Annotated in this window: 51 protein-coding genes (2 of these 51 cut by a window edge); 31 read left to right on the top strand and 20 right to left on the bottom strand. The window is 71.9% G+C overall.

The genetic code is table 11. From position 1 onward, the window contains the following. From BS80_RS28065 to BS80_RS28055, 3 genes are all read left to right on the top strand, one after another. Positions 1 to 10, top strand: partial view of a DUF6879 family protein gene (locus tag BS80_RS28065; protein WP_408607438.1) — the final stretch only. 452 nt of this gene lie to the left of the window's left edge; 10 of the gene's 462 nt are visible here — the last part of the coding sequence; its start codon lies beyond the left edge, outside the window; the stop codon is at positions 8 to 10. A 37-nt stretch (positions 11 to 47) separates the two neighbouring features. Next, positions 48 to 896: a helix-turn-helix domain-containing protein gene (locus BS80_RS28060; protein WP_035803351.1), complete on the top strand. Its 849-nt coding sequence runs from the start codon at positions 48 to 50 to the stop codon at positions 894 to 896. Between the two features lie 271 nt (positions 897 to 1,167). Then, complete coding sequence (locus BS80_RS28055) at positions 1,168 to 2,280, top strand: methyltransferase domain-containing protein (protein WP_051967410.1); 1,113 nt, start codon at positions 1,168 to 1,170, stop codon at positions 2,278 to 2,280. Positions 2,281 to 2,399: 119 nt separating this feature from the next. Here BS80_RS28055 and BS80_RS28050 read toward each other — a convergent pair whose 3' ends face one another. After that, positions 2,400 to 2,954 (bottom strand): protein-tyrosine phosphatase family protein, encoded by a 555-nt coding sequence (locus BS80_RS28050; RefSeq protein WP_157536641.1) that lies wholly within the window; start codon positions 2,952 to 2,954, stop codon positions 2,400 to 2,402. 47 nt (positions 2,955 to 3,001) lie between these two features. Continuing rightward, the gene (locus tag BS80_RS28045) at positions 3,002 to 3,529 is read right to left on the bottom strand and encodes a GNAT family N-acetyltransferase (protein WP_051967409.1); all 528 of its coding nucleotides are present in this window, start codon (positions 3,527 to 3,529) and stop codon (positions 3,002 to 3,004) included. Positions 3,530 to 3,680: 151 nt separating this feature from the next. Between BS80_RS28045 and BS80_RS28040 the strand changes: the two genes are divergently transcribed. From BS80_RS28040 to BS80_RS28015, 6 genes are all read left to right on the top strand, one after another. Next, complete coding sequence (locus BS80_RS28040; protein ID WP_035803345.1) at positions 3,681 to 5,498, top strand: glycoside hydrolase family 15 protein; 1,818 nt, start codon at positions 3,681 to 3,683, stop codon at positions 5,496 to 5,498. Positions 5,499 to 5,506: 8 nt separating this feature from the next. After that, on the top strand, positions 5,507 to 6,505 hold the full coding sequence (locus BS80_RS28035; protein WP_035803343.1) for a cyclase family protein: 999 nt from the start codon (positions 5,507 to 5,509) through the stop codon (positions 6,503 to 6,505). Between the two features lie 157 nt (positions 6,506 to 6,662). After that, complete coding sequence (locus BS80_RS28030; protein ID WP_035803341.1) at positions 6,663 to 8,243, top strand: GMC oxidoreductase; 1,581 nt, start codon at positions 6,663 to 6,665, stop codon at positions 8,241 to 8,243. 40 nt (positions 8,244 to 8,283) lie between these two features. Next, the gene (gene zwf / locus BS80_RS28025; RefSeq protein ID WP_035803339.1) at positions 8,284 to 9,666 is read left to right on the top strand and encodes a glucose-6-phosphate dehydrogenase; all 1,383 of its coding nucleotides are present in this window, start codon (positions 8,284 to 8,286) and stop codon (positions 9,664 to 9,666) included. Positions 9,667 to 9,760: 94 nt separating this feature from the next. Continuing rightward, entirely contained in the window at positions 9,761 to 11,023 is a 1,263-nt protein-coding gene (locus tag BS80_RS28020) for a YhgE/Pip domain-containing protein (RefSeq protein WP_083975564.1), read from the top strand. 49 nt (positions 11,024 to 11,072) lie between these two features. Beyond that, on the top strand, positions 11,073 to 11,504 hold the full coding sequence (locus BS80_RS28015) for a GNAT family N-acetyltransferase (RefSeq protein WP_035803337.1): 432 nt from the start codon (positions 11,073 to 11,075) through the stop codon (positions 11,502 to 11,504). 71 nt (positions 11,505 to 11,575) lie between these two features. Here the strand turns inward: BS80_RS28015 and BS80_RS28010 are convergent, their stop codons facing one another. Next, a complete protein-coding gene (locus BS80_RS28010) occupies positions 11,576 to 11,824 on the bottom strand; it encodes an SCO4226 family nickel-binding protein (RefSeq protein WP_035804106.1) in 249 nt (82 codons plus the stop codon). A gap of 171 nt (positions 11,825 to 11,995) precedes the next feature. Between BS80_RS28010 and BS80_RS28005 the strand changes: the two genes are divergently transcribed. Beyond that, complete coding sequence (locus tag BS80_RS28005; protein ID WP_035803335.1) at positions 11,996 to 12,424, top strand: ACT domain-containing protein; 429 nt, start codon at positions 11,996 to 11,998, stop codon at positions 12,422 to 12,424. 84 nt (positions 12,425 to 12,508) lie between these two features. Here the strand turns inward: BS80_RS28005 and BS80_RS28000 are convergent, their stop codons facing one another. Together BS80_RS28000 and BS80_RS27995 are read right to left on the bottom strand one after the other, a co-directional pair. Further along, positions 12,509 to 14,554 (bottom strand): S53 family peptidase, encoded by a 2,046-nt coding sequence (locus BS80_RS28000; RefSeq protein ID WP_035803333.1) that lies wholly within the window; start codon positions 14,552 to 14,554, stop codon positions 12,509 to 12,511. 274 nt (positions 14,555 to 14,828) lie between these two features. Continuing rightward, positions 14,829 to 15,149, bottom strand: a complete 321-nt coding sequence (locus BS80_RS27995) for a winged helix-turn-helix transcriptional regulator (RefSeq protein WP_232246672.1) — start codon at positions 15,147 to 15,149, stop codon at positions 14,829 to 14,831. Positions 15,150 to 15,291: 142 nt separating this feature from the next. Here BS80_RS27995 and BS80_RS27990 point away from each other — a divergent pair, with 142 nt between their 5' ends. Together BS80_RS27990 and BS80_RS27985 are read left to right on the top strand one after the other, a co-directional pair. Further along, positions 15,292 to 16,131, top strand: a complete 840-nt coding sequence (locus BS80_RS27990; RefSeq protein WP_035803329.1) for an SDR family oxidoreductase — start codon at positions 15,292 to 15,294, stop codon at positions 16,129 to 16,131. Positions 16,132 to 16,200: 69 nt separating this feature from the next. Next, the gene (locus BS80_RS27985) at positions 16,201 to 16,554 is read left to right on the top strand and encodes a VOC family protein (protein ID WP_035803327.1); all 354 of its coding nucleotides are present in this window, start codon (positions 16,201 to 16,203) and stop codon (positions 16,552 to 16,554) included. Between the two features lie 98 nt (positions 16,555 to 16,652). Here BS80_RS27985 and BS80_RS27980 read toward each other — a convergent pair whose 3' ends face one another. From BS80_RS27980 to BS80_RS27945, 8 genes are all read right to left on the bottom strand, one after another. After that, positions 16,653 to 17,921, bottom strand: a complete 1,269-nt coding sequence (locus BS80_RS27980) for an MFS transporter (RefSeq protein ID WP_035795679.1) — start codon at positions 17,919 to 17,921, stop codon at positions 16,653 to 16,655. Between the two features lie 64 nt (positions 17,922 to 17,985). Further along, positions 17,986 to 19,368: a condensation domain-containing protein gene (locus tag BS80_RS27975; RefSeq protein WP_035803325.1), complete on the bottom strand. Its 1,383-nt coding sequence runs from the start codon at positions 19,366 to 19,368 to the stop codon at positions 17,986 to 17,988. A 72-nt stretch (positions 19,369 to 19,440) separates the two neighbouring features. Further along, a complete protein-coding gene (locus BS80_RS27970; protein ID WP_035803323.1) occupies positions 19,441 to 20,580 on the bottom strand; it encodes an acyl-CoA dehydrogenase family protein in 1,140 nt (379 codons plus the stop codon). Between the two features lie 90 nt (positions 20,581 to 20,670). Further along, on the bottom strand, positions 20,671 to 21,447 hold the full coding sequence (locus tag BS80_RS27965) for a class II aldolase/adducin family protein (RefSeq protein WP_051967280.1): 777 nt from the start codon (positions 21,445 to 21,447) through the stop codon (positions 20,671 to 20,673). Next, positions 21,444 to 22,160, bottom strand: a complete 717-nt coding sequence (locus tag BS80_RS27960; RefSeq protein WP_035803321.1) for a dihydrodipicolinate reductase C-terminal domain-containing protein — start codon at positions 22,158 to 22,160, stop codon at positions 21,444 to 21,446. The genes BS80_RS27965 and BS80_RS27960 overlap by 4 nt, the downstream gene beginning before the upstream one ends. Further along, a complete protein-coding gene (locus BS80_RS27955; protein ID WP_035803319.1) occupies positions 22,153 to 22,416 on the bottom strand; it encodes a phosphopantetheine-binding protein in 264 nt (87 codons plus the stop codon). Before BS80_RS27955 ends, BS80_RS27960 begins: the two co-directional genes overlap by 8 nt. Before the next feature lie 28 nt (positions 22,417 to 22,444). Further along, entirely contained in the window at positions 22,445 to 23,884 is a 1,440-nt protein-coding gene (locus BS80_RS27950) for a class I adenylate-forming enzyme family protein (RefSeq protein WP_232246671.1), read from the bottom strand. Positions 23,885 to 23,889: 5 nt separating this feature from the next. Further along, positions 23,890 to 25,362: a nitroreductase family protein gene (locus BS80_RS27945; RefSeq protein ID WP_035803317.1), complete on the bottom strand. Its 1,473-nt coding sequence runs from the start codon at positions 25,360 to 25,362 to the stop codon at positions 23,890 to 23,892. Between the two features lie 979 nt (positions 25,363 to 26,341). Here BS80_RS27945 and BS80_RS27940 point away from each other — a divergent pair. Both BS80_RS27940 and BS80_RS27935 read left to right on the top strand, forming a co-directional pair. Continuing rightward, a complete protein-coding gene (locus BS80_RS27940; protein WP_035803315.1) occupies positions 26,342 to 27,046 on the top strand; it encodes a hypothetical protein in 705 nt (234 codons plus the stop codon). 56 nt (positions 27,047 to 27,102) lie between these two features. After that, a complete protein-coding gene (locus BS80_RS27935; RefSeq protein ID WP_035803314.1) occupies positions 27,103 to 27,420 on the top strand; it encodes a hypothetical protein in 318 nt (105 codons plus the stop codon). A gap of 89 nt (positions 27,421 to 27,509) precedes the next feature. Here BS80_RS27935 and BS80_RS27930 read toward each other — a convergent pair whose 3' ends face one another. Together BS80_RS27930 and BS80_RS27925 are read right to left on the bottom strand one after the other, a co-directional pair. Continuing rightward, entirely contained in the window at positions 27,510 to 30,710 is a 3,201-nt protein-coding gene (locus tag BS80_RS27930; RefSeq protein ID WP_035803312.1) for an anti-sigma factor, read from the bottom strand. A gap of 3 nt (positions 30,711 to 30,713) precedes the next feature. Further along, positions 30,714 to 31,016, bottom strand: coding sequence for a hypothetical protein (locus BS80_RS27925; protein WP_157536640.1), 303 nt, complete (start codon positions 31,014 to 31,016; stop codon positions 30,714 to 30,716). A gap of 134 nt (positions 31,017 to 31,150) precedes the next feature. Here BS80_RS27925 and BS80_RS27920 point away from each other — a divergent pair, with 134 nt between their 5' ends. Further along, entirely contained in the window at positions 31,151 to 31,750 is a 600-nt protein-coding gene (locus BS80_RS27920) for a chloramphenicol phosphotransferase CPT family protein (RefSeq protein WP_051967279.1), read from the top strand. 60 nt (positions 31,751 to 31,810) lie between these two features. Continuing rightward, positions 31,811 to 32,212 carry a nitroreductase family deazaflavin-dependent oxidoreductase gene (locus BS80_RS27915; protein ID WP_035803308.1) on the top strand — a complete coding sequence of 134 codons (402 nt, stop codon included), beginning with the start codon at positions 31,811 to 31,813 and terminating at the stop codon, positions 32,210 to 32,212. Positions 32,213 to 32,257: 45 nt separating this feature from the next. Here the strand turns inward: BS80_RS27915 and BS80_RS27910 are convergent, their stop codons facing one another. Next, on the bottom strand, positions 32,258 to 32,683 hold the full coding sequence (locus BS80_RS27910) for a subtilase-type protease inhibitor (protein WP_035803306.1): 426 nt from the start codon (positions 32,681 to 32,683) through the stop codon (positions 32,258 to 32,260). A gap of 797 nt (positions 32,684 to 33,480) precedes the next feature. Here BS80_RS27910 and BS80_RS27905 point away from each other — a divergent pair. From BS80_RS27905 to zwf (BS80_RS27880), 6 genes are all read left to right on the top strand, one after another. Beyond that, a complete protein-coding gene (locus tag BS80_RS27905; protein ID WP_198045640.1) occupies positions 33,481 to 35,388 on the top strand; it encodes an ABC transporter substrate-binding protein in 1,908 nt (635 codons plus the stop codon). 46 nt (positions 35,389 to 35,434) lie between these two features. After that, positions 35,435 to 36,379 (top strand): ABC transporter permease, encoded by a 945-nt coding sequence (locus BS80_RS27900; RefSeq protein WP_035803303.1) that lies wholly within the window; start codon positions 35,435 to 35,437, stop codon positions 36,377 to 36,379. Continuing rightward, positions 36,379 to 37,296, top strand: a complete 918-nt coding sequence (locus BS80_RS27895; RefSeq protein ID WP_035803301.1) for an ABC transporter permease — start codon at positions 36,379 to 36,381, stop codon at positions 37,294 to 37,296. Before BS80_RS27900 ends, BS80_RS27895 begins: the two co-directional genes overlap by 1 nt. Before the next feature lie 46 nt (positions 37,297 to 37,342). Continuing rightward, entirely contained in the window at positions 37,343 to 39,424 is a 2,082-nt protein-coding gene (locus tag BS80_RS27890) for an ABC transporter ATP-binding protein (RefSeq protein ID WP_051967278.1), read from the top strand. A 107-nt stretch (positions 39,425 to 39,531) separates the two neighbouring features. Further along, positions 39,532 to 40,446 (top strand): DMT family transporter, encoded by a 915-nt coding sequence (locus BS80_RS27885; RefSeq protein WP_035803299.1) that lies wholly within the window; start codon positions 39,532 to 39,534, stop codon positions 40,444 to 40,446. Between the two features lie 118 nt (positions 40,447 to 40,564). Next, positions 40,565 to 42,046 carry a glucose-6-phosphate dehydrogenase gene (zwf, locus tag BS80_RS27880; protein ID WP_051967277.1) on the top strand — a complete coding sequence of 494 codons (1,482 nt, stop codon included), beginning with the start codon at positions 40,565 to 40,567 and terminating at the stop codon, positions 42,044 to 42,046. 22 nt (positions 42,047 to 42,068) lie between these two features. On the opposite strand, the gene BS80_RS27875 is transcribed toward zwf (BS80_RS27880), so the two are convergent. The 4 genes from BS80_RS27875 to BS80_RS27860 form a co-directional block, all read right to left on the bottom strand. Further along, positions 42,069 to 43,205 (bottom strand): lactonase family protein, encoded by a 1,137-nt coding sequence (locus BS80_RS27875; protein ID WP_035803297.1) that lies wholly within the window; start codon positions 43,203 to 43,205, stop codon positions 42,069 to 42,071. A 596-nt stretch (positions 43,206 to 43,801) separates the two neighbouring features. Beyond that, positions 43,802 to 45,043, bottom strand: a complete 1,242-nt coding sequence (locus tag BS80_RS27870) for a cytochrome P450 family protein (protein ID WP_035803295.1) — start codon at positions 45,041 to 45,043, stop codon at positions 43,802 to 43,804. Positions 45,044 to 45,117: 74 nt separating this feature from the next. Next, on the bottom strand, positions 45,118 to 46,038 hold the full coding sequence (locus BS80_RS27865) for a diacylglycerol kinase (protein ID WP_051967276.1): 921 nt from the start codon (positions 46,036 to 46,038) through the stop codon (positions 45,118 to 45,120). Next, positions 46,035 to 47,675 carry an FAD-binding oxidoreductase gene (locus BS80_RS27860; RefSeq protein ID WP_408607437.1) on the bottom strand — a complete coding sequence of 547 codons (1,641 nt, stop codon included), beginning with the start codon at positions 47,673 to 47,675 and terminating at the stop codon, positions 46,035 to 46,037. The genes BS80_RS27865 and BS80_RS27860 overlap by 4 nt, the downstream gene beginning before the upstream one ends. Before the next feature lie 20 nt (positions 47,676 to 47,695). Here BS80_RS27860 and BS80_RS27855 point away from each other — a divergent pair, with 20 nt between their 5' ends. The 9 genes from BS80_RS27855 to BS80_RS27815 form a co-directional block, all read left to right on the top strand. Beyond that, positions 47,696 to 48,316: a TetR/AcrR family transcriptional regulator gene (locus BS80_RS27855; RefSeq protein WP_035804096.1), complete on the top strand. Its 621-nt coding sequence runs from the start codon at positions 47,696 to 47,698 to the stop codon at positions 48,314 to 48,316. Continuing rightward, entirely contained in the window at positions 48,313 to 49,866 is a 1,554-nt protein-coding gene (locus BS80_RS27850; RefSeq protein ID WP_035803293.1) for a glycerol-3-phosphate dehydrogenase/oxidase, read from the top strand. Before BS80_RS27855 ends, BS80_RS27850 begins: the two co-directional genes overlap by 4 nt. Before the next feature lie 305 nt (positions 49,867 to 50,171). Next, positions 50,172 to 50,885: a hypothetical protein gene (locus BS80_RS38105; RefSeq protein ID WP_051967275.1), complete on the top strand. Its 714-nt coding sequence runs from the start codon at positions 50,172 to 50,174 to the stop codon at positions 50,883 to 50,885. Positions 50,886 to 51,121: 236 nt separating this feature from the next. Beyond that, positions 51,122 to 51,493, top strand: a complete 372-nt coding sequence (locus BS80_RS42075) for a hypothetical protein (RefSeq protein ID WP_198045639.1) — start codon at positions 51,122 to 51,124, stop codon at positions 51,491 to 51,493. Continuing rightward, positions 51,484 to 52,908 carry a copper resistance CopC/CopD family protein gene (locus BS80_RS27835; RefSeq protein ID WP_051967274.1) on the top strand — a complete coding sequence of 475 codons (1,425 nt, stop codon included), beginning with the start codon at positions 51,484 to 51,486 and terminating at the stop codon, positions 52,906 to 52,908. Before BS80_RS42075 ends, BS80_RS27835 begins: the two co-directional genes overlap by 10 nt. A 157-nt stretch (positions 52,909 to 53,065) precedes the next feature. After that, the gene (locus BS80_RS27830) at positions 53,066 to 54,460 is read left to right on the top strand and encodes an MFS transporter (RefSeq protein ID WP_051967273.1); all 1,395 of its coding nucleotides are present in this window, start codon (positions 53,066 to 53,068) and stop codon (positions 54,458 to 54,460) included. Positions 54,461 to 54,571: 111 nt separating this feature from the next. After that, positions 54,572 to 54,976: a hypothetical protein gene (locus tag BS80_RS27825; protein ID WP_035803287.1), complete on the top strand. Its 405-nt coding sequence runs from the start codon at positions 54,572 to 54,574 to the stop codon at positions 54,974 to 54,976. Further along, on the top strand, positions 54,976 to 56,706 hold the full coding sequence (locus tag BS80_RS38100) for an alpha/beta hydrolase (protein ID WP_051967272.1): 1,731 nt from the start codon (positions 54,976 to 54,978) through the stop codon (positions 56,704 to 56,706). The genes BS80_RS27825 and BS80_RS38100 overlap by 1 nt, the downstream gene beginning before the upstream one ends. A 186-nt stretch (positions 56,707 to 56,892) precedes the next feature. Then, positions 56,893 to 57,165: the beginning of a multicopper oxidase domain-containing protein gene (locus tag BS80_RS27815; protein ID WP_035803285.1), read on the top strand. 912 nt of this gene lie beyond the right edge of the window; 273 of the gene's 1,185 nt are visible here — the first part of the coding sequence; it begins with the start codon at positions 56,893 to 56,895; its stop codon lies beyond the right edge, outside the window.

The raw sequence follows: 57,165 nt of genomic DNA, 5'->3' as shown, positions 1-57,165 counted from the left end.
CAGCGTCTGACCCACCCCTCCCCTGCGAGCACCGGACCGCCAGACCTATGCCGACGTCTCCGTCATCAAGCGCGCAAGCGGCGCGTCTTGCTCTTGCCAACCGCCTTGTCGAGCTCCGCAGAGATGCCGGCCTGACGGGTAAACAGCTGGCGCTCCGGTGCGGGTGGAACCCTTCGAAGGTCTCCCGCATCCAGAGTGCGCGAACTCCTCCGTCCGACGCCGACATTCGGGCGTGGTGCACTGCTTGCGCAGCGGCTGACCAGTCGAATGACCTGATCGCCATGTCGCGAGCGGTCGAGTCCATGTACGTGGAGTGGCGTCGGCTGCACCGCGCAGGGATGCGCCAGGTGCAGGAGGACTTCTACGCGCTCCACGAGCGGGCGGAGTTGTGCCGGACGTACGTCTCCAATGTCGTTCCCGGCTTCCTCCAGACCCCCGAGTACGCAACGGCCCTGATGCGCTCCATCACGAAGTTCCAGGGGACCCCTGATGATGTGGCCGCCGCCGTTGCCGCGAGGGCGGCGAGAGGGCGACTCCTGCACGAGGGCAGGCACAGGTTCGCGGTGCTGGTAGAGGAATGGGTGCTCCGCTCCCGGATCGGTGACGCGGAGACCATGGCCGGTCAACTCGGTTACCTGCTGGCGGTGATGCCGTTGGCCTCGCTGTCGCTGGGGGTCATCCCGTCCACAGCACAGCGTGGCATGTGGCCCCTCGAAGCGTTCTATCTGTACGACGATCGGCATGCCGTCGTGGAGACGCTGACAGCTGAGGTCAACGTCACCCAGCCCAGCGAGATCGCCGACTACATCCGGGCGTTCGGCGAACTGCAACGCCTCGCGGTCTACGGTGCCCAGGCACGTGCGCTCATCACGTCGGCCATAGCCGCCCTCGGGTGAATCCGTGCAAGGTCGTGCAACTTGCTCGCGGGTCGGGCTCCCCAATCCCTACCTTCCTGCTGACGGGATCGCACTGGAGGTAGCGAGCCGTGAGACCCACCGTGCGAGGAGAGAGAGGAGACCCCACCCATGGGCAAGCACGGAGACGGCAAGGGCGGTTCGAGCGGGGACAAGGGCCAGAGCCCCAAGGAGTCGGACGGCCAATGGAACAAGCCGGTCCCCCCGGCCCCGAGCAAGTGATCGGCAGCAACTGATGGACAACTACGCACAGTTGCTCGCGCAGCTGACCGAGGCCGGCGACCTGGGCGAGGAGTGGCGAGGCGCGTTCGAGTGCGCCCCGCGCTCTGCCTTCATCCCTGACGAGGTGTGGGCCCCGGATGAGGACAGCCCGAGCGGATTCCGACTGCTCCGCAAGGCTGACGAGCCGGACCAATGGGAGGAGTTGGCCAACTCCAACGGAGTTGTGGTCACACAGCTTGACGACGGCATCCCGGACGGGCCCGGAGTACCCACGTCTTCGGCCTCCCTGCCCGCCCTGGTCGCGGGCATGCTCGGGCACCTGGACGTCGCCGACGGGCACACGGTCATGGACGTGGGCACCGGGACAGGGTGGACCGCAGCCCTCCTCTCCGCCCGGCTCGGCGAGTCGAACGTGACAACGATCGAGGTGGACCCTGCAGTCGGCCACGCGGCCCGCAAGAGCCTGTCAGCAGCGGGCTGCAAGCCCGTGAGCGTTATCGGTGACGGCCTTGCCGGGTGGCTGCCGTCCGCCCCCTTCGACCGCATCCACTCGACGGCCGCTGTCCAGCGGGTGCCGCGCGCGTGGATCGAGCAGACCCGCCCTAGCGGAGTGATCGTGACCCCGTGGGGTACGCCATACGCCAACGCGGGCCTGCTGCGGCTGGAAGTCGGCGAGAAGGGCGGGCCGTCACACGGTCGGTTCATGGAGAGCGTCAGCTTCATGTGGGTCCGTGCTCAGCGCCCGCAGGAGGCGGCCCGTCCCGAGACGGCCCCGGACTCGCGGGGCGCGTCGCGCATGGACCCGGAACTTGCCAACGAAAGCGTGCACGCCGCGTTCGCCGTCGGCCTGCTGGTGCCGGGCGCGCGCTATATGCACACGTGGGACGAGCAGGACCCCGCGCTGACCTACCGGATGCAACTGACCGACGGCCGGGGCTCCTGGGCCTCCGTCCGGTACAAGGAGTGGGACGACGAAGGCGCGGTCCAGCAAGCCGGGCCACGTCGACTGTGGGACGAGATCACGCGGGCCCGTCTGTGGTGGCTGGAGGAGGGCAAGCCCGAGCTGACCCGCTTCGGGGTCACTGTGACCGCTGACGGCGACCAGGCCGTTTGGCTGGACACCCCCGACAACCCGGTCAACTAGCGGGCCCGGACCGCCCCACCCGCGCATCGTCCCCCGTGGCGCCCGGACGGGGCTCCGAGCTGGTCAGGTGCACAATTCGACACAGGGCTCCCGTGCGGTGGTGATCGATCTACTGATCGTCAGGACGGCCGTCGGCCGGGATCGGTTGCCGAACCGTCGGAATCACCACTACGGCCTTCGTGCCAGGCCCTGGCGGCGGCCAGGTCCATCGTCCAGTCGCGTTGCTCGTCCGTGTCCGGGACGGCGAGGCCGCGGGCTCGTTCCAGGCGGGCCCAGGCTGTGTGCGGGGCGACGCCGTTGAGGATGAGGAGGGAGGCGGCGAGGAGGGAGGAGCGTCCGATGCCAGCACGGCAGTGGGTCACGATGCGGGCGCCGCCGGCCAGTTCCGCGGCGAGTTCCCGCAGGGTGGGCAGGACGGTGGGGTGGTCGGGGACGGTGCGGTCGGGGATCGGTATCGCGACGAACCGCAGCCCGGCGGCCACGGCGGCGCGGGGCTCGTCGACCAGTCCGAGTTCCGCCAGCTCGGGCGGGGTGAGCGCGCAGACCAGCGTGTCGACGCCGTAGCCGCGCAGCGCGGTCATCTCGTCGTCCAGCCAGTCGCCTCCACGGGGTTTGGCCATGGTGCTCAGCCTGCCCGGGCCGGGGTGTTCGACGGTGAAGAGGGTGGGTCGCATGTCACCAGCGCTTTCGGTCGGTCGAAGGGAGAGAAAGGGGGAGGGGTTCACGAGCGGGTCAGCCGGAACCGGGCCAGGCGCAGGCCGGGGACCGGCTCGACGACGTCGAGCGGCGCGAACCCGAGCCGCTCGTAGAGCCGCACCGCCGGGAGGTTCCGCGCGCCGGTGCTCACCAGCGCGTCCGTGTCCGGGCGGAGTTCGGTCAGCAGGTGGCTGAGCAGCCGGGAGGCCAGGCCGGCGCGGAACCAGCGCGGATCGACGCAGACCCGGTCGATGTCGATGACGCCCCCGCCCGCGGGCTCCGCCCACCCGACGAACGCCGCGAGCTCGCCGTCCCGCGTCACCGCTCCGAGCCAGCACAGTGGTTGGGCGCGCAGCTCCGCCAGGCTCTCGTGCAGCGGGGGGATGCCGTCGAAGTCGATCAGCGCGGCCTCGACAGCATAGCCGCGGCGGGCGACCCGGTGCACGGCGCGGGCGGTGGCCTCGTCCGTCAGGTCGAGCCGGCGCAGCACCGGGGCCGGGGCTGCTGCCGGGGCGGCGGGCGGTCCAGCGGGTGAGGGGACGGAGGCAGACATCCCCCGATCGTAGGCCCGGACGTGCCGGACGCGGAGCGTCACCCAGGCCACCACCCACGGTCACCCCTCGCCGTCGCGCGCCGGCGGGGCTCCTGCCGGATAGTGGAGACGGGGGTCCGGCAGGCCCGCCCACCGAGGTTCGGAGGCCCCCGTGCAGCGCTACCCCCTCATCGCCGACCACGGCCTGGTGGGCGATCTGCAGACCACCGCCGTGGTGTCGTCCGAAGGCGTCGTCGACTGGTTCTCGGCGCCCAGGTTCGACTCGCCGAGCATCTTCGGCGCCCTCCTGGACCACGATCGCGGCGGGTACTTCCGGCTCTCGCCGGACCATCCGGACGGCTGCTGCAAGCAGCTGTACTACCCGGGCACCGCCGTCCTGGTCACCCGGTTCATGTCGCCGGACGGGGTCGGCGAGGTGCTCGACTGGATGCCGCCGCACCGCATCCGGGTGGCCAGCGACCGGCACACGCTGATCCGGGTGGTGCGGTGCATGCGCGGCCAGGTCACCTTCACGCTGGAGTGCCGCCCGCGCTTCGACTACGGACGCGCCGACCACGAACTCGACCTGGACGACACCGGTGCGCGGTTCCGTTCCCTCGGTCTGGACGCCCATCTGCAGGCCACCTTCCCGCTGGAGCGCGACGGCGAGGACGTGCAGGGCACGATCACGCTCGGCGCCGGCGAGACGGCCGGCGCCGTGCTCACCCTCTGCGCCCCGGACGGCCCCTCCCCCGAGCCGCCCACCAACGCCTCGCTGACCGAACAGCTGTGGGACACCATCGACTTCTGGCAGGCCTGGCTCCGCACCTCGCGCTACCGCGGCCGCTGGCCGGACATGGTGAACCGCTCGGCCATCACCCTCAAGCTGCTCACCTACCTGCCCACCGGCGCGCCGATCGCCGCGGCGACCATGGGATTGCCCGAGCAGATCGGCGGCGAGCGCAACTGGGACTACCGCTACACCTGGATCCGGGACGGTTCGCTCTCCGTGCGCGCGCTGCTGGACCTGGGGTTCTCCCAGGAGGCGACGGCGTTCACCGACTGGCTCACCGACCGCCTCACCGAGCAACGCGGCACGGCGGCCGAGCCGTTGCAGATCATGTACCGGGTGGACGGCGACCCGCACCTGACCGAGGAGGTCCTGGAGCACTGGGAGGGCTACCGCGCCTCGTACCCGGTCCGGCTCGGCAACGGCGCGGCGGACCAACTCCAGCTCGACATCTACGGCGAGGCCCTCTACGCCCTCGCGCAGGAGCGCGGCAGCGAGACCCAGCCGACCCACCGGGCCTGGCGCGCCATCGCGCGGATGCTCGACTGGCTCGCCACCTCCTGGGACCGCCCCGACGAGGGCATCTGGGAGACCCGCGGCGGTCAACAGCACTTCACCTACAGCCGGGTGATGACCTGGACCGCCTTCGACCGCGGCCTGAAACTGGCGCGGGACTCCAGTCGCCCCGCCGACCTGCCGGGCTGGACGGCCGCCCGCGACGCCGTCCTGGAGCAGGTCATGGAACACGGCTGGAACCCGTCCCAGCAGGCGCTCGTCCAGCACTACGGCAGCGAGGTGCTGGACGCCTCCCTGCTACTGATCCCCCGGGTGGGGTTCCTGTCGGCCACCGATCCGGACTGGCTGAGCACGCTGGACGCGATGAACCGCAGGCTCGTCTCCGACAGCCTGGTCTACCGCTACGACCCGGCGGCCTCACCCGACGGACTGCGCGGCTCGGAGGGCACGTTCAGCCTCTGCACGTTCCTCCACGTGGACGCCCTGACCCGGGCCGGGCGGCTGGAGGAGGCCCGCTTCGCCTTCGAGAAGATGCTCACCTACGCCAACCACGTCGGCCTGTTCGCCGAGGAGATCGGGCCCACCGGTGAGCAACTGGGCAACTTCCCCCAGGCGTTCACGCATCTGTCACTGATCATGGCGGCCAGCACGCTGGACGAGGCGCTGGACCTCAAGGGCGTCTGAGCACCCCGATGAGCCAGCTCACCCCGGCCGCCTTCCGCGAGCTGCACGCCCGGCTGCGCGCCGCGAACGCCTGGGCGGACCCCGAACGCGGCGCGCTCACGGCGCTGACCCCCGCCCGGACGGCGGCCGCCGCCGCGCTGGTGCGCGACGGCCTCGCGGTCGCGTTGGGCGCCCGGGTGGAAACCACCGCCGCACCGGACAACCCCGAACCGGCCGAGCACCGGATGACCGCCCTGCCCACGCCGCCCGCCCTGCCCACGCCGCCCGCCCTGCCCACGCCGCCGACGCCGCCCGCCCTTCCCACCCGCGAGCGCCAAGACGCCCCACCGGGCCTGGCGTTCGCCCGCGACCGCTTCGCCATGAACGTGCACGGCGACGTGGACAGCCACCTCGACGCGCTCTGCCACGTCAGCTACGACGGCACCCTGTACGGCAACGTGCCCGCCGCCACGGTCACCGCCGCCGGCGCGAGCGCGCTCTCGCTCGACGTCCTCGACGCGCTCGGCGGCGCGCTGGCCGGACGCGGCGTGCTGCTCGACATCCCCCGGCTGCGCGCGGCGGCCTGGTTGGAGCCCGGCGAGGCGGTCGGCGCCGAGGACCTGCGGGCCGCCGAGGCCGCCCAGCGGGCACCCGTCACCGCGGGGGACCTGCTGCTGGTGCGCACCGGCCACCGCAGGCGCCGCGCGGAGCTCGGCCCCTGGGACGTGAGCGCCGCCCGGGCCGGACTGCATCCGTCCGCACTGGAGTTCCTGGCCGAGCGGCGGGTCGCCGTCCTCGGGTGCGACGGCAACAGCGACACCGCGCCCAGCCCGGTGGCGGGCGAGGCGTACCCGGTGCACGTCCTGGCCGTCCAGGCGATGGGCCTGCACCTGCTGGACTACCTGGACCTGGACGAGCTGGCCCGCACCTGCGCGCGGCTGGGCCGCTGGACGTTCCTGTGCGTGGTCGCGCCGCTGCGGCTGCCGGGCGCGACCGGCTCCCCGGTCAGCCCGACCGCCCTGCTCTGAACACCCCGCCGCCCGCCACCGATCGGGTGAACTCGCGGGGCGCCCGCCGGCACCGGGCCGTTTTCGCGCCGGTGCTCGATACCTTGCCGATCAGCGGAGCCGGCGCACCTGCCGCCCACCACAGCACCGAGCGAGAGCACCGAGGACGGCCCTGCCCGTGACCGACGATCAGCACTACGACGTCATCATCATCGGCACCGGCGCCGGCGGCGGCACGCTGGCCCACCGGCTGGCCCCCTCGGGCAAGCGGGTGCTGCTGCTGGAGCGCGGCGGCCGCCTGCCGCGCGAGCGCGACAACTGGGACTCCGGCGCGGTGTTCGTCCGGGCCAAGTACCGTGCCCCGGAACTCTGGCTGGACCGGCACGGGCGGGAGTTCGCCCCGGAGACCAACTACTACGTCGGCGGCAACACCAAGTTCTTCGGCGCCGCGCTGTTCCGGCTGCGCCCGCAGGACTTCGGCGAGCTGCGCCACCACGACGGCCTCTCCCCCGCCTGGCCGATCGACTACCAGGACCTGGAGCCGTACTACACCCAGGCCGAGCACCTCTACCGGGTGCACGGCCGGCACGGCGAGGACCCCACCGAGGGCCCGGTCAGCGCCCAGTACGCCCACCCGCCGGTGCGCCACGAGCCGCGGATCCAGCGGCTCAGCGACGACCTGGAGAAGCTCGGCCTGCATCCGTTCCACCTGCCGATCGGCGTCGACCTGACGCAGGACGAACAGGGCCGGGCCGCACACGGCAGCGCCTGCATCCGCTGCGACCGGGTGGACGGGTTCCCCTGCCTGCTCGGCGCGAAGTCCGACGCGGAGGTGGTCTGTGTCGAACCGGCGCTGGCCCACCCCGGCGTCGAACTGCGCACCGGCGTCACCGTGCGGCGCCTGGAGACGGACCCGACCGGCCGCACCGTCACCCGGGTGGTCGCCGAGCTGGCCGACGGGTCGCCCGCCGCATTCGCCGCGGACATCGTGGTGGTGGCCTGCGGAGCCGTCAACTCGGCCGCACTGCTGCTGCGTTCGGCCAACGACCGGCACCCGCGCGGGCTGGCCAACAGCTCGGACGTGGTGGGCCGGCACTACATGCGGCACAACAACCTGGCCCTGATGGCCGTCTCCCTGGAGCCGAACCCCACCACCTTCCAGAAGACCCTGGCGCTGCACGACTGGTATCTGGGCGCGGACGACTGGGACTTCCCGCTCGGCGGCATCCAGATGCTCGGCAAGTCGGACGCCGAGCAGATCCGCGCCGAGGCGCCGCGCTGGGCCGGACAGCTCTCGCCCGACCTGCCGTTCGAGGTACTGGCCCACCACGCCGTCGACTTCTGGCTCTGCGGCGAGGACCTGCCGCTGCCCGGCAACCGGGTCACCCTGGAGAGCTCGGGGCAGATCCGCCTCACCCTGGACGAGCGCAACAACACAGCCGGCCTGGACCGTCTCCAGCACCGGCTGCGCGGCATGCTGGGCCGGCTCGGGATGCACGAGCAGCATCTGCTGCCGCACAGCCTCTATCTGCACAAGACGATGCCGATCGGCGCCACCGCCCACCAGGCGGGCACCGTCCGGTTCGGCACCGACCCGAGCAGCTCGGCGCTGGACGTGCACTGCAAGGCCCACGACCTCGACAACCTCTACGTCGTCGACACCGCCTTCTTCCCCAGCATCGGCGCGGTGAACCCGTCGCTGACCGCCATCGCGAACGCCCTGCGGGTCGGCGACCACCTCCTGGACCGCCTGCGCTGACCGGGCGCCACTCCACCTCAGAGACCTTAGGAGCACACCGATGCCCACGGACCGCGTGGACGCGCTGGTCATCTTCGGCGCCACCGGCGACCTCGCCAAGCTGGAGACCTTCCCCGCCCTGGTCGGGCTGGTCGCGCGCGGTGCACTGGACGTACCGGTGGTCGGCGTCGCCAAGAGCGGCTGGGGGCTGGACCAGTTCCGCGCCTACGCCGCCGACTCGCTGCGGCTGGCCGGCATGGACCCGGACGCGGCGGACGCCCGCCGGATGCTGGCGCTGCTGCGCTACGTCGACGGTGACCTCGACGACGACGCCACCTACGCGGCGATGTCCGACGCGATCGGCGGCGCCTCGCGGCTGCTCTTCTACCTGGAGGTCCCGCCCGCGCTGTTCGCCCGGGTGGCCAAGGGCATCGCCGGCGTCGGCCGGGCCGAGAACGCCCGGGTGATGGTGGAGAAGCCGTTCGGCGCCGACCTGGACAGCGCCCGCGCGCTCGACGCGACCATCCACGCCTACTTCCCCGAGGACGCGGTCTACCGGGTCGACCACTGGCTCGGCCTGGACCCGGTGGAGAACGTGCTGTTCGCGCGGTTCGCCAACTCGATGATCGAGCCGCTGCTCAACCGCACCCATGTCGAGAGCATCCAGATCACCATGGCCGAGGCCTTCGACGTCTCGGACCGAGGCCGCTTCTACGACCGCACCGGCGCCATCCGCGACGTCGTGCAGAACCACATGCTCCAGGTGCTGGCGACCGTGCTGGCCGACCCGCCGTCCGGGCAGGGCCTGGCCTCCTGGCGGGACGAGAAGATGCGGGTGGTCGCCTCGCTGCGCCCGCTCGGCACCAAGGACACCGTGCGCGGCCAGTACGAGGGTTACCGCGAGGTCGCCGGCGTCGATCCGCGCTCGACCGTGGAGACGTACGTGGCCGTCCGGCTCGCCGCCGACTCCTGGCGCTGGGCGGACGTGCCGATCGTCATCCGGGCCGGCAAGTGCCTGCCGGTCACCGCCACCGAGATCAGCGTGAAGTTCCGCAAGGTGCCGCACGACGTCTTCGGACGCGGGCCCGGACCGGTGCCGGTGAGCAACACCATGCGCTTCCGGATCTGGCCGGAGAGCCGGGTGAGCCTGACCCTGGCGGGCAAGAAGCCCGGCGCCGGCTGGGAGCCGCAGGCCGAGGAGCTCAGCTTCACCCAGCAGCCCGGCTCCGACATGCGCCCCTACGACCGGCTGATCGGCGCCGCGCTGGACGGCGACCGCTGGCTCTTCGCCCGGCAGGACACCGTGGAGGCCGCCTGGCAGGTCGTCGACCCGGTGCTCGGCGACGCCACGCCCGTCCACCCCTACGCCAGGGGCAGTTGGGGCCCGGCCGACGCCGACGCGCTGCTGCCGGCCGGCGACACCTGGCACAACCCCACGGGCTGACCGCCCGCCGGGAGTCCGACGAGAGGAGCTGGACCCCTTGCCCGCACAGCCGTTGGTGGGCCGGACGACCGCAGCGCGGGTGCTGCGGTCCCCGATGATCTGGATCTTCCCCGCGGTCCTGATCGGACTCGTGACGCTCCTGCTGTCGCTGCTCTACGTCGGCGGCATCGTCGACCCGCGCGGCAATCTGCACCGGCTGCCGATCGGCCTGGTCAACGCCGACCAGGGCGCGGTGGTGAACGGGCAGCCCCTCAACCTCGGCGCACAGATCACCGCCGGCATCGCCAACGCCCCCGATCCCCAGCACCAGGTCGGCTGGCGGCCGTTGGACCAGCAGGGCGCGATGGACCAGCTCGCCTCGGCCAAGCTGTACGCCGTCCTGGAGGTCGACAGCGGCTTCACGGCGGCCGTCGGCGCGCTCGGCGCCCCCGCACCGACCGCCCCCGCGCAGCCCACCATCACCGTGCTCACCAACCCCGGCGCCGGCAGCCTGGCCTCCTCGCTGGCCTCCGGCATCGCCCTGCAGGCCGCGCACACCGCCTCCACCCAACTCGGCGCAAGCCTCACCGCGCAACGCGGCGTCCCGCAGGCCAGCAGCGCCGAACGGCTGCTGCTGGCCGACCCGGTCACCGTCCTCACCGCCGTCGGCCACCCCATCGGCACGCACAGCGGGTTGGGGCTGACCGCCTTCTACTACACGCTGCTGCTGGTCCTGGCCGGCTTCCTGGGCGCCACCGTGATCGCCAACAGCGTCGACGTCGCCCTCGGCTACGCGGCCAGCGAGCTGGGCCCGCTGCGCACCCAGCGCCCCACCGTGCCGATCAGCCGCACCCAGACCCTCGTCGTCACCGGCACGCTGTCCGTCGGGCTCTCCGCGCTGACGTCCAGTCTGATCATGCTGGCCACCGTCGCCATCCTGGGCATGGACGCCTCGCACCTGCCGCTGCTCTGGGTCTTCTCGTTCTGCGCCACCGCCACCGTGGGTCTGGGCGCGCAGGCCCTGCTCGCCGCGTTCGGCGGCATCGGGCAGCTGATCGCGATGTTCGTCTTCATCGCCCTCGCCCTGCCCTCCTCCGGCGCGACCGTCCCGCTGGCGGCGCTGCCCGGCTTCTACCGGGTGCTGGCCGAGTTCGAGCCGATGCGCCAACTCACCGACGGCGTCCGCTCGATCCTCTACTTCGACGCCCGCGCCGACGCCGGCCTGGCCCGCGCCTGGACCATGATGGCCGTCGGCCTGGCCGCCGCCCTGGTCTTCGGCTTCGCGATGACCCGCTACTACGACCGCAAGGGCCTGCACCGGATCCACCCCGCCGAGCCCGACGCCCCCGACGCCTCCGAACCCAGCTCGGCCAGGTGATCCGAAATTTCACTGGCCCGCGGGCGAGCGGCCCTGCTTGGATCAAGGGATGGAAACCAACCTGCCGGACGGCTACGAGATCTCCACCGACGCCGAGCGCCTGGACGTCGCGCTGATCCACCGCTGGCTCTCCGAGGACGCCTACTGGGCGCTGGGCCGCGCCCGTGAGAAGCAGGACGCCGCCATCGCGGGCTCGCTCAACTTCGGCCTCTACGACAGCGCGTCCGGAGCCCAGCTCGGCTACGCCCGCGTCGTCACCGACCGGGCCACCTTCGCCTGGCTCTGCGACGTGTACATCGCCCCCGCCGCCCGCGGCAAGGGCCTGGGCACCGCCCTGGTCGCCACCGTCCGCGACCACCTCACCCCCTACGGACTGCGCCGCGTCCTCCTCGCCACCGCGGACGCCCACGAGGTCTACGCCAGGGTGGGCTACGCGCCGATGGCGAAGCCGGAGAAATGGATGGTCTTCGGCGAGCAGTGAGCCACCCGGCGGCTGGGCTTCCCCTCCGGTGGCGCGGCAGGGGAAGCCGGGCGTCGACAGCCGGGCGTCGGCTACACCTCGATGGGGACCTCGTAGATCTCGTCCGCCGGGTGGCCCGCCTGCTCGTGCACGCGCTGCACGGCCTCACGGGAGGGGCCCTCGGACAGGCAGAACACCGATCCGGAGACCGGATCGGCCCACGCACGCTGGAAGTGGACGCTCTCGGCCGACTCGAGGTCGAGGTCCTCCTGATGCGCGGCCCTGAGCTGCTCGGGCGTGATACCGGTCATGTGGCGATGGACATCCATGAAAGTCGGCATCAGCACTCACCTCACCTGCTCCCCCCGGACGGTCCGACCGGCTGGGATCGACGAGTCGCCGAGTCGCCCGGTCGGTTGCTACCCACCATTCTCGCCCTCAGCGCTCTCGCACGCCTGGGCCGCGCCCGCCCGCGCCGCCCACCATGTGCCGGTCGGCCTTAGGGTGGCGCAATGAGTGGTGAGAAGGACCTGCGGAAGCTGCTGAGCGGGATGCGGCCCGAGCTGAACCCCGGGCGGTATGTCTTCGGCTTCGTCGAGAGCGGCGGCCAGGGCAGCGGCGAGGGCAGCGGGGGCAGCGTCCCGGCCGGCGTGGTGCCGGTGGTGAGCGTGGCCGAGCCGGAGGGGCTGACGCTCGTGGTGCGGCTGGAGGAGGCCGAGGCCGCGGGGCTGCGGTACGACTTCGTCGCGGGGTGGATCACCCTGCGGGTGCACTCCGCGCTGGAGGCGGTCGGGCTGACGGCCGCGGTCGCCCAGCGGCTGACCGAGGCCGGGCTGAGCTGTAACGTCGTCGCGGGCTTCCACCACGACCACCTCTTCGTCCCGTACGAGCGCGCGGCCGAGGCGGTCGCCCTGCTGGAGGAGCTCGCCCAACAGAGCTGAGACCGGCCCGAGGCCCGCTGCACGCCGAGGGGCGGGCGCGCGGCGCCGAGAGCACCGCGCGACCGCCCCGGTCCTGGGGGGGAACTACGACCCGTCGTGGTCGTGGTCCTCCGGCGGGCAGTACGAGCGCAGGTAGTCGGCGGTGGGGCTGCCCACGCCGGTGACGTCGTCGTAGCCCGCGACGGCCGACAGCGAGGAGTCCTTGCCGAGCGTCCGCAGCGAGGTCACCGTACCGGCACTGGCGTCCACGCTGTTGGTGAAGTCGACGCGCACCTCGGCCAGTTCGGAGCCGGGACCGAACGGGTGGTCGGTCACGTCGTGGTAGGCGCCGCTGCCGAAGCGGTCGTAGATCGCCGGGTTGGCGAAGCCGAGCGGCGCGCCCTTGGCCTGCTGGGCGAGGGCCTGGAGGCCGGCCATCACCGGGCAGGCCAGGCTGGTGCCGCCGACGCGGTACTCGCTGTACTTGGCGCTCCCGTCCGGGAACGCCTGGGTCTGGCCGACCAGGAAGCCGGTGTTGGGGTCGGCGACCGCGGCGATGTCCGGCACCACGCGGTTGTGGCCGCCGTTGGCCGTCACCAGCGCGTCGGGCACGATGCCGTTCTGGTAGTACGGCGCGTCGAAGCGCGAGCTGGTACCGCCGCCCGCGCCGCCGCTGAAGGTGCCGGGGAAGTTCGTCCAGCCGGCGCCGTCCGCCGACAGCAGCGCCTTCTGGGTGCCCCAGCCGGTCTCGAAGCGGTAGGTGTCCGAGGAGTCCAGGCCCAGCGAGGTACCGCCGACCGCGGTCACCCACGGCATCGAGGCCGGCACGTCGCTCTGCTTGGTGCCGGTCTTGGCCACCTCGTCGCCGTCGTCGCCGCTGGAGAAGTAGAAGCCGATGCCCTCCACCGCCCCGCGCACGAAGATCCGCCGGTAGACCTGGTCGAGCGCGGGGTCGCTGGCGTTCTCGGCCTCACCGTAGGAGTTGGAGACGATGTCGGCGAGGTGCTGGTCGACCACCCGGTCCAGCGCGTCGAGCAGGTCGGGGTCACCGCAGGAGGCGGCGCCGACGTAGCTGATGTCGGCCTCGGGCGCCATCGCGTGCAGCGCCTCGACGTCCAGCGTCTGCTCGCCGTACCAGCCGCTCGCGTCGCAGGCGTTCGGGTCGACGCTCGTGTCGGCCGTGGTGTGGGTCCACACCGCCGGGTCGTAGCGCAGCAGTTGGTTCTTGCCGTACGGCGCGTCGCCGTGCGCCGCGGCGTACTGGGCGACGTCGTCGCCCAGCGTCGGCGAGTCGTAGGCGTCGACGATCGCGACCTTCACACCCTTGCCCGTCAGACCGCTCTCGGTCGCGCCGTACGCACTGCGCAACTGGCTGCCGTTGTAGCCCTGGAGCACGTAGGGCTGGGTGGCGCCGTACGCCTGCGGGGTGCCGGTCGCCGGGTTGGAGCCGTAGAACGTCGAGAACGGCGGCGAGTTGACGAACGCCGCGCCCGGACCGGGCAGCGTGTCACGCGGCGCCGACTTGCCCGCGGGCGGAGCGTCGGCGGTGCGGGCCTTGCCCGGGTGTACGCGGCTGGGCGCGGTACTCAGGCCGCTGACGCTCAGTACGTCACCGGCCAGCTCGGCCGGGACGGTGACCTCGGAGGCCGGCGCGCGGTAGGTGCGGCCGTCGCGGTGGTAGGTGCGCAGCTCGGTGCCGAAGGCACGCTCCGCGGTCTCCACGTCGCCCTGGACGGTGAGGTAGTGCGCGTTGGCGGCGGTGACCTGCATGCCCGCCGAGGTGAGCCAGGACCGGACCCGCGCGGTCTGCTCGTCGGTGGGGCCGAAGCGGTCGGCCAGCTGCTGCGCCGTCAGGTAGTGGCCGTACGAACTCGACTTCGGGTCGGAGACCTGGCGCGCCAGCGCCTCCAGCCCCGCCTGGTCGCGCCCGGCCAGGTACACCCGCGCGGTGACCGGGGCCGCCCCGGCGGCCGCGCCCGCGTCGGTGGACGGCTGCGCCCAGCCGGGCTTGGTGCCCGCGACGATGGCCCGGCCCTGTCGCGGCGCGGGCGCGGCAGCGTGCGCCGCCGTCCCGGCCGAGACCGCGGCGAGCAGCGGCAGCACCGCCGCCAGCGCTACTCCCCCTCGTCTGCGTGAGCTGTTGATACGCATGCAAAGCCCTTTCGGTTCGAGCTTTCCGACCGGCCGGGAGAATGCCGCATCGGGGCGTGGTTCACGAGGGATCGCGAGGGCACGCAGGAGTTCGCGATGGTTCGAGGAGGGGACCGGCTAGATGCTGAGCCGTTTCCCGGAGACTATTTCGCGCGCGGACAAGCCTCTGCGGCGTCCTGGCCGTGTCCGGGAATACTTCACTCGCCTGACGGTATGTCAGGGCCGATTCGACGAATGCCGGCGGCCGCGCAGTGTCGTGGTCGGCCCTTCGATGCTAGTGCGCGTCGAGCGGCGAGAGCCGCCGCGTAATCCGGTCGAACAGCTCCGTCAGCGATTCGCCGACCTCCCGGCCGAACTCGGTCAGCCCATAGGTGACCTGAGGCGGCGTCGTCGGCTCGACCTCCCGCCAGACCAGGCCGTCCTGGACCAGCCCGCGCAGGGTCTGGGCGAGCATCTTCTCGCTGACGCCCTGGATGCTCTCGCGCAGCTCGTAGAACCGGAGGTCGTTGCTCCGCAAGGAGATCAACACCCAGACGCCCCACCTGCTGGTCACGTGGTCGACGACGTCACGTGCGGGGCAGTCGGTGTGAAACACCTCATACCGCTCCCCCGCCTTGGCCCGTGTGTGCTGCGCGCTTCCCGTCACGTGCTGAGCTTACTTAAAAGTATGTCCTTACCAGAAGTTAGCCCGGCTCCTACCGTGAAGACCACAGAAGACACCGGACGAGGAGCTGTACATGATCGTGGTGACCGGGGCTACCGGGAATGTGGGCCGGCCGTTGACGCGGGCGTTGGCCGAGGCGGGCGAGCAGGTGACGGCGGTGTCGCGGCACGCGGCGGCAGTGCCGGACGGCGTCCGGCACGTCACGGCCGACCTGGCCGAACCGGCCGGACTCGAGCCCGCGCTGGCCGGAGCGAAAGCGCTGTTCCTGCTGCTGTCCGGCGACCTGCACGCCGCAGGAGCCAGCCCGGCCGACATCATCGGCGCGGCTCGCGCCGGCGGGGTCCGCCGGGTCGTCCTGCTCTCCACGCAGGGCGTGGCGACCAGGCCCTTCGGCGAGACGCGGATCGCGATGCGCGCGCTGGAGGACGTGCTGCGGGAGTCCGGCCTGGAGTGGGCGATCCTGCGGCCGGGCGGCTTCGCCTCCAACGCCCTGTGGTGGGCCGAGTCCATCCGCACGCAGCGGGTCGTCGCCGCTCCCTTCGGCGACGTCGGGGTGCCGATCATCGATCCGGCGGACATCGCGGAGGTCGCGGCGGCCTGCCTGCTGGACGACCGGCACACCGGCGGTGTGTACGAGCTGACCGGCCCGGAGGTGATCACGCCGCGCGGGCAGGCGGAGGCCATCGCCGCCGCGCTGGGCTCGCCGGTACGTTTCCACGACCTCACCCGCGACGAGGCCAAGGCCGCCATGGCCCGGAGCATGCCGGCCGAGCTCGCCGAGGACACCCTGACCATCCTCGGTTCCCCGAACCCGGCCGAACTGCGCGTCAGCCCGGACGTCCGGCGGGTCCTCGGCCGCGCCCCGCGCCCGTTCGCCGACTGGGCCGCCCGCAACATCGCCGCGTTCCGCTGATCTGGCGCACCCCGAAAGAGTGCCAGAATTGCCTTCTTCTCGAAGCCACGGCCGGTATACGCTCGCCGGATGACCTTGGAATGGGAACAGGTAATCGTCCACTCGGTAGACCCGGCGGCCCTGGGGCAGTGGTGGGCCGAGGCCCTTGGATGGGTGGTGGTCTACTCCTCTGATGACGAGTTCGAGATCCGCCCGGCGCCGGATCGCCTGCCGGGCTTGGACTTCGTCCGGGTTGACGAGCCCAAGACGGCGAAGAGCCGACTGCACCTCGACTTCAGGCCGGAGGACCAGGAGGCCGAGGTGGCTCGCCTGGTGGCTCACGGCGCACAGCGTGTCGACATCGGACAGGGTGAGCAGTCCTGGGTCGTCCTGGCCGACCCCGAGGGCAACGAGTTCTGCATTCTCGGCCGGCGCTCGCAGTAACCGCGACGAGGAACGTCGGTGACGGGTCACCCGTCGACGGGTGTGGCGACCCGTCGGCGGGTGTGGCGTTTGTCGGCGTTGTGCTCGGGTGGTTGGGGTCAGGTGCGGTCGGGTGCGCGGCCGAGGGTGCGGATGGGGTGGGTGAGGAGGAGGGCGGTGGCGGTGAGGGCGGCGGCGGCTGCGCCGACGAGGAGGACGTGGTGGGTGCCGAAGGCTTTGACGGCGGGGCCGGCGAGGGCGCTGCCGACGGGGTACATGCCGACGGAGCCGGCGACTTCGTAGGCGTGGACGCGGTTGAGGACTTCGCCGGGGACCTGGGTCTGGACGCTGGTGGCCCACATGACGCCCCAGATGCCGATGCCGATGCCGACGGTGGTCTGGGCGAGGGCGAGGAGCCAGACGGGTGCGCCGAGGACGATGCCCAGGGGGTAGAGGGGGTAGGCGAGCATGGCGGTGGCGCCGGCGGCGAGGGGGCGGGCGGGTTTGTAGCGGATGGCGAGGAGGCCGCCGGCGACGGTTCCGGCGCCGAGGGCGGCGTTGATGAGGCCGAAGGCGGTGGCGCCGTGGGCGGGGACGATGACGCCGGCGGCGATGGAGAGTTGGGGTCCCCAGGACAGGACGGCGAAGAACATCCAGATGACGATGACGCCCCAGAGCCAGCTGCGGGAGCGGAATTCGTGCCAGCCGACGACGAGGTTGCGCCACAGGCTCTCGCCGGCGGGTGGGGCGGGGACGACGCCCAGGCGCAGGGCGAAGAGGCAGGTGGCGCTGGTGCCGTAGGCGGCGGCGGAGATGATCATGACCCAGCCGGTGGAGGCGGTGCCGACCAGGAGGCCGGCCAGGGCGGGGCCGCCGAGGCCGGTGAGGGCCTCGGAGGTGCGCAGGACGCCGTTGGCGCCCTGGACGTCGCGGGCGACCAGGGGGACGGTGGAGGAGGCGCCGGGTTGGAACATGGCGTTGGCGGTGCCGGCGATCATCAGCAGGGCGTAGAGCTGCCAGAGGTGGTCGATGCGGTGCAGGAAGAGGACGGCGAGCAGGATCTGGGTGGTGAGGTTGGTCAGGTCGGCGGCGATCATCATCCGGCGGGCGGTGAAGCGGTCGGCCAGGACGCCGCCGAACAGCACCAGGGCGGCGAAGGGGCCCACCAGGAACGCCATCGCGTATCCGGCGGTGCTCAGCCCGTAGCCGCCCCTGAGCAGGCCGGCCGAGACCGCCACCGGCAGCATCGCCCAGCTGAGCAGGCCCGCGCTGCGCGCGGTGAAGTAGTAGCGGAAGTTGCGGGACCAGATGGCCGGTTCGCCGCCCGGCGGGTCCTGGGGCCGCGCGGACGCCTGCGCGTCGGTGTGGTCGGTCAACGGTTCGGTCATGACTCTTCAGTGCTCCAGCCGTAGCTCGTGGTCGTCATCGGTCCCATGCCTGCCCGACGCCGTGTCATCCGTCGCCCAGCGCGATCGCCTCGCCGACGACCAGCCCCTCGACCCCACGCAGGAACTGCTCCATCCCCTCACGGGTGATCACTGCCGGGTCGGCGGTCATGGCAAGCTCCAGGACGCCCGGGGCGGTCAGCACATCCACCGCAACCGAGACGTTCACCCTCGCCGGGAAGTCCGTCGGCCAGCTGAGTTCGGTCCGGCCGATCAGCTCTCTTAGCGCCGCCTGCGGCCGCTCGACGGTGTCGAAGGGCCCGGTGCCCGGGTCCCGGGTGTCGTTCCACCAGCACGAGTGGTCGGCCACCTCGCCGCGCTCGGCCAGCTCCGCCACCTCCCGCTCCAGCGCCCACTTGTCGTACCCCGCGTGCCGGAACGCCGTGAACGCGACGGACCGCGTCCGCTGCACCGCGTCCGCGAAGTCCCGGTCCGCGTCGGTGAGAAGGAACACCGCCTCCTGCGCCATCGTGCTGACGGACTCGGCGGCGGCCGGCTGGAACCGGTTGCCCACCACCACCTGGAACAGCACATCGCTGCTGCCGGACATCCTGGCCAGCTGGTGGGAGGCCGCCCCCAGCAACACCGCGGCGTCGCTCACCCCCAGCTCCTGCGCCACCCGCGTGACGGCGACCGCCAGCGCGGGCGAGCGCAGCAGCGCGTTGGGGAACAGCCGGCCCGGATCGGCGGCGAGGCCCGGCGCCGCCGGGTTCGGGAACATCTTCCGCGGGCCGACGATGAGTTGCTCGCACCAGTAGCGGCGGGCCGCCTCGTCCCGGCGACGGCCCAGCGGCGACGCCTGGACCTCCGCGGCCTCCAACGGCTGGAGAGCCGGGCGGTCCGCGCGCAGCGACTCGGCGGTCGCTCCCGCCTCGATCAACCGCAGGTCACGGACCATCCGGCCCTCGCCCCAGAGATCCATCGCGGTGTGCGAGGCCGCCAGCACCAGCCGGTGCACCAGGCCCTCGCACTCCACCAGGCCGACCCGCAGCGGCCACTCCCGACCGTGGTCGAAGGAGCGCCCGGCCAGCTCGTCGAGCAGCGCGGCGCCGACCGCTCGGGCCTGCTCCGGCGCGCAGCTGCGGATCTGCACGGGGAGCTCGCCGGAGCCGTCCACCACCTGCTCCAGGCCGTCCTCGCCGTCCACGCTCTCCGGCAACAGCCGGGTGTGCAGGCTGTCGTGGAGCAGCAGCAGCTCCGTCAGGTCCGCCCGCACCCGGGACGCCGGGCGGGGCGGGGTGAGGGGGAGATCGGTCCGCAGGTTGTACCGGGGGGCGTCGTCACCCAGCCGCGTGACGACCCCCCAGATCGCCCGCTGCCCCCAGGTGGCCGGGCCTGTCCCGGCTCGCGCGGAGTCCAGTCCGATGGACTGCTCGTCGACCGTGGTCATCGTGTTTCTCACCTTTTCCTTCGATGTGCCTCGTCCGGGCCGGCCGGGGCCGGGCCGGACGCGCCGAGATGTTCAGTCCAGACCCTGCGAGATGACCAGTCGTTGGATCTGGTTGGTGCCTTCGACGATCTGCAGCAACTTCGCCTCGCGCATCCAGCGCTCCACCGGGTGGTCGGCGACGTAACCGGCGCCGCCGAGCACCTGCACCGCGTCGGTGGTCACCTTCATCGCCATGTCGGTGGCGAACAGCTTCGCCTTGGCCGCCTCCAGCGAGTACGGCAGACCGGCGTCCTTCAGCCGGGCGGCGGCCAGCGTGAGGGCCCGTGCGGCCGCGACCTGCGTGGCCATGTCGGCGAGCATGAAGCCGACGCCCTGGAAGGAGATGATCCGCTGCCCGAACTGGCGACGATCCTTCGCGTACCGCACGGCGTAGTCGACGGCCGCCTGGGCAAGGCCGACCGCACAGGCCGCGATGCCCAGACGGCCGCAGTCCAGTGCGCCCATCGCGATCAGGAAACCCTTGCCCTCACGGCCGATCAGGCGCTCTGCCGGCACCTGGACGCCGTCGAAGCCGACCTGGGCAGTGGGCGAGGACCAGACGCCCAGCTTCCGCTCCCGCTCGTGCACCACCATGCCCGGCGTGCCGCCGGGGACCACCAGACAGGACAGCCCGCGGGCCCCCGGCCCGCCCGTACGGCTGAACACGTTGTAGAAGTCCGCGTAACCGGCGTGGGTGACCCAGGACTTGGTTCCGGTGATGCGATAGCCGTCGTCCTCCCGCACCGCCCGGGTGCTGAGCGAGGCCGCATCCGAACCGGCCTCCGGCTCGGACAGGCAGTAGGCGCCCAGCAGTTCGCCGCTCAGCATGCCGGGCAGCAGCTCCTCACGCTGCGCCTGGGTGCCGTAGGTGGCGGTGCCGAAGCAGGCGAGGTTGTGCACGTTGACCGACTCGGCCACGGCCAGCCAGTGGCCGGCGACCAGCTCCAACGCCTGGAGGTACACCTCGTACGGCTGTCCCCCGCCGCCGTACTCCTCGGGGTACGGCAGGCTCAGCAAGCCGGCTTTACCCAGGGTCCGCACGACCTCCCGCGGAAACTCGTGAGCCGCTTCGAACTCGGCGACGCGCGGCGCGAGTTCGCCGTCCGCGAGATCCCTGACCAGGTCGAGCAGATCGGCTGCTTCGGCTGTGGGCAGGATGCGCTGGACCTTCATCGGACCACCTCTGTCAGTGTCGGGGTGTGGTGAGCTGAGCTGAGCGACGGAACCTCCATCTGTCGGAGACCGTGCGGGTGTTGCGGTCGGCTAGCGGTCCCAGCCGGCGGTTTCGGGCCACTGCCGGGCGACCCGGCGCACCGCGTAGTCCCAGTACGAGCGGACCGAGAGGTCGGCGTAGATGAAGTCCTGCTTGGCGGCCACGTCCCGGTCGGTGGACCAGGTGTACGGGACGCCGGTCCCCTCGGCGATCAGCTGGAGGCGGCAGGCCCGTTCCAGCACCTGGGCGAAGACGGCGGCGTGCCGCACGCTCTTGCCGACGACCACTCCGCCGTGGTTGCGCAGGAGGACGGCCGGGTGCGCGCCGAGGTCCTTGGCGATGTGCTCACCGGTCTCGATGTCCAGCACGGTGTTGCTGGTCTCGGTGAACAGGCCGAGCCGGTCCCGGAAGTAGGAACCGTCGTGGGAGATCGGGCGCATCGGCAGGTCGGTGGCACCGAACAGCAGGGTGTACGGCGCGTGGCTGTGCACGATGCCGTTGACGTCCGGGCGGGCCCGGTAAATAGCCTGGTGCAACGGCAGTTCGGGCGGGGCCAGCGGCGGCGCGGGCAGGGTGTGGTCCACCGGGCAGCGGACCACGTCCGCCGGGGCGGCCTCGTCGAAGCCGACCAGCGCCCCCTTGATGAAGAACTCGTCCCGGCCGGGTATCCGGGCGGAGATCTGGCCCTGGTTGAAGTCGTCGTGCCCGTCGAGCGAAAGCATCCGGGCGCCGATCGCCACCTGGAGAACGAGCCGGCGTTCGGCCGGACTCAGCGACTGCGACTGCGGCTGCGGCTGCGGCTGCGGCTGCGGCTCATCGGTGCTCATGTCGTGCTCCTCGCTGTCAGGTCGTCGTAGACGGTCCGCATGGTGACCAGGCCCGGGGATGCCGCACGGGCCCAGTCGGCGGCGGCCAGCGCACCCCGGGCCGGCACCGTCCAACTGCCGACGTGATGGCGCACGTGCAGCGACTCGCCGTCCCAGGTGTGGGTCAACTCGTGTTCGCTGACCGGTAGTCCGGCCCTCTCGTCGGCGATGTCGGCCACCGCCCGGCCGCTCGCCCCGGCCCAGGTCGCAGCCAGCGCCAGCGCGGTGGCGCTCGGCCGGTGTGCCTTGCCGAGCGGGTGCCGCTCCCGGACGGTGGTGCTCGCGCCGAACCGGCCCGTGGTCAGGGCGGCGGTGAACTCGGCGATGCGCACCTGGAGGTAGTGGCCGAAGGAGAGGTTGGTGGCCCGGACCACCGGCACCACCTCGGCCAGCTCCTCCAGCGCCCCCCACTGGGTGTCCGTCAGATTGGAGACGCAGGCGATCAGCGGTACCCGATGAGCGGCGCAGTACTCCAGGACCTCGGCATGCGCCTCGGGTGCGCTGGCGTCGACGAGCACATCGGGGACCGCCTCGGCGGACCAGCCACCCCGGCGGGAGGCGGTGAGGCAGACCCTGGTCCCCTCGGCGTGGCAGACCGACCGCACGGCCGAGCCGAGCCGCCCGAGGCCGACGATCCCGAGGCTGAGGCCCTCGCCGACGGGTGCCTCAGGCATCGGCGCCTATGCCGCTGGCGATCACCAGGGCCGTGACGGAGTCGATGGTCTCGTAGTGCTCGATGGCGGCCTCCGGGTCCAGGTAGACACCGACCTCGTTCTCGATGCTGTCGATCAGGCGCATGTAGGAGAGCGAGGAATAGCCGACGTCACGCAGGGAGTAGTTGGCACCGGCGAGTTCGTCGACGGAGAGGCTGCCGTCCCCGGCCGCGACGGCGAGGTCGATGATCTTGGTGCGGAGCGAGCTGTTGTCCATGGGGAATTCCTGTGTCTCGAAGGGAGGTTCAGTTGCTCTGGGGCTCGCCGAGCAGGCGGCGCAGGCGCTCGACGGACGGCTTGCCGATCGAGTTCACCGGTATCGTGTCCACCAGGCGCAGAATGCCGGGCACTTTGAACGAGGGCAGCGTCGCCGCGCAGTGTGCGCGCACGGACTGCGCGGTCACACCGGGTTCGACGGCGACCACGGCGGCCAGGGTCGGTTCGCCGTGCTGGTTCTCGGCCTCGAAGGCAACCGCGTCCAGCACCCCGGAGGCCGCGCGCAGCACCTCGGCGATCTCGATCGGATCGATCTTGCGCCCGCCCACATTGACCAACCGACTGGTGCGCCCGGTCAAGTGCAGTACGTCGTCGTGCAGTTGGCCCTGGTCGCCGGTGTGGTAGAAGCCCTCGTGGTCGACCCGCTCCTCGAACACGCCGGGCGCATTGAGGTAGCGCGAGCCCATCGACTCGCTCCTGACCCGGATCCCCTCCTCCTCAACGAGCAGGTGTACGCCGGGCAGGGGGGCGCCGAGCCCGCTGCCGGCCCCCTCGGGGGCATACGTCAGCGGCCCGGTCTCGGCCACCCCGTAGTAGTTGTGGATCGGCACGCCGGTGAGCCGGGTGAACTCCTCGCGCACGCTCTCGCGCAGCGGCGCACCGGAGGAGATCGCGGTCCGGACGGCGCCGAAGCCGTCCTTCGGGGCACGCCGCACGATCGACTCGTACAACGCCGGGAACGCCACCAGCCGGGTGGCGGCGGTGCTCTCCAGGAGCCGCACGATCCGGGAGGCGGTGGGCAGACCGTGCGACAGGTGCAGCGAGGCACCCGGCAGGAAGGCCGCCAGCAAGGAGGTGTTGAAGGCCAGCCCGTTGGAGAGCGCGGCCAGACAGGCGATCCGGTCCTCGGCCGAAAGACCGGTGCCCTTCGCCCAGTTGGCGGCCGCCGCGGCCACGGCCGAGCCGGAGAACTCGATACAGTTGGGCCGGCCGGTGGAGCCGGAGGTGAACCGGCAGACCTCGGTGTCGTCCAGCAACCGCGGTCGGGGAGCGTCGTAGCGACGCACCCGGCTGACCACAAGGGTGCCGAACTCGCCTTCTGCCGGGAGGACTTCGTCCACCAGAGGACGAACATCGGCGCCCGGGGCGTGGATCAGCAGATCCAGCCCGCAGTCCTCGGCGATCCGGGAGAGTTCGAACGAGCCGAAGGCCGAGTCGGCCAGGAAGGGCACCGCGCCGGCGAACAGCGCGGCCAGGTAACCAACCACGTAGTCCACGGAGTTGGTGGCATACAGACCCACGCGCAGCCGTTCGCCCGGCACGGTGTACCGGGCGAGCCCGTCCGCCGCGGCCCGGGCCCGGGCGGCGAGTTCGCCGTAGCGCAGCGAACCGTCGGCGTCGGTGACCGCGACGCGGTCGCCGTGGCGGGCGAGAACGTCGGTGAAGACATCGGGAAGCACAGCGCGCATCGGGCTCACCGCTCGTTCTGGGCGTGCGCCGTGGCAAGCCGGTCGAACTTGACGCCCGAATCGTCCGGGCAGCCGAGCAGCAGTGCGTACAGGATCTCGTCGTCCTCCGGCAGCCCCGCCAGGGTGCGCCACAGCGGCGTGTCGAAACCACCGATGCCGGTCACCCCGACCGTCGCACGGTTCGCTCCCAGGTAGAGCAGCTGCCCCAGGGCACCGCAACGGAAGGTGAGTTCACGCAGGCTCTCGGCATCGGCGGCCGAGCCGTCCCCGGCGAGCGAGGTGCGCGGCACGTGCAGCAACAGGACGGCCGCGGCTCCGGCGAGGGCGCGCTGCTGCATACAGGCGCGGGCCACCTCATCGGTGGACGGCAGCTGTCCGGGCAGCCGCTCACCGGTGCCCAGCCGGTACACCGCGTCCTGCTCGGGTTCCGTCGTCGAGCGCAGGACCAGGGTGGCGGACAGCGGCGAGGCGTCGGGAAGGTCGGTCTCCAGCGGCGTCGACAGGGCCGAGACCGCTTGCCAGACCGCAGCGGCGGAGACGGCCTCGCCCGTGAACGCCTTGCTGGAGGCCCGCGTGCCGATCAGTTGTGACCACTCGGACGGGTCACCCAACCCGGCTTTTCCGTCGGGGAGTTGTCGGCCCGTGCGGATGCGCGCGAGCGGTGCGGGCACGGTCGGGAGGGCGGCGGAGCCGGAGTGCTCGGGCCATTCGCCGAGGGAGTCCCAACAGGTGCTCTCCAGCCAGGAGCGCCAGGTGGGGCCGCGCAGCTCCCGGTCGGTGCCGTCCTGCACCGTCCATCGGGTCCACGCCTCGTCGGCCGAAGCGTCCGAACCAGCCGACACCGGGATCGCGGAGTGGATCTCCCGGCAGTTCTCGCCCGCCTCCAGCAGCTCCGAGAGAGGTCCCCTCGGGAAGCGCAGCCGCAGAGCGCCCGTGACAGCGCGTCCGGCCGCGGCCAGGGCGAGGTTGCCGGCAGCGTGCCCGGCGTCGAGTTGGGTGTAAAGGTAGCCGCGGTCGCCGTACTTGCGCATCGAAAGCCACGGGCGGGTGAGGGTGACCACCAGCGCTCCCCCGTCGTCCGGAATGGCGAGCGTCGAGGCGTCCAGCGCGGCGGTGACGCGGTCCCCGACGGCCAGCCGGGCACAGCTACGGCGATCGGCGTCGACCCGGAAGGCGGTCGGCACGCCGTTCTCCCTGGCGAGGACGGCGAACTCGTACGGGTACACGGCTCCGGCCGACGGCACCGCCCGCGCCACGTACGAGGTGCAGGAGCGGTTGGCGCGACTGGTCAACGCGCCTTCCTCCAGCAGGGACAGAGCGAGTCGTAAGCCGGGTGCGACAACGGGCTCGGCGGGCGGCTCGGGCGACGCCGCCGGCAGGGCCACCCTGGCCCACAGGTCGGCGGTGCGGACCGAGGATTCGCGCTCGGGCGCGTATGCGACGGAGCCGGCTTCCTGGGTGATCAGATTTCCTTGCACGTCTGACGCAAACCTCCTATTCTCTGGCAGTCCACGGAATATGCATGAGGCAGCCGGACAGGCCGTGCCCTCCGCACTGATTTGCGGACCCAATGCACCACGGAGGAATGTGAGGGGCACACCATTTGCGGTTGCAGCGATCCCCTTGCGGGATTTTATAGCCAATTCTGACCCGGGCCGTGGTTTCTCAGAACTTGAGACGGGTGATGGATCCCCTGACACACACCCAGCTGCTCCCATGCGGGTCGGCAGCTGCCGACCCGTCCCCCTGTCTCATCATCTGAACGTGTATCCGATCGAACGCCCTGCACCATGAAACGCATGATCGGTTACGGCCATCGCCAGCATGCCAAGCTGCTCGGGCGGCGGTCAAGGACCATTAAATAAACAAGGCTGTTGAATAAATACCGACCGGCCGGATGAATGCTACAAATCAGACATCATTCCGCGCCGCCGCCGGCACCCCGCCGGGTTGGACCGGTTCGCGCGGGCGCGTCCCGCGCCCCCGAGCGGCCCAGCAGGCGTGCGGGAAACGGAAGTTGGACACCCCCGCGACCCCGGCGCCCGGATTCTCGATCGGTCCACTCAACCATCCTTCGCACGGCCGGTCATGACGGACCGCCAGGCCACGACCCCTCGCCCACCAGGACGATCCCCGCGATCCCGGTGTGCCGGCGGCCCATTCCGATCACCGAAGCGCCGATTGTGCGCCGCAATTCCGCACCCGCAAGCCGGGTGGGCCGAATGGGCACTACTCGGCTCCGGGTCGGTTTTTACGGTGCCGCCGGCATCACGGATGCCGGAGGCGGGTAATCGTTAGTCGGGCGGGATTACCGACCACTTTCCAGACAGACCCGACCGGCTCCCGCACCACCTCAGCCAACTGCTTTGTGTACTGACTTACAGTGCGCAAACCACACCCACTGCGACCGGTGACGTCCGGGTCGCAGCGGGCCTCCGGAAATCCCAAGGAGAGATCATGGGACCAATCGCCGGTGTCATCGAAGGCCTCGACCCGTCGTCGAAACAGATGGAAGAGGCCAGGGAAACGCTCGAAGCCCTGGCGGCTCTCGCCCAGACGAAAGCCGAGTTCTTCGAGATGGACATAGAGAAGGCGCTGATCACCGCCGGCAGCGACCAGGACAGGAGAATCCCCATAGAGGCGGTACTGGAGAGCACGATCCAGACACACGCCTTCACGTCCAGCCAGGTCAAGGACATCGGCAAGCCAATCGCCGGCGCCCTCAAATCATTCTGCCGGGGATCGGCGGACGAGATCATCGACGGGGTCGCCACTCTGGTCACCGAGGTTCTGGCGGACTTCCTCGGTGGCTCGGAGGGCAGCGAGTCGACGCTCCATCGGTACGTCGTCCTGACCGAGGAGTACTCGATCATACGCCTTGACCTGCGGGCATGGCAGCGCAGCATCGAGTCGAGCGGTATCCGCAAAAAGGCCGAGAAGGTCAGTGCGTTCGTCATGGTGAAATCGGCGGTCGATCTCAGGAAGATCGGCTTCAACACCTTCCTGTACCTCTACCGCGGACAGTTGAACGCGATGCGCATGGACCGTGGAGACATCGAGAAAGCCCTTGAGCGGGCCGCGCAGATCTACTCGAAGTTCCATGAGGAAATGGTCAGACTCCAGGGAAACGGCGATAGGAGGGAGATTCCCGCCGTACGCTGAGAGCAAGCCCCGCAGACCAGTTCACCGGCCAGTTCACCGAGCACAGGAGAGAAGCCATGGCAGACCAGGTTCCGGACACGGCCACACTGAGCGCCATCGCGACCGCGGCCGAAAAAATGCAGGAGGAGTCCCAGAGCATCCAGCAGACCTGGGGTCCGGTCATCCAGGCCGGACTGCTCGAAGCGCTGATCGCCGAGGACCCGGCCGTCAAAGCCTCGTTCAACGCCGCCGCCAAGCGATGGAAGGACGCCTACGTCCTGCTGAGCCAGTTCCGGAAGCCCAACTACGCCGTTTACTGGGCGCAGGTTCCCGCGGCCGAGGCGGCCTATCAGGACGCCACCGAGCTGTCCACCATCCTCGAGAACATCGAATAAGCACGCGCGGCCGGGCCTCCCGAGTAATTTCGGGAGGCCCGGCCCCGATATCCGGTGACCCGCATACGGCGACCGGCTGGAAACGCGGGTCAGCGCGCGCCGGCTCGCTCGGCGTGCGAGAGCGCGACGAACTCCGCCAGACCGAGCGCGCCCTGGGTCTGGGTGTCCAACCACTTGGCCAGGTCGGCCGTTTGCGTCTGCCGATCACCCATCAGCCAGTGCCACAGCAGCTTCACCACGTCGCCGAGAAAGCCCAGCTGGTCCGGTTGACCGTCCGGATCGCCGGCCGAGGTCGCCTCGACGACTTCGGGCAGCCGATTCGCCATCGTGGTGGCGGAGCTGATCACGAAGGCCTCCTGGAGTGCTGCGACGACCGTGGGCAGCACGCCGGACCACTGCCGTTGCTCGACCGCCGCGCAGACCTGGGTTCCCCAGAGCGCCGCCGACCACAGCGCTTCAGCATCGCCCACCCGCAGAGCGCAGTCGACCAAAGCACCGACCATGGGCGCGCCCAGGTTGAAGGCACCCAGCCGGACCAGGCCCGACACCGCCGCACTGTGATGCGCCAGCGCCTCGGAGTGCCGGCCCTCCAGGGTGAGGAGCTGAGCGACGTCACTGTGGAAGCTCGCCTCCTCCATCCGGTTCCCCAGCTTGCGCGCCTGGTCCAGACCGGTACGAGCACAGACCTCGGCCGCTCGGAGGTCACCCCGCTCCCGCAGGCACCCGCCGAGCCTGCCGAGCGCCACCAGCTCGCCGTTCTCATCGTGGCCGGCCCGGAAGATCTCCAGGGCGCCGCTGGCAGAGGCGGTCGCGACGTCGAGGTCTCCGGAGAGCTGCTGAAGCGTGCTCAGGTCCAGCAGGAACGCCCCCTGTGCGGAGCGGTTCGCCAGCTTGACCGCCAAGGCGTGCCCCTGCTCGGCGTACTCCTGCGCCTGCGCGTACTGTTCCGACCGCTTGCTCAGCTGGCCGAGCAGCCCGAACGCCCGCATCAGGACGGATTCGTCGCCCTGTCCGGTGCAGAGCTCGCGCGCGGCGACGACCGTGCGCCGGGCCTGCTCCTGGTCGCCCCCGCGCATCAGGAGCTGTGCCTTGAGCAGCAGCAGGTTCGCCCGATCCGGGCAGGCCTCGCCGTAGCCGAGGCTGCGCTCGTAGTCGCTGAGCGCCGCGGCCCACTCGCCGCGTTGCTCGTGAAGGGCGCCGGTCAGCCGGAACCGGGTCGCCCAGCGCCGATCGGCCTCCTGCGGCGGCAGGTCGATCCGGTGCAGCGTCGCGTCGAGCAGCGGGACCAGCTCGTCGGCCGCCCGGCCGTCGGCGAGGTCCGCCGGCCCCCGGGCGTTGGCCAGCCGCAGTTCGTCCAGCAGGAGATCCGCGAAGGCGCTCCGCCGGGTCAGCTCGGTGTCCGCCAGCGCGCGGCGCAGGCTGCTGATCTCCCCGTGCAGCGTTCGTGCCACCTCGCCGTCACTGTCCATGGCCGCCCCGATGAGCAGGCCGCAGTTCGTCAGCATGGCCTCGCCTCCGGTGACCCGGCCGGGCCAGCGGTTCAGTCGGCCGTTGACGGTGCCGACATAGATGTAGGAGCGCTCGATTCCGCGCAGACCGGTGTTGACGATGGCGTCGGCGGCGGGTGCCTCGTCGACGGTCAGCCGGTCGGTGACCACGCGGGCGAAGTCGGCCGCCGCGCGCGAGGGGATGTCCCAGAGCGTACCGAGGTACCCGCGCGCGCCGATCCTGATGAACTCCCGGCCCACACCGGTCCAGGACTGGCAGGAGTTGTTGAACACGATCGGCCGGTGACCGAGTTCGAACAGCTGGGGCAGCAGATGACTCTGCAGCGGTATGTCGCCCAGCACGATCCCGTCGTCCATGCCGTGGGTGTTGAAGAAGATCAACTCCACCGGTAGCCGCCTGGGCAGCGCCTGGAGGGCCCGCATGGAGGCGTCCTTGCCGGACAGCAGGATCGGGTGGGTGAAGTGGGTGCCGACGGCCCGCACCACGTCCTTGGTCTCGGACACTTTGAAGAAGCCGGGATCGAAGATGAGGCTGAAGGCCCCCTTCGGCCGCTCGGCGCCCGCCACGTAGAGCTCGTTCAGGATGATCAGGACGGCGTCGGCCGCCACATGCCCGATCGGCTTCTGCGACCAGTCGGCCGTGGCGGTGCGGACGAACGCGTAGGGCAGCCCGGTGGTGAACGCGGTCAGCCGCCGTTCGCCGACCGCGTCGATCGCCGCTGCGGGAACCTGGCCGGTCACGGCGGCCTCCAGCTCGGCGTAGGGTCCGCGCCCGCCGTCGAGCAGGCGCCGCCGCAGCTTCCCGACCAGCCCGGATCTCCTGGCGTCGGCGTCGTCGGCCGCGCGTGCGGCCGCGGTGACCCGCTGCTGCCGTGCGGCCACCGCCTCGCGGACCGGAGCGAGATCCGGTGGCGGGGTGACCACCAGGCGCGCGCCGCGGTGGTGCGCGTAGAGGGCGCCCAACAGCGCCGTCACATCACCGGTGTGCTTGACCAGGACCGCCTCCGGGCCGTCCGGGTTGATCGCGGCGAACCGTTCGTCCAGCTCGTCCGGCTCGGCGAGCGGCGAGCCGGGGCGGTCGACGGCGCGCAGCACGGCCCCGCTGCGCAGAGCGGTGAAGAGCGCGGCGGGCCAGCGGGCGAGGTCGCCGGCGGGCACCTCGATGACCCGTGGCGGACTGCCTTCGGTGTCCCGCAGCAACCGCCAGGCCACGTCGGTCAGTTCATCGAGACGCAGGCCGTCGAGGCGCAGCCGGGTCGGCACCTCGCTGAACATCCCGCTGATCTCCTGCGCCGGCTGTCGCCCCTGGTCGGCGAGGTGGCGCTGGTACTGCTCGTCCAGGGCCGGATCGGCGACCGCCAGCTCCTCCGGGCTGAAGTCATGGAGGAAGACCGCACGTCCGATCTTCAGCTGCGAGATCAGCCGCGACACCATCTCGTTGTGCTTGACCCAGGATCGGTACGGGGTGAGCTTGGCGCCCAGCTGCTGGGACTGCGCGATCGCGGCCACCATCTCGCGCGCGGCCTCCCCGCCGGCCGTCGTCACCTCGGCCATCCCGAGCGGTGTGCCGATCTGCCGCTGGGTGCGCTGCTGGGCCAGGTGGTAGAGGTCGTAACTCCTGATGTGCTCTGCCCGGGACGTCGGCGGCGGCTCGATCGCAACCACAGGGGTGAGACGGTCGGCGGGCAGGCAGGAGGCCACCACGGCCGCCTCCCGCAGCTGGTCCGGACGGCACACCACGACAGTGTCGCCGACGGCGAATTGCGGAGCCTCGAGGTCCATGGCCTACAGCCCCCGCAGGTAGGAGTCGACCGGCGACAAACGGCGCGTGGCGGCCGGCCCCCCTCGCATCTCCTCCCGGGTGAGCTCACGGCCCTTGCGCGCCATGGAGTTGACCAGGACCGGCGTGGACGCCCCGACGTACACCGCACCCCAGTAGGTGGTGGCCGGCAGCACCAGGGCCAGCAGCCCGCCCAGCCCGGCGAAGGCGAGCGACACCACCAGGTAGAAGCGTGACCACTGGAAGCGCTCGGGGTCCTGCCGGACCGCGTACAGACGAACGACCTCAGGCGCCAACGCCCCTGCCATACCCAGTAAGAAAATCAACGTGGACTTCATGCGTCTCACCGTAGAGGACGGGTCCCGACCGCTACCGCCGCTTCGTGCGACCAGGCACGGGACCGGAGCACGCACGAGGATTCGGTCTGTGTGATCATCTTTTCATGACCTCAGGACGCATCATCTTCCTCAATGGCACCTCCAGTTCGGGCAAGTCCAGCATCGCCCGCGAGCTGCTGGACATCCTGGACGACGGCGTCTTCTTCCACCTGGCCGTGGACGGCTTCAACGCGATGCGCACCAAGCGGCCGCTCGGGGAGCAGGAGCTCGACGGCGCGCTGCGGCGGACCCGCATGGGTTTCCACCGTTCGATCGCGGCCATGGCCGAGGCAGGCAACGACGTGGTGGTCGACCATGTGCTGAGCGAACCATGGCGCCTGCGGGACTGCCTGACGGTGCTGCGGCCCGAGGACGTCCTGTTCGTCGGTGTCCGCTGCCCGCTGGACGAACTCGCCCGGCGCGAGCAGGCCCGGGGGGACCGTCCGCCGGGCCTGGCGGCGCTCCAGTACGACCTGGTCCACACCCACGGGGACTACGACCTGGAGTGCGACACCGGTACGTCGAGCCCGCGCGAGTGCGCCCAGCAGATCAAGGACTTCCTGCCGAACCGCCCGAGCCCCACCGCCTTCAGCCGGCTGCGCGCGCACCTGGTCCGGCCGACGGAGTCGTTCCGCCGGCCGGACCCGGTGGTGGTACGTGACTGAGGCCGCCCGCAGGCGTTGAATCGGTCAGCAGGAGTCCCCGATCATCAGAGGAGCTGGCAGATGCTGTTCGGCAGCGAGCACGTCAGGCGCTACGTCGAGACCGACGGGGCGGAGGGCCACGACTGGGAGGGCACCACCGCGCTCATTCTCACCACCACCGGCCGCAAGAGCGGCAAGCAGCACGTCACTCCGCTGATCTACCAGCCCTACGGCGACGCGGTGTTGGTCGTCGCCTCCAAGGGCGGTGCCGATCAGCCGCCGGCCTGGTTCCTCAACCTGCAGGCGAACCCCGAGGTCCAGGTGCAGGTGCTGGGCGACCGCTACACCGCGCGTGCCCGCGTCGCGACCCCCGACGAGAAGCCGGAGATGTGGCGGACGATGACCGCGGCCTGGCCCGCGTACGACGAGTACCAGCTCAAGACCGAGCGGGAGATCCCGGTGGTCGTCCTGGACCGGATCTGACGGGACGTCACCGTCACTGTCTTACCGCGAACGGCCGGCCGGTTCTCAGAAGTCGAAGACCTGGCCGGTCGCCCGCAGCAGGTCGCACTCGTTGGTGAAGGTCTTCCGGTAGGAGACGTTTCGTCCGTCCCAGACGCCCTGGGCCGTGGCCAGGACGGGCAGGTAGAGGTCGGGGCAGAAGGAGTGCGCGGTCGGCAGGTCGCCGAAGTCGCCCTGCACGCCGATCAGGATGCCGCACGCGGCGGTGGCGTCCGGGTGGTCGCCACTGGGCGTCGGGCGACAGCTGAGGGTCACCGCCCGCTCCCCGATCGAGGCATCCTGCGGGACGGCGCCGCTCACCGTCAGCACCAGCGCGTTGGGCACCGTCGGTGCGGCGGCGGGGGCGCCGGCCGCGGACACCGGCCCCGCACCCACGGCCAGGACGGCCACCGCTGCCAGCACCGCTGCGAACGTGCTCCGGGTGGTACGCATATCGAACTCCTTTGGTCGACGGAACGGACGGGGCGTCCGAACTCCGGCAGTATCACCACACAAACTTGTCATGCTCCCAACCGGTGAGGCCGGAACGGCCAGTCGGACCGACCGCCCGTCGGCCGGAAATCCGCGCCTCCCCCGCACCATCCGCCACCGGCGCCCCGCCCGACTCCCCCGTCGTGCGCCACCCGCCCCCGCACGGAGTGCCACCCGCCGACAACCCCCGGCCGTCCGGCCACCCCGGAACGGCCGATACCCCCGCGAAAGGAAGCCGCCGCAGACGCCTTCGGCCGGCCTGGGCCGACAAAAGAAACCGGTCGCCCCCATTGTTGGCAATGGCCACCGCAGGCAAATGGGCGCCATCGCCGGCTGACTAATGAGAAAACTGCCCTTTTGTGCAGTCGAGGCACTCTCCACCGACATGAGTGACATCGCCACGCATTCACCCGTGACTGATGTTACTCATGTGACTCAGGATTCTGGCGATGCCCCTGAGGCACTCAGATACGCAAGCGCGAGGAGATGTCAACTCCCTTGCCAAGATCAAACTTTGACGAAGCACCGGGCTCTTGATGGAAACGTGACTAAGTGGAGTCCTCCGCGGACCTTCTCTCCGCTTGAGAAATGGGTCTCACTAGTAGCACTCCTCGCGCTGTTGCTCCAGGATGCAACTGAGCGCGGGAGATCCGGGTGGGGCTTTGGGGTTTCGCCGGCGTGCGCCCTGCGCAGAATGCTGCCGGACCGAAGGCAGTCACCTTCACGGTGTTCATGAATGGGAGAGGGGCGTCCACAGAATGACGAATCCGGCAGGACCACGAAGGGCAAGGACGGCGGCGGTACTTCTCGCCGTGCTGGCGGCCACCGCTGCGTGCACGAGCAGCAGTTCCGGCGGCGGCAAGGCCGCCGGCGACGGCCCGACCGGTGCGCCGGTCAAGGGTGGCGTGGTCCGGGTCGCCGAGGCGCCGTCCACGTTCCCGGACGCCATCTGGCCGTTCGACAGCCCGGCTCAGGTCACGACGGTGAACACCGGCCAGTTCCAGCAGTTGATGTACCGTCAGCTCTACTACTGGGGCCTGAACGACAAGGTCTCCCTGGACGAGGACGTCTCGCTCGGTGAGCAGCCCACCTGGAGCGCGGACGGCAAGACCGTCACCATCCAGGTCAAGCCCTGGAAGTGGTCCAACGGCGAGACGGTGACCGCCCAGGACGTGCTGTTCTGGGTCAACATGGCCAAGGCCGAGACGGCCAACAGCGGTTACTACACCCAGCCGAACCCGTCGATCAACGCCAAGTACTTCCCGGACAACGTGGCGACCGCGACCGCCGCCGGGCAGACCCTGACGATGACGCTCAACACCCCGGTCAGCCAGAGCTGGTTCCTGGACGACGAGCTCAGCCAGATAACCCCGATGCCGCTCGCCTGGGACGTCACCAGCGCCACGACCAAGGGCAGTTGCGCCACCGACGCGTTCGGCTCGGACGCCGCCACCGCCGACTGCACCGCCGACTACAACTACCTCAGCAAGGAGTCGACGAACGGCAGCAGCTACGTCGGCGGCGCGCTCTGGTCCGTGGTCAACGGCCCCTGGAAGCTCAAGAGTTACAACGGCACCTCCGGCGCCTACGACCTCGTGCCGAACACCACGTACTCCGGCCCGCAGAAGCCGTACCTCGACGAGGTCGACTTCGTCCCGTACACCTCGAACACCACCGAGTACGCGGACCTGAAGGCCGGCAGCTCGGGCGCCAACGCCATCAACTTCGGCTACCTGCCGGCCGAGGACGCCCCGGTCTACAACGCCAAGAACCCCGACCAGGGCAACCCGCTGAGCAGCGGCGGCTACTACATCCCCAACCCGACCTACCTGGACGCGATCTCGTATTACCAGATCAACTTCGCCAACCCGACGGTGGGCCCGCTCTTCAAGCAGGGCTACTTCACCAAGGCGGTCCAGGACACCGTGGACCAGCAGGGCATCATCAACGGCATCTGGAAGGGCTGGGGTTACCCGACCACCGGCGCCGTGCCCAGCATCCCGGCCGGTAACCCGCTCTCCCCGAAGGCGGCGGCCGAGCAGGCCACCTTCGACACCGCGGCCGCCAAGAAGCTGCTGACCGACCACGGTTGGAACACCAGCTCGTCGCCGGCCGTCTGCGCCAGCCCGGGCACCGCCGACAACCAGTGCGGCCCCGGCATCGCCGCCGGCGCCAAGGCCGCGTTCTCGCTGGACTACCCGTCCGGTTCGGCCTCGCTGGACACCATGGCCGCGGACCTGCACTCCGACGCCGCCAAGGCCGGTATCGACATCACCATGGTCAGCAAGACCCAGAACACCATCGGCAACGAGGGCGTGGCCTGCTCCCCGAGCGCGCCGACCGGCTGCCAGTGGCAGGGCCTGCTCTACGGCGGCTGGGTCTTCGCACCCGACTACAACCCCACCGGAGACGCGCTGTTCGCCACCGGCGCCGGCCCGAACATCTGGAGCTTCTCGGACCCGAAGCTCGACCAGCTGATCGTCAAGACCACGACCAGCAGCGACACCAACGACATGTACGCCTACGAGGACTACATCGCCAACGACCAGCCGGTCATCTACAACCCCAACGAGCTCGGAATCGGCGAGGTCAGCAAGAACCTGCACGTCGATGCGGGTGACCCGTTCCAGGGTGTCGAGCCGGAGTACTGGTACTACACCAAATGATGACTGACAGCACGCGGGTCACCGCGGTCCCCTTCGGGGGGCCGCGGTGACGGCCTACCTCTTCCGGCGGCTTCTGCAGTCCGTGGTCACGGTGCTCATGGTCACCGTCGTCTCCTTCGGCCTGATGAAGCTCATGCCGGGTGGACCGGTCCGAGCGATCCTCGGCTCCCACGCCACTCCGGCCAACATCGCCCATCTGACACAGCAGATGGGCCTGGACCGCCCGCTCTACGTGCAGTACTGGACCTGGCTCGACGGTCTGCTGCACGGCAACCTGGGCTTCGACTACGTCGTCCAACGCCCGATCTCCGACGTGCTGTTCAGCGCACTGGGCGCCTCGGCGTACATCGTCGGCGTCTCGCTGCTGCTGGCCCTGCTCATCGCGGTACCGGTCGGCATGGTCCAGGCCACCCGGCGCAACAGCGCAGTCGACCACGCCTTCACGGTGTTCTCCTTCGTCGCCTACGGCATCCCGACCTTCTTCGTCGGCTTCCTGATCCAGCAGTGGTTCGAGGACGACCTCCAGTGGGTCTCGGTGCAGAACCAGGTCTCCACCTTCACGGAGGCGCTGACCCATCCCGAGGCCATCTGCCTGCCCGTCCTCACCCTGACGATCACCACCGTGGCCGGCTACAGCCGCTACATGCGCTCGGGCGTCCTGGACCAGATCACCCAGGAGTACGTGCGCACCGCGAAGGCCAAGGGCGCCTCCGCGCGGCGCACGCTCTACGGGCACGTGCTGCGCAACGCGCTGATCCCGATGGTCACGCTGATCGGCCTCTCGCTGCCGGCCCTGGTCGGCGGCTCGCTGATCGTGGAGTTCGTCTTCAACATCCAGGGCATCGGCCTGGTGACCACCCGCGCGGCACAGCAGAACGACTACGGCATCACCCTGGCGGCGACCCTGCTGACGGCAGTGGTCACTGTCGTCGGGTCGCTGGTGGCCGACGTCAGCTACGCGGTGCTGGACCCCCGAGTGAGGCTGACCTGATGACGCTCGCACCCGAAACCACGGCAGAGCCGCCCGTAGCCCCGCCCGGCAGCGAGCCGGACGAGGCGCCGCGCTCGATGCTCCGGCGCGGCTGGGAGGTCTTCGCGGAGAACAAGCTGGCCCTGGCCGCCGTCGCCATCCTGGCGCTGATCATCGGCTTCTGCTTCATCGGCCCGCTCTTCTACCACTCGGACACCTCGGTGGTGAACCTCTCCGCCGTCACCCAGTCACCCGGCACCGGACACCCGCTCGGCACCGACAACGACGGTATCGACGAGCTCGGCAAGCTGATGGTCGGCGGCCAGACCAGCCTGGAGATCGGCCTGGCGGCCGGCTCGATCGCCGCCATCGCCGGCGCGCTGTACGGCGCGGTCGCCGGCTTCGTCGGCGGCTGGATCGACGCGCTGATGATGCGTGTCATCGACTCCATGATGTCCTTCCCGCTGATCTTCCTGCTGATCTACCTCAGCAGCGTCTACGGCAAGAGCAAGGGCATGCTGATCCTGGAGGTGGGCCTCACCTCGTGGTTCGGCATCACCCGCCTGGTGCGCGGCGAGGCCCTGGCGATCAAGGTCCGGGACTACGTGGACGCCTCGCGGATGATGGGGTCCGGTGGCACCCGGATCATCTTCAAGCACATCCTGCCCAACACCATCGGCACCACCATCGTGAACACCACGTTCTCGATCGCCGACGCGGTCTTCGCGCTCTCCACGCTGAGCTACATCGGCCTGGGCCTGCAGGCGCCGAACAACGACCTGGGCGGAATGCTCGACGTCGGCACCAACTACGCCAGCCAGGGCTACTGGTGGATGATCTATCCGCCGGCCGTCGTGATCATCCTGATCATCCTGAGCTTCAACGTGATCGGCGACGCGCTGCGCGACGCCTTCGAATCCCGACTGCAGAAGAGGTGACCCGGATGACCACACCACTCGTCCCGATCACCCTGGAGGGCCGGCTGTGGCACTGCTAGAAGTGATCGGCCTGCGCACCGAGATCCGGTTGAAGCGCTCGGTCGTCCACGCGCTGGACGGCATCGACCTCAGCGTCGACGCGGGGGAAACCCTGGGCATCGTCGGCGAGTCCGGCTGCGGCAAGACCATGACCGCGATGTCGATCATGCAACTGCTGCCCAACGGCGGCAACGTGGTCGGCGGTGAGATCCGGCTGGACGGCCGCGACCTGCTGTCGCTGAGCGCGCAGGAGATGGACTCGGTCCGCGGCAACGACATCGGCATGATCTTCCAGGACCCGACCACGTCGCTCAACCCGACGATGACCATCGGCCGGCAGATCTCCGAATCCGTGCGGATCCACCGCGGCGCCTCCAAGAAGGAGGCGCACGAACGCGCCGTCGAGGCACTCTCGTTGGTCGGCATGCCCAGTCCCGCCCAGCGCGCGCTGGTCTACCCGCACGAACTCTCCGGCGGCATGCGCCAACGCGCGATGATCGCCATGGCGCTGGCCAACGAGCCCAAGCTGCTCATCGCCGACGAGCCGACGACCGCCCTGGACGTCACCATCCAGAAGCAGATCCTGGAGCTCATCGACAACCTGAAGCAGCAGCTCGGCATGGCGGTCATCCTGGTCACCCACGACCTGGGCGTGATCGCGGGCCGGGCGGACAAGATCGCCGTCATGTACGCGGGCAAGGTCGTGGAGACCACCAGCACCAGGGCGCTCTTCGCCAACCCGCGGCACCCGTACACCGAGGCGCTGTTCCAGTCGCTGCCCGAGCGCAGCGCCGAGTCCGGGGACCGGCTCTACTCGATCCCCGGCCTGCCGCCGGACCTGACGAAGCCGCCGACCGGCTGCCGGTTCGCCGCGCGCTGCCGCTACGCCGTCGACGACTGCCGCACGAACGAGCCGCCGCTGGCCGGCACCGACGAGCAGCACCGCTTCGCCTGCTTCCTGCCGGTCGGCGCCCCCGTGTACCGCACCGAGGCCGAACCGGTGGCGGCCCCCACGGCCGACGCCGTGGTCACCGAGCGGATCCGCGAGTCGCGCGACCGGACCCAGGCCGAGACGCTGCTGCGCATCGAGGGCCTGGTCAAGGACTATCCGGTGACCGCCGGGCTGGTGCTGCGCCGCAAGGTCGGCGCGGTCAGCGCGGTGGCGGACGTGTCGCTGAGCGTCCATCAGGGCGAGACCGTCGGCCTGGTCGGCGAGTCCGGCTGTGGCAAGACCACCGTCGGCAAGCTCATCGTCGGCCTGGAGAAGCCCACCGGCGGCAGCCTGCTCTTCCAGGGCAGGGACCTGGCGCAGGCGCCGCGGACCGAACGGCGGCGCCTGCGCCGCGACGTCCAGCTGATGTTCCAGGACTCCTACGCGGCGATGAACCCGCGGATGCTGGTGCGCTCGGTGATGCGCGAGCCGCTGGACATCCACCGGGTGGACAGCCCGGCCGAGCGCGACCGGCGGATCAGGGAGATCTTCGACCTGGTCGGCCTGCCGCTCAGCGCCCTGGAGCGCTATCCGCACGAGTTCTCCGGCGGACAGCGCCAGCGCGTCGGGCTCGCCCGTGCCCTGGCGCTGCGGCCCAAGCTGATCGTCGCGGACGAGCCGGTCTCGGCGCTGGACGTGTCGATCCAGTCGCAGGTGCTGAACCTGATGCGCGACCTGCAGAGCGAACTCGGGCTGTCATACCTGTTCATCTCGCACGACCTGTCGGTGATCCGCTACCTGTCCGACCGGATCGGCGTGATGTACCTGGGCAAGCTGGTGGAGATCGGCCCGGCGGAGTCGGTGTACTCCAACCCCGTGCACCACTACACCCGCGGCCTGCTCGACACCATCCCGGTGGCCGACCCGGCGGTGGAGGCGGCCAAGAGCAGCCAGGGCATCGCCGGTGAACTGCCCTCCGCGATCGATCCGCCCTCCGGCTGCCGGTTCCGCACCCGCTGCCCGGCGGCGCAGGAGATCTGCGCGCAGGTGGAGCCGAAGCTGACCGCGTACGGCCCGGACAACCACCTCGCGGCCTGCCACCTGCCGCTGCGGCCCGCGGCGGCGGCCTCCGAGGAGGTGCAGCCGGCGCTGGTGTGACGGGCTCGTCCGCGTGTTCCGGCCGTCGTGAGGTGTCGGCGGCCGGAACACGGGCCAGGATGATCGGTGACAGGCTCTGCTCAGGATCTTGCACCGGAAGGTGGCCCGTGGACACCGTGGCGGCTGTGCTGTTCGCGTTGCTGACCACCCTCAGCAACGCGCTGGCGACCGTGCTGCAGCGCAAGGCCGCCCGCCGGGTGCCCGCCGCCGACGGCCTGCGGTGGAGCCTGATCACCCGGCTGATGCGCCAGCGGGTCTGGCTGGCCGGGATCGCGGCGGTCGGCGCGGCGGCCTGCTTCCAGGCGCTGGCGCTGGCCAACGGGCCGCTCTCGGTGGTGCAGCCGGTCTTCGTGCTGGAGCTCCCGGCGGCGCTGTTGCTGGCCGGGGTGATCCTGCACCGCCGGCTCGCCGCCGACGTCTGGCGGGCGACGGCCTGCATCACCGTGGGCCTGGGGATCGCCCTCTGGGCGGCCTCGCCGAGCGAGGGGCACGCGGGTGACGCGGTGCCGGCCGGCCGCTGGCTGCTGGTGCTGGTCTGCTGCCTGTCGGCGGCGGCCGCGCTGACGGCGCTGGCGGCGGCGCGCGGGCCCGGACCGGTACGCGCCGCGAGCCTCGCTCTGGCCGCGGCGGTCTGCTACGCGCTGACCGCGGCGCTGCTGAAGACCTCCGCGCTGCGCTGGGAGGCGGACGGCGCCGCCGGGTTCTTCGCCGCCTGGCAGACGTACGGCTTCGCCGTCGTGGGCGTGGCCGCGCTGTTCCTGCTGCAGAACGCGCTGCAGTCCGGCTCGCTGGTGTTCTCCCAGCCCGCCCTGACGCTGGGCGACGCGGGCACCAGCGTCGCGCTGGGCATGGTCCTGTACGGCGAACGGATCCGCGGCGGCTGGTGGGCGCTGGTGGAACTGGCCGGCGCGGGCCTGATCCTGGCCGGGCTGGTGATGCTCAGCCGCTCACCGCTGGCCCACGAGCTGGCCGCTCCCGATCCACAGGAGGCGCAGGCGCAGCCGCAGGCGGCCGGACGCTGAGCGGCGCACTCGCGGCAGCGCACTCGCGGGGCACCGGGAGGTACCGCACGATGGAGGGGCGGGGCCGAACGGGTGGGCGCGCAGTGGGCGCGCCCGGCAGAAGGGCCAGGCAGCCACCATGTCCGTGTCCGAGGAGAGCGCGAGCCAGGTCGGCCAGCCGGCGCCCGACGCCCGGCCCGACGACCATGTGATCATCCTGTTCGGCGCGACCGGCGATCTGGCGCGCCGCAAGCTGCTGCCCGGGCTGTTCCATCTCGCCCGGGCCGGTCTGCTGCCGCCGCGCTACCGGATCGTCGGCTCGGCGCCCGCGCAGTTCGCGCTGACCGACGAGCAGTTCCGCCGCCACGCCCGCGAGGCCGTCCAGGAGTTCGGGCTGAGCGCACCGGACGGCACGCCCTGGCAGGCCTTCGAAGCCGCGCTGAGCTTCGGCGCCGCCGACCCCGGGGACCCGCGGCCGCTGCTGGAGGCCGTCCAGCGGGCCGAACGGGCCGTCGGTGGCGCGCCCAGGCGGGTGTGCCACCTCGCGGTGCCGCCGGCCGCCTTCCAGTCGGTGATCGCGATGCTCGGCGACACCGGCCTGGCGACCGGCGCCCGGGTGATCGTCGAGAAACCGTTCGGCACCGACCTGGCCTCGGCCCGGGCACTGAACCAAGCGGTGCACGCGGTCTTCACCGAGGAGCAGGTCTTCCGCATCGACCACTTCCTCGGCAAGGAGTCGGTGGACAACATCCTGGCGCTGCGCTTCGCCAACGGGCTCTTCGAGCCGATCTGGAACCGGTACCACATCAGCCACGTGCAGATCGACGTGCCCGAGACGATCGGGATCGAGGGCCGCTCGCAGTTCTTCGAACAGACCGGCACCTACCGGGACATGATCGTCACCCACCTCTTCCAGCTGCTCGGCTTCGTCGCGATGGAACCGCCGACCTCGCTGGACGCCAAGCCGCTGCGCGACGAGACCGCGAAGGTCTTCCAGGCCCTGGAGCCGGTGGACACCACGCACGTCGTGCGCGGCCAGTACACCGGCTACCGCGAGGAACCCGGCGTCGACCCGTCCTCGCAGACCGAGACCTTCGTCGCGCTGCGGGCGATGGTCGACAACTGGCGCTGGGCCGGGGTCCCGTTCCACCTGCGGTCGGGGAAGGCCATGGGCCAGCGCCGCCAGGTCGTCACGCTGCACTTCCGCAAGCCGCCGCTGCGGATGTTCCCCGACTCCCCCGCCGGGCCGCACGCCCAGCGTGCCAACGCGCTGGTCATCGACTTCGACGACCCCGGCTGGATCAGCGTCCGCTTCCTGGTGAAGGAGCCCGGACCGGCGATGCACCTGAGCGCGGCGGAGATGACCTTCCGCTACGCCGACTCCTTCCGCAACCGGCACGGCCTGGAGGGCTACGAACGGCTGTTGCTGGACGCGATGCTCGGCAACCAGGCGCTCTTCACCCGCTCGGACGGCATCGAGCGACTGTGGGAGATCTCCACCCCCCTGCTCGACAACCCGCCGCCCGTCCAGCCCTACCCCCAGGGCGGTTGGGGCCCGGACGCGATCCGCCGGGAGATCGCCCCGCACCACTGGTACCTGCCGGACGGCCACCAGGGGTAGCCGTCCGGCAGGTAGAGGTCGGTCAGAACGCGACGATGCCCTCGCCGCCGACCGCGTCGGGCACGGTCACCGAGTCCAGCGCGGTGAGCGAGCCGTCGGCGTTGACCTGGAACTCGTCAACGATTCCGGCCGCGCCGGTCTGGACATAGAGGAAACGACCGTTGTCGGAGGCCGCCGAGTCGACGGTTCCCGGGTGGGTGGCGGTGTTTCCCAGCGGTTCCAGCACGCCGCCGTTGCCGATCCGGAAGCCGCTGACCGTCGCGCTGCCCGCGTTGGAGGCGTAGACGGTGCGCCCGATCAGGGTGTCCCAGCAGGTGGCGGCCTGGCCGGTGGGCGCGGCGCCCGACTGGGTGGCGGTGCCGTCCGGGTTGACCATCACGGTGGCCACGGCGTTCGGGCCGGCCTGGGCGACCAGCAGGTGCGGGCCGTGCTGGACGAAGCCGAAGGGCACCGTGCCGCTCTGCACGGTGGTCACCGGGGCGTCGGCGGGGGCGCCCTCGTGGTCGAGCGCGAAGACCAGCAGGCTGTTGCCGTTGGCCTTGGTCGTCACGACCAGCTGCGAGCCGTCCGCGATGATCCCGACCTGGCCCGGGGTGTGGGTGAACTGCGGTGTGGCGTCCGGGTCCAGGCCCAGGCAGCGGTTCCAGTCCGCGCGCGGGCTCAGCCGGCGGTCGTGGACGGTGAAGCCCTGCACCGAGCCGCCGTCCAGCGCGTTCAGCACGTAGACGACGTCGTCGTGGACGGCGACGCTGACCGGGAACCGGCCGCCGGAGCCGACGATCTGACGCTGCGTCAGCCTGTCGCCGTCGACCGAGAAGACGGTGACGGTGTTGCTGCCGGCGTTCACCGCGTAGAGCAGCGCGTGGCGCGCGTCGTAGGTGAGCGAGCCCTGCGAGGCCAGGTGGTCGACGACCGAGCCGTCCAGCACGCCGCCCAGGCCGCCGGTGGCGTAGCTGCCGGCCGCGGTCAGCCGGCCGTCCTGCGCGCGGTGGTAGGCGACGATCCGGTTGCCCGCCGGATCGTCCGTCTGGACGAACACGGCATGGCGGGCGCCGCGCGACTGGTCGTCGCCGCGGTGCTCGGCGGCGCTGACGGAGGGGGCGAGGGCGGCGGTCGTCGCGAGCGCGGTCACGGTGACGATGCCGAGTCGGGTGAGCATGGGCACGGGGTGAGGCCTCCTTGGGAAACCGGACTGATGTCCTGCAACGAGGGGGGACGAGGGGCGAGGGGACCGCTGCGGACCCGATCTCGCCGGGGCCGCGTCAGCTCGAAGCGCCCGAATCTCAATGTATATGACGGTATGTCCGAATTATCCCGTCCTCGCCCTGGACATTACACCGGCTGGGACCGCTGCCTGGCGCACGCCCGGCCGGTGCTCGGAGATGGTTCACGGCTCCGGCGCGGGCGCGGGGCTCCAACCGGCCGGGACGCAGGGGGCGGCCCGCCGGGGCGCGCGCGGGCGGCCGGAATCGACCGGCGGTAGAGCGGCCGGGACCCTGGGAGGAGACGTGCCGGTCCCGGCCGCAGGCGGTGGCCGCTGGCACGCGCCGGCCTGCCGGCGACCCCGCTCTCGGGGTGGTTGGGATCGCCGTGACCGGAATGCTAGCCCGGCGCCGGACCGGTGAGAAGGCCTTTGACCAGCGGGTTTCCGGTCACGGACATGCCACACCACCCACGGCGGCGCCACCGCCACGGGGTGTCATGACGGACCTGGCGCGCGGTTTGTGATGACACCCCGTCAGTGTCCGGTGGCCGTTAAGCCGTGTCTGACGGGGTGAAGCGGACCGGCAGGGCGACCGGTCCCCGGGTGATGCCGGCCGGAATCCACTCGATCTCGTCGGCCGGGACGGCAAGGCTCAGATCGGGCAGCCGCCGCAGCAGCGTGCCGAGGGCGATCACGCCCTCCAGCCGGGCGAGCGGGGCGCCCAGGCAGTGGTGCAGGCCATGGCCGAACGAGAGGTGGCGGCTGTCGGCGCGCGCCACGTCCAGCTCGTCCGGGCGGGCGCCGCCGTCGCGGCCGACCGAGGTGAGCGCGATGTGCACGACGTCGCCCGCCGAGATCCGGGCGCCGCCGAGGACCAGGTCGGCGGCGGCGAAGCGCGGTGGGGTGATCTCCACCGGCGCGTCGTAGCGCAGGAACTCCTCCACCGCAGAGGGCATCAACTCCGGCTGATCCTTCAGGAGTTGCAGCTGCTCCGGGTGGGTCAGCAGGGCCCGCACGGCGTTGCCGAGCAGGTTGACCGTGGTGTCGTGCCCGGCCACCACCAACAGCACGGCGGTGCCCAGCAGTTCGACGTCCGACAGGCCGCCGTCGTCCTCGTCGTGCACCGCCACCAGGGCGGAGAGCAGGTCGCCACCCGGGGTGCGGCGCTTGGCGGCCACCAACTCAGCCAGAAAGCGCGTCAGTTGCTCGGCGCCGATGCGCTGGAGTCCCGGCGGGTTGCCGAGCGCCTGCTGCGACCACCGCCGGAACTCCTCCCGGCGGTCCACCGGCACGCCCAGCAGTTCGCAGATCACCGACATCGGCAGCCGCCCGGTGAAGCTCTCCACCAGGTCGGTGCGGCCCAGCGGCGCGACGGCGTCCAGCAGGTCGTCGGTGATCTGCTGGACGCGCGGGGCGAGTTCGGCCGTCCGGCGGGGCGAGAAGGCGCCGGCCACCAGCCTGCGCAGGCGGGTGTGCTCCGGCGGGTCGACGGTCAGCATGTTGCCGCCCAGCCCGACGCCGGGCAGGTGGGAGGTGTAGCCGGCGGCCTCCAGCGCCGCGCGGGCCGGGCTCGGGTCCTTGCCGAGCGCCGGATGGGTGAAGGCCTCCCGGGCCGCGTCGTAGCCCACCACCAGCCAGCCCGTCATCCCGCCGGCCAGCCGCACCCGGTGCACCGGGCCGCGCTCGCGCAGCTGCGCGTAGCGGGCCTGCGCGTCGGTCTTGAAGGCCCGCGCGCCGATCTGCGGGAGATCCGCCGCGTCCTCGGGCGGTGGACCGGGGTTCGTCGTCGTCATCGCGTCCGCTCGGCTCGGGGGCGGTGGTCGCAGACTCCTACCCGCCCCCGGGCCCGGGTACACGGACCGGCCCGTCAGGCCGGCACGAGGATCCCCAACGCGCCGGGCAGGACCCGCACTTCGGCTGGCAGCGGCCCCACGCGGTCGCCGTCCGCGTAGGCGTTGATGCCCGCCGACTCGATGCGCAGCGAGGCGGTGCGGTACGTCGCGACCTCCGAGCGCCGCACATGGGTGCCCCGGAAGACGGTCGGGAAGAACCGCACCAGGGTGCGCCTGGGCATCGCGCGCACCAGCGTGACGTCCAGCAGCCCGTCCGCGTGATCGGCCCCGGGGCAGATCGCCATCCCGCCGCCGTAACTGCGGGTGTTGCCGACCGCGGCGAGGGTCAGCTGCTCCCGCACGACCGTCCCGTCCGCCAGCACCAGGCGGAAGTCCAGCGGACGCAGGCCCGCCAACTCGACCAGCATGGCGAGGTTGTAGCGCATCCGGCCGCGCGGCCAGGTCAGCCGGTTGGCCCGGTCGCTGACCAGCGAGTCGAAGCCGGCGGCCAGCACCGAGCCGAAGTGGCGGACGGTGCCGTCGGCGGCGTCGATCCGCCCGACGTCCACCGTCAGGACGTTGCCGTCGGCCACCACGTCGGCCGCCGCCTCCGGGTCCTTCAGCGGCAGGCCGTACTCGCGGGCGTGGTCGTTGCCGGTGCCGGCCGGGATGACGCCGAGCGCGACGTCCGAGCCGGTCAGCGCCTGGAGGGCGAGCGCGATCATGCCGTCGCCGCCGGCCACCACCAGCGCGTCCACGCCGTCGCCGACCGCCTCGCGGGCCAGCCGGGCGGCGTCCTGCGGGTCGCTGCCCGCCACCGTCGAGACCTGAATGCCGCGCTCGCGCAGCCGGGCGGCGGCACGGGCCGCGGCCCGGTCGGCATGGCCGCTGCCGGCAGCCGGGTTCGTCAGCAACACGACGGTCGCGATCGGCCGCCGGACCGGCGCCGCGGTCACGGGATCAGCTTGCCGGGGTTGAGGATCCCGGCCGGGTCGACCGTGTTCTTGACCGCGCGCAGGATCGCCACGCCGAGGTCACCGATCTCCTGCGCCATCCAGGGCCGGTGGTCGGCGCCGACCGCGTGGTGGTGGGTGATGGTCCCGCCGGTCGCCATGATCGCGTCGCAGGCCGCCTGCTTGGCCGCCGCCCACTGCTCGATCGGGTCGCCCTGCTGGGCGCCGAGGACGGTGAAGTAGAGCGAGGCGCCGGTCGGGTAGACGTGCGAGATGTGGCACATCACCAGCGAGGTGCTGCCGCTCTCCTGCAGCGCGCCCTGCAGCGCGGCGGTCACCGCGGTCTTCAGCGCCGCCAGGTTCGACCAGTCGGTGGCGGTCTCCAGCGTCTCGCACAGCGCGCCGCAGTCCAGCAGCGCGTCGCGCAGGTAGGGCGCGTTGAACCGGCCGTGCTCCCAGGCCTTGGCCGGCTCCTCGCCCAGCGAGCTCCCGCCGGCCGCCAGCAGCGCCGCGCGGGTCGCCTCGTGGCGGGCCCGGGTCTGCTCGTCCGTCCCCTCGAAGACGGTGACCGCCAGGCAGCCGGCGGCGACCTGGTCCCCGCCGATCTTCTCCGTCATCGCCAGGTTGACGCCGGTCTCGATCTCGTCGGAGAGCCGCAGCACGGTGGGTCCGGTGCCCTGCTGCTCGACGGCGCGCAGCGCGGCGGCGCCGGTCGCGAAGTCCGGGAAGCTCCAGGCCTCGTGGACCTTGACGGCGGGCAGCGGGTGGACCCGCAGGCGCACCGCCGTGATCACGCCGAGGGTGCCCTCGGAGCCGATGAACAGCTGGCGCAGATCGGGGCCGGCCGCCGAGGCGGGCGCCCGGCCGAGGTCGAGCGCGCCCGCCGGGGTGACCACCCGCAGGCCGCGCACCATGTCGTCGAAGCGGCCGTAGCCGGCCGAGTTCTGGCCGGAGGACCGGGTGGCCGCGAAGCCGCCGACGGTCGCGTAGCGGAAGCTCTGCGGGTAGTGGCCGAGCTCGAAGCCGCGCGCCGCGAGCAGTTCCTCGGCCTGCGGGCCGGTCAGCCCCGCACCGAGGACGGCCTCGCCGGACACCTCGTCCAGCGCGAGGAGCGCGTCGAAGCGGCGCAGGTCCAGCGAGAGGACGGCGGTGAACGCGCCGCGGATCGGGTCGACCCCGCCGACCACGCTGGTACCGCCGCCGAACGGGACGACCGCGATCCGGCGCCGCGAGCAGTGCGCGAGGACGGCGGCGATCTCCTCCTCCGTGCCGGGCAGGACGACGGCGTCGGGGGCGTTCTGCGGCTCGCGGCTGCGCCGGCGCAACAGGTCCGGGGTGGACTTGCCGCCCGCGCGGGGCAGCCGGTCGGCGTCGGCCGCGCTGACGTTCCACTCGCCGACGATCCGGGCCAGCGCGCTGAGGTCCTGCTCGGGCAGCGCGCTGGGGCGCAGCACCACCTCGTCGGCGGTCGGCGCGCTGCCGTCCGGGCCCGAGACACCGAGCAGCTGTTCGAGCAGCGCCTTGATGTCGTCGGACAGTGGCTTGGCCAGCGCCGGGTCACCCCAGGCGTCCCAACTCATCGGCGGGAGCGGCAGCTTGGCCGCCGCCGGGGCGGATCCGGGGTGCATGTCTGAGGGCATGCGTTACAGTGTTCCACATCATGTCAAGTAGCCACGCAGAGCCAGCCGGCCCGGAACCCGTCCGCGACACCGGCCCCGACGCCGCCCGCAGCGTCGACGACGCGATCCTCGACGCGGCGGCCGAACTGGTCGTCGCCCTGGGCCTGCGCCGCACCCAGCTGGCCGAGATCGCCCGCCGCGCCGGGGTCAGCCGCCCCACGGTCTACCGCCGCTGGCCGGACGTCCGCGCGGTGATCGGCGCGCTGCTCACCCGTGAGATCCACGCCACCCAGGCCGACGTGCTGCGGGCCGGCGACGACCGGGAGTCGGTGGTCGCCTGGATCGTGGAGGTCGCGGTGCGGGTGCGCGAGCACGCCGTCCTGGGCGCGCTGCTGCGCTCGGACGCGGACGTCCTGCTCGAATACGTGGTGGAGCGGCTCGGCACCAGCCAGCGCGGACTCCTCGACGCGCTGCGCGAGGCCGTCGAGCGCGGCCAGCGGCAGGGTTCGATCCGCCCCGGCGAGCCGACCGAGCTGGCCACCATGGTGCTGCTCATCGCCCAGTCCACCGTCCAGTCCCACCGGATGGTCGCCCAGCTGCTCCCCGAAGCGGCCTGGCGCCGCGAACTGGCCACCGCACTGAACGGATACCTCACGCCATGACCCGTCACGCCGGCACCACCGTCCTCGACGCCCGCCGCCGCGCCGAGGAGCTCGACGCACTCGCCGACGGCGGGCAGATCGACCTGCTCGTCATCGGCGGCGGCGTCACCGGCGCCGGCGTGGCCCTGGACGCGGCCTCGCGCGGCCTGCGGACCGTGCTGGTCGAAGCGCGCGACCTGGCGTTCGGCACCAGCCGGTGGAGCTCCAAACTCGTCCACGGCGGCCTGCGCTACCTCGCCTCCGGGCGGGTCGGGGTGGCCCGGGAGAGCGCGGTGGAGCGCGGCATCCTGATGACCCGCACCGCCCCGCACCTGATCCGCGCGCTGCCGCAACTCGTCCCGCTGCTGCCCTCGGTGAGCCGGGGTCAGGCCGCCCTGGTGCACACCGGATTCCTGGCCGGCGACGCACTGCGCCTCAGCGCCCGCACGCCGGCCGCCGTGCTGCCCCGGGCCCGCCGGGTCGGCGCGGCCGAGGCGGCGACGCTGACGCCGGCCGTCCGCACCGCCGGGCTGCGCGGCGCGCTGGTCGCCCACGACGGCCAACTGGTCGACGACGCACGGCTGGTGGTGGCGATCGCGCGCACCGCCGCGCAGTGCGGGGCGACCGTCCTGACCCGGGTCCGGGCCGATGGCGTCACCGGCGACCGCGCGCAGCTGACCGACACGCTCACCGGCCGGACGCTGGAGGTCTCGGCGCGCGCCGTCGTCAACGCCGCCGGCGTCTGGGCCGGCGAGGTGGACGACTCGATCCGCCTGCGCCCCAGCCGCGGCACCCACCTGGTCTTCGACGCCGCCGCGCTCGGCCACCCGCGGGCCGCGCTGACCGTCCCCGTCCCCGGCTCGACCAGCCGGTTCGTCTTCGCGCTCCCCCAGCAGCTGGGACGGGTCGTGCTCGGCCTCACCGACGAGGACGCCCCCGGCCCGATCCCGGACGAGCCCGTCCCCACCGACGGCGAGATCGACTTCCTGCTCGCGACCATCAACACCGCGCTGCGCCGCGAGCTGACCCGCGAGGACGTCCGGGGCGCCTTCGCCGGCCTGCGACCGCTCATCGACGCCGGGGGCGGCGAGACCGCCGACCTCTCCCGCCGGCACGCCGTCCGCGAGTCGCCGTCGGGCGTGATCACCGTGGTCGGCGGCAAGCTGACCACCTACCGGGCGATGGCCGAGGACGCCGTCGACGCCGCGCTGCGCGCCCGCGGCCTCACCGCGGCGCCCTGCCGCACCCGCCACCTCCCGCTCGTCGGCGCCCCCGGCCACGCCGACAGCCGGCCGGCCGCGACGGCCGGGCTGCCCGCCTCGCTGGTCGCCCGGCACGGCGACGGCGCCGGCGCCGTCCGCGACGCGGCCCGCACCGCCCGCCCGCTGGAGGCGATCGCCGAGGGCCTCGACGTGACACGGGCCGAGGTGGAGTACGCGCTGACCCACGAGGGCGCGCTCGACGCCTCGGACATCCTGGACCGCCGCACCCGGATCGGCCTGGTCCCGGCCGACGCGGAGCGCGCCCGCGCCGCCGTGCAGGAGATCGTGGCCGAACACCAGGTGTCGTAGCCGGCACTCTTCCTCTGGCAGCAGATCCCCGCCGACCCTCTGACCCAACTTCCCTCCCCATGAGCCGAGTTGCCAGCAGTCAATCATCGCCAAAAGGTCTGGACCGACTGGACTAGACCTTAATGGTCCAGACCCTTGACGGGTGCAGCCGGGAGTGCCACGGTACAACCGAGCCCTCAGCGGGGTGTCCCGAGAAGCGCCGTCTCAGTGCGTTCCCCCACTGCTCTGAGCCGGTCTGTCCGTACGGCAGGGCACGTCCCGCCGTGGGTCGTTCGCTCGTCCGCGATCGAAGGGATCGATCCACCATGCACGCACACTCCACCCGACGGGGCTTAGGCGCCGGCCTCGCCACCGTCCTCCTGCTCGCCGGTGTCGCGGCCTTCGCCGGCAGCGGTTCGGCCGTCGCCGACCCGAACACGACCACCGCGGTGAGTTCCGGGCCCGCCACCTTCACCCAGGCGGTCCCCACCGGGCAGCCCTCGCAGTACAACCTCCCGCTGGAGCGGTGCGCCAACGGGGTCAACTACCCCATCAGCGGTGCCAATCCGGTCCTCAGCGAGCCGCTGACCACCCAGTTCACCAGCAACGTGGGCCTGTCGGAGTACGTGAGCTTCAGCGGCAACCAGTACTACGGCGACTGGACGTTCACGTTCACCAACACCTCCTCCCAGGTGCTCTCCACGGACTGCGCGCTGCTGGTCTTCCGCGCGCCGTCCGGCTCCGACAACCACGGGTACACGGCCACCCAGCAGTACGGCCACCCCCAGGAGGACTACCTGGAGGTGCCGCGCGGCGACGGGACGTCCTTCTACATCGCCCGCCTCGACTTCCACGACGTGCCGCTGGTCCAGCGCCAGGTCACGCCGGGGCAGTCCTTCACCTACTCGCTCGGCGGCATCCCCAGCTCCGCGATCACGCTCGCCCAGATCCGCGACTCGCTGAAGTTCACCGCCGACCTCAACCTGTTGGCCAACCAGTCGCTGGTGCAGCACTACGGCACTGACCGGCTGACCAACTAGGCACTGCCGAAAGGCCGAAGAGCACAGCCGACCACGCTCGGCGGGCGGGCGTCGACACGACGCCCGCCCGCCGAACACGGCCCGGCACAGCCGCGATGACCAACCATGGAGTGACGTTGCGCCGCGAACCGAACCGGCGGGCCGCAGTGGGGGTGGTGGCCGCCCTGGCGCTCATCCCGGTGGCGGCCACCGGATGCTCGAGCACGCCCCGGCCGAGCCGACCCACCGCACCGCCCATGCCCCAGTCGCTCCAGGCCGACTCGGTCGCCACCGAGGAGTTCGGGCTGCTGGCCGGCGGCGGCTGGGCCCAGGCCTGGAGCCTGTGGGCCGACAGTGCCCAACAGGTCCTGGCCCAGGCCGACTTCGTCCGGCTCAACACCCAGTGCAGGCCGGCCCTGGGCATCCCCTACGCGATCGACACGACCACGACCGTCGACCCGGCCACGGTACGGGTGGACTGGCACCGCGCCGGCGCCACCGGGAGCAACACCCTGCTCTACCAGGGCGGCAAGTGGCGCTTCGTTCCGGACGCCGGCTCGTTGGCGGACTACCGCCTCGGCGTCGACCAGCTGGTCCAGCAGAGACGGGCCGCAGGCGCATGCCACTGACCTCACCGACCACGCCGACCACGCCGACCACGCCGACCACGCCACTGCGGCGCCTCGCCACCGTCGGCGCCCTGACGCTCGGCGTCCTCCTCGCGCTGCTCGCCCTGGCCGGACCGGCCGCCGCGCACGCGGACCTCGTCTCCGCCTCCCCGTCGAACGGGACCGTCGTCGCCACCGAGCCGCACCGGGTGACGCTCACCTTCTCCGAGGAGGTGACACTGGCGCTGAGCTCGCTCAAGGTGATCGGGCCCGACGGCCACCGGGTCGACAACGGGCCTGCCAGGGCAGCGGATTCCGGCGGCGACGGCATCACCGTCGACCTCTCCGCCATCCCGCAGCAGGGCACCTTCGTCATCGACTGGCGAGCCACCGCGGCCGACGACGGGCACGCCACCTCCGGCACGCTCACCTTCTCGGTGGGCGCGCCCAGCCGGACCACCGCGGCCGGCCCGTTCGGCGCCCCGGACCGGGTGACCGACGCGGTCCTCGACCTGGCCATCTGGCTGGGCCTGGCCGGGCTGGCCCTGCTGGTCGGATCCGCGGCGATCCGCCTGCACTGCCTGCGCCTCGCCCCCGACAACGCGGCTGAACCCGGCGCCGACGCCACCCTGCGCCGGCCCGCCACCGTTGGCTGGGCGGCGCTGCTCCTGGGCGCGCTGGTCCAGCTCTTCGTCCACGGGCCCGCCACCCAGGGCGAGTCACTCGCGCACACCCTCGACCGCACACTGCTGTCCGCGACCCTCGCCACCCGCGAGGGGCACGCGTTGGTCGCCCGCGTCGTCCTGCTGGCCCTGATCGCGGCAGTCGGTGAACCGCTCCTGCGCCGTGCCGCACGCGGTGGCGCGGTCGCGGCCGTCCTGCTGACACTCGCCCTCGCCACCACCTGGAGCGCGATCAGCCACGCCGCCGACGGACCCCTGGTGCCACTGGCCCTGGTGGTCACGACGCTGCACGTCACCGCGATGGCCGTGTGGGCCGGCGGACTCCTCGCCCTCGCGGTCCTCCTGACCCGCCGGACCGGAGCAAACCTGGCGGCCACCGCCACACGGTTCTCCCGCCTCGCCCTGGTCTCGGTGGCGGTGCTGGCGGCCACCGGGCTCTACCAGGCGTTCCGCGAGGTCGGCAGCCTCGACGCACTGACCGCAACGCCCTACGGCAGGCTGCTGCTGGTCAAGACGTCCGTCTTCCTGCTGGTGATCGCCGCAGCAGCCGCGAGCCGCGCCCACCTGTCCCGGGCGCAGTGGCAGAGCCGGACCACCGCGTCCCTGCGCCGCTCCGTCCTGCTCGAACTCGCGGGCGTGACAGCCGTCCTGGTGGTCACCGTGCTGCTGATCGGCACGGCCCCGTCCCGCGACACCCAGACCCCCGGCAACCCCCCGGCCGCCGCCTGCGCACAGGCCCCCGGCGCCTGCTGACGCGAGGCGGCACCTGCGTCTCGACCTCGGCGACCTCACCGGGCCGCGGGGTGGGGTTTTGCCGTCTTGGCAAATTTTCTACCGGCGCGGTCCGTGCACACGTGATCCTCAGGGCCAGGACACCCATCCTCCCGAACTCCCAGCCCGGAGGCACCTCATGCACGACACCCCGCCACCCCCACCCGCGCCCGTCACCCCGCACAGACGCTGGACGGTCCTTGCCGTCTGTTCCCTGAGCCTGTTCGTGGTCGGCCTCGACACGACGATCGTCAACGTGGCGCTGCCCTCGATCGGATCCGGCCTGCACATCGGAACCCGCGCTCTGGAGTGGACCGTTGACGCCTACACCCTCGTTCTGGCGAGTTTCCTGATCTCCTCGGGGGCGCTCGCCGACCGGATCGGACGGCGGCGGGTGTTCCGGCTCGGCCTGGTCGTGTTCGGCACGTCGTCGGCGGCGTGCGCGCTGGCGCCGTCCATCGGCGTGCTCATCGCGGCCCGGGCCGTCCAGGGCGTCGGCGGCTCGATGCTCAGTCCGGTCGCCCTGGCGATCGTGGTGAGCGCGATCACCGACCGCAGGGAACGGGCCCGGGCCATCGGGGTCTGGGCGGCGGTCTTCGGCCTGAGCATGGCCACCGGGCCCACGGTGGGCGGTGCGCTCATCGCGGGCCTCGGCTGGCGTTCGGTGTTCTGGGTCAACGTCCCCGTCATCGCGGTGGCGCTGGTGCTGACAGCGGTGTTCGCGCCGGAGTCCCGCGCCGAGCGGCCGCGCCGCTTCGACGTCCCCGGGCAGCTGCTGCTCGTCGCGGCGGTCGGCGGGTCGGTGGCGCTGCTCATCGAGGGGCCGCGGATCGGCTGGCTGTCCACCACGGCGACGGCCGGCTACGTCTGCGTCGCGGCGGCGACGGCGGGCTTCGTACGGACCGAGTCGCGGCGCGGCGAACCGCTGATGGACCTCCAGCTGTTCCGGCGGCCCTCGTTCACCGCCGCCGTGGTCGGGGCGGTGCTGCTGTTCGTCGCCCTCAGCGCCACGCTGTTGCTCAACACCCTCTACCTGCAGCACGCCAGGGGCCTGAGCGCGGTCGCGGCCGGCGTCGTCACCCTGCCGATGGCCGTCTCCGCCACGGTCTGCGCACCGCTGTCGGGGCTTCTCGTCGCCCGGGTCGGTCCGCGGCTGCCGCTGCTGCTGGCGGGCGGCTCCCTGGCCACCGGCGGCCTCTGCCTGGTGTTCGTGGACAACGACACCAGTCTGCTGGTGCCGGCCCTGTCCGCCCTGCTGGTCGGCGTCGGCTTCGGCTTCGCGAACGCGCCGATCACCAACACCGCGGTCAGCGGCCTGCCCGCCGCGCGAGCCGGATTCGCGGGCGGAATCACCTCCACCGCACGGCAGTTCGGGGCAGCCCTCGGCGTCGCCATCGCCGGCGGCATCGTCGCCGGAGTGTCCGACGGCGCGCTCGCCCACGCCAGCCGCCCCGGCTGGGTCGTGGTCGCCGCCTGCGGGCTGCTCCTCCTGGTCGTCGCCGGCCTGTCACCGGCGCACCGGGCGAGCGCGTAGAGCGCGGCGCCCCCGCTTCACCCGTTCGAGGGATCCACCCGCCCGGCCGCCGAGCGCGGGATCGGTTCTGCACCGCCGGCGGCCCGGTGCGAGGCCCGTACGGTGCGGACGGTGACCGTGCCATCCTCGTTCCCCCTGCCCCCGCGCCCCGTCGACTTCTCGGTCGAACCCGAGCTGCTGACGGCCGGCGGCCGGGCCCTGCAGAGCGTCGGCCAGGCCCTGCCGGACGAACTGCCCACCCTGCACCGGCCCTCGGACGCGGCGAGTACCGCCCTGAGCGGCTGGCGCACCGCCGCGGCCCTCGACCGCTGCACCGGCGCCTGGACCGAACGGCTCAAGGCGCTCGCGGTCGACCTTGACGACAAGGGCGCCCGCCTGGTCACCACCGCGGCCGGCTACCACGACACCAACGCCTCGGTGGCGCAGGGGATGACCGAGCTGCTGGCCGCCGACAGCGCGAGCAGAGCCAGGACCAGCGGCCCTGCCGCCACCCCCTACCGCCCGGCCTTCCGCTGATGATCAGCCTCCAGCAGCTCCACGACGCCGACCCCCAGCCACTCGCCGACGCCGGCACCGCCTGCGACACCCTCGCCCGGAGCCTGGCCCGCCACCTGGCCACCGTCGCGGACATCCACACCGACGCGGCCCGCTGCTGGACCGGCGCCGCGGCCGCCCAGGCGCAAGCCGTTCTCGCCGTGCAGTGCACCCAACTCGACGCGGCTCAAACCGAGTTGCTGACGGCGGGCGCACTGCTGCGGGACGCCGCCGCCGAGTTCCTCAGCGCCCGGACGACCCTCCTTCAGGCCCTGGCCGACGCGAGCGCCGCCGGCTGCACGGTGGCCGCCGACGGCACGGTCACCGCGCCCGCCGCCGACCCCCGCGAGCGCCACGACCGCGAGGTGACCGCCGACCGGTCGGCCGCCGTACGGAGCATCACCACCCGCGTCGCCCAGGCACTGCACGACGCGGACCGCGCCGACCGGCAGGCCGCCGCCCAGCTGGAGCGCCTCGCCGACCACGCCGCCGACGGCAGCGGGCTCGACACCCGGACGGCGCGGGCCGACGCGGCGGACGCCCGGACGCTGCTGGCCGCCGGCCTGCCTCCCGCGAGCGCCGACCCCGTCGCCGTCAGCGCCTGGTGGCGGGCACTGACGCCGGACCTGCGCCAGTTGCTCGTCCAGCACTACCCGGAGCTGGTCGGCAACCGCGACGGCGTGCCCGCGGCCGCCCGCGACCAGGCCAACCGGATCACCCTCAGGAAGTACCTCGCCGCCCACGGCGACCGGCAGTCGAGCGAGGCCGAGCAGGCCGCGCTGGCCGGTTTCCAGGCCGTCCAGGACCGGCTGGACCGCGATGCCGGCCAGTGGCCGCCGGACTTCCTGTACGGCCTGTCGGACGAGGGCCAGGGACGCTGCATCCTCTCCTTCGGCGACCCGGACACCGCGACCGACGTCAGCACCTATGTCCCCGGCGTCGGGACCGACCTCGCCGGCGTCGGCGGCAAGGACGGTGACCGCGCGCTCAACATCTGGCGGGCCGCGCAGCAGGCCGATCCGTCCCGCAGCACGGCCTCCCTGGTCTGGCTCGGCTACGATCCGCCGCCCGGCCTGGACCGGCTCTCCCCGCAGGATCCGGCGCCGGCCGAGGTGCTGAGCACCGACCGCGCGGTGCGCGGTGCCCGCTCCTACCAACGCTTCACGGCCGGGCTGCGCGCCACCCACCAGGGCCCCGCCGCGCACCTGACCGCCGTCGGGCACAGCTACGGTTCGCTGACCGTGGGCCTGGCCGGGCAGGGCCCCGGCGGCACCGGCGCCGATGACGTCGTCCTGATCGGCAGCCCCGGCGTCGACGCCCGCAGGGCCGCCGACCTGGGCGTGCCCGCCGACCACGTCTGGGTCGGCGCCGCCGAGAACGACCCGGTCAGCCACCTGCCCGCCGGCGAACGCGTACGGGCCGACGCCCGGGGCGCGGTGACCGGCGCGGGCCTGGGCGGCCCGTTCGGCGCGGCGGTCGGCGGCTGGCTGGGCGACACCCTGTTCGCGCGGAGCGACGGCGACCGGCTCTGGTTCGGACCGGACCCCGCGAGCGCCGACTTCGGCGCCCGCCGCTTCGACGTCGCCGACGGCCCGCCGGGCTTCGCCTCGCACTCCAACTACCTGGACCGCAGCGGCGGGAACTCGCTGCGCAACATCGGCCGCATCGTGGCCGGCCGCCCCCAGGACGTCCAGACCCAGCCGCCCCGGTGAGCGGCGGTGGGCTTCGACGCACGGCCGCCGGGTCGGCCGCCGACTGGGCGACTCTCCCGAGTGGTGACCGGTGATTGTCCGCTAAGTCCGATTAGTCTCCCCGCGAGCGGGGTGATCGACGCCGACCGGCTCGACCACCGATCGGCTGCTGCGAGACACTCGACGACCTGAGAGGACGCCATGCCAGTGGACCCGGCGCGTGCCGAGAACCGCGAGGACGACCGCCGAACCGTGCTTCGCACCCTGCTGGGCGGCGGCGCCCTCGCCGGGCTGGCGGTCTCGGCGCAGCTCGGGGCCCCGGCCGCGGCCCGCGCCCAGGCCCTGACGGCACCACAGGCACCGCAGACCCCGCACGCACCGCACCCGTCGCAGGCACCCGGCGCCGTCGACCCGTTCGCCGTCGAGAAGTTCCGCGCGAGCGGCACGGTCCGCGAGTACTGGGTGCAGGCCGACTCCTTC

This window comes from Kitasatospora mediocidica KCTC 9733 (genome assembly GCF_000744225.1).
GTDB lineage: Bacteria > Actinomycetota > Actinomycetes > Streptomycetales > Streptomycetaceae > Kitasatospora > Kitasatospora mediocidica.
The sequence above is the reverse complement of the archived record's forward strand: the minus strand, read 5'-3'. Positions and strand labels throughout refer to the sequence as shown.

Bases quoted from the DNA above. Each gene is read 5' to 3' on its own strand.
- BS80_RS28060 (WP_035803351.1), top strand. From the start codon at position 48: ATGCCGACGTCTCCGTCATCAAGCGCGCAAGCGGCGCGTCTTGCTCTT.
- BS80_RS28050 (WP_157536641.1), bottom strand. From the start codon at position 2,954: ATGCGACCCACCCTCTTCACCGTCGAACACCCCGGCCCGGGCAGGCTG.
- BS80_RS28045 (WP_051967409.1), bottom strand. From the start codon at position 3,529: ATGTCTGCCTCCGTCCCCTCACCCGCTGGACCGCCCGCCGCCCCGGCA.
- BS80_RS28035 (WP_035803343.1), top strand. From the start codon at position 5,507: ATGAGCCAGCTCACCCCGGCCGCCTTCCGCGAGCTGCACGCCCGGCTG.
- zwf (WP_035803339.1), top strand. From the start codon at position 8,284: ATGCCCACGGACCGCGTGGACGCGCTGGTCATCTTCGGCGCCACCGGC.
- BS80_RS28020 (WP_083975564.1), top strand. From the start codon at position 9,761: ATGATCTGGATCTTCCCCGCGGTCCTGATCGGACTCGTGACGCTCCTG.
- BS80_RS28015 (WP_035803337.1), top strand. From the start codon at position 11,073: ATGGAAACCAACCTGCCGGACGGCTACGAGATCTCCACCGACGCCGAG.
- BS80_RS28010 (WP_035804106.1), bottom strand. From the start codon at position 11,824: ATGCCGACTTTCATGGATGTCCATCGCCACATGACCGGTATCACGCCC.
- BS80_RS28005 (WP_035803335.1), top strand. From the start codon at position 11,996: ATGAGTGGTGAGAAGGACCTGCGGAAGCTGCTGAGCGGGATGCGGCCC.
- BS80_RS28000 (WP_035803333.1), bottom strand. From the start codon at position 14,554: ATGCGTATCAACAGCTCACGCAGACGAGGGGGAGTAGCGCTGGCGGCG.
- BS80_RS27990 (WP_035803329.1), top strand. From the start codon at position 15,292: ATGATCGTGGTGACCGGGGCTACCGGGAATGTGGGCCGGCCGTTGACG.
- BS80_RS27985 (WP_035803327.1), top strand. From the start codon at position 16,201: ATGACCTTGGAATGGGAACAGGTAATCGTCCACTCGGTAGACCCGGCG.
- BS80_RS27980 (WP_035795679.1), bottom strand. From the start codon at position 17,921: ATGACCGAACCGTTGACCGACCACACCGACGCGCAGGCGTCCGCGCGG.
- BS80_RS27975 (WP_035803325.1), bottom strand. From the start codon at position 19,368: ATGACCACGGTCGACGAGCAGTCCATCGGACTGGACTCCGCGCGAGCC.
- BS80_RS27970 (WP_035803323.1), bottom strand. From the start codon at position 20,580: ATGAAGGTCCAGCGCATCCTGCCCACAGCCGAAGCAGCCGATCTGCTC.
- BS80_RS27965 (WP_051967280.1), bottom strand. From the start codon at position 21,447: ATGAGCACCGATGAGCCGCAGCCGCAGCCGCAGCCGCAGCCGCAGTCG.
- BS80_RS27960 (WP_035803321.1), bottom strand. From the start codon at position 22,160: ATGCCTGAGGCACCCGTCGGCGAGGGCCTCAGCCTCGGGATCGTCGGC.
- BS80_RS27955 (WP_035803319.1), bottom strand. From the start codon at position 22,416: ATGGACAACAGCTCGCTCCGCACCAAGATCATCGACCTCGCCGTCGCG.
- BS80_RS27950 (WP_232246671.1), bottom strand. From the start codon at position 23,884: ATGCGCGCTGTGCTTCCCGATGTCTTCACCGACGTTCTCGCCCGCCAC.
- BS80_RS27940 (WP_035803315.1), top strand. From the start codon at position 26,342: ATGGGACCAATCGCCGGTGTCATCGAAGGCCTCGACCCGTCGTCGAAA.
- BS80_RS27935 (WP_035803314.1), top strand. From the start codon at position 27,103: ATGGCAGACCAGGTTCCGGACACGGCCACACTGAGCGCCATCGCGACC.
- BS80_RS27930 (WP_035803312.1), bottom strand. From the start codon at position 30,710: ATGGACCTCGAGGCTCCGCAATTCGCCGTCGGCGACACTGTCGTGGTG.
- BS80_RS27925 (WP_157536640.1), bottom strand. From the start codon at position 31,016: ATGGCAGGGGCGTTGGCGCCTGAGGTCGTTCGTCTGTACGCGGTCCGG.
- BS80_RS27920 (WP_051967279.1), top strand. From the start codon at position 31,151: ATGACCTCAGGACGCATCATCTTCCTCAATGGCACCTCCAGTTCGGGC.
- BS80_RS27915 (WP_035803308.1), top strand. From the start codon at position 31,811: ATGCTGTTCGGCAGCGAGCACGTCAGGCGCTACGTCGAGACCGACGGG.
- BS80_RS27910 (WP_035803306.1), bottom strand. From the start codon at position 32,683: ATGCGTACCACCCGGAGCACGTTCGCAGCGGTGCTGGCAGCGGTGGCC.
- BS80_RS27905 (WP_198045640.1), top strand. From the start codon at position 33,481: ATGACGAATCCGGCAGGACCACGAAGGGCAAGGACGGCGGCGGTACTT.
- BS80_RS27895 (WP_035803301.1), top strand. From the start codon at position 36,379: ATGACGCTCGCACCCGAAACCACGGCAGAGCCGCCCGTAGCCCCGCCC.
- zwf (WP_051967277.1), top strand. From the start codon at position 40,565: ATGTCCGTGTCCGAGGAGAGCGCGAGCCAGGTCGGCCAGCCGGCGCCC.
- BS80_RS27875 (WP_035803297.1), bottom strand. From the start codon at position 43,205: ATGCTCACCCGACTCGGCATCGTCACCGTGACCGCGCTCGCGACGACC.
- BS80_RS27870 (WP_035803295.1), bottom strand. From the start codon at position 45,043: ATGACGACGACGAACCCCGGTCCACCGCCCGAGGACGCGGCGGATCTC.
- BS80_RS27860 (WP_408607437.1), bottom strand. From the start codon at position 47,675: ATGCCCTCAGACATGCACCCCGGATCCGCCCCGGCGGCGGCCAAGCTG.
- BS80_RS27855 (WP_035804096.1), top strand. From the start codon at position 47,696: ATGTCAAGTAGCCACGCAGAGCCAGCCGGCCCGGAACCCGTCCGCGAC.
- BS80_RS27850 (WP_035803293.1), top strand. From the start codon at position 48,313: ATGACCCGTCACGCCGGCACCACCGTCCTCGACGCCCGCCGCCGCGCC.
- BS80_RS38105 (WP_051967275.1), top strand. From the start codon at position 50,172: ATGCACGCACACTCCACCCGACGGGGCTTAGGCGCCGGCCTCGCCACC.
- BS80_RS42075 (WP_198045639.1), top strand. From the start codon at position 51,122: ATGCCCCAGTCGCTCCAGGCCGACTCGGTCGCCACCGAGGAGTTCGGG.
- BS80_RS27835 (WP_051967274.1), top strand. From the start codon at position 51,484: ATGCCACTGACCTCACCGACCACGCCGACCACGCCGACCACGCCGACC.
- BS80_RS27830 (WP_051967273.1), top strand. From the start codon at position 53,066: ATGCACGACACCCCGCCACCCCCACCCGCGCCCGTCACCCCGCACAGA.
- BS80_RS38100 (WP_051967272.1), top strand. From the start codon at position 54,976: ATGATCAGCCTCCAGCAGCTCCACGACGCCGACCCCCAGCCACTCGCC.